General features: G+C 44.6%; 55 protein-coding genes and 1 pseudogene (1 of these 56 running past the window's edge). 29 read left to right on the forward strand and 27 right to left on the reverse strand.

All coding sequences use genetic code 11. The annotated features are described in order from the left end of the window. Window positions 1-165: 165 nt before the first annotated feature. On the forward strand, window positions 166-2,154 hold the full coding sequence (locus Q4519_RS05780; RefSeq protein WP_303510585.1) for an NERD domain-containing protein kinase family protein: 1,989 nt from the start codon (window positions 166-168) through the stop codon (window positions 2,152-2,154). Between the two features lie 42 nt (window positions 2,155-2,196). Here Q4519_RS05780 and Q4519_RS05785 read toward each other — a convergent pair whose 3' ends face one another. From Q4519_RS05785 to Q4519_RS05810, 6 genes are all read right to left on the reverse strand, one after another. Beyond that, window positions 2,197-2,493: a hypothetical protein gene (locus Q4519_RS05785; protein ID WP_303510588.1), complete on the reverse strand. Its 297-nt coding sequence runs from the start codon at window positions 2,491-2,493 to the stop codon at window positions 2,197-2,199. A 222-nt stretch (window positions 2,494-2,715) separates the two neighbouring features. Then, the gene (locus Q4519_RS05790; protein ID WP_303510591.1) at window positions 2,716-3,828 is read right to left on the reverse strand and encodes a DUF1513 domain-containing protein; all 1,113 of its coding nucleotides are present in this window, start codon (window positions 3,826-3,828) and stop codon (window positions 2,716-2,718) included. Between the two features lies 1 nt (window position 3,829). Beyond that, window positions 3,830-4,879, reverse strand: coding sequence for an imelysin family protein (locus Q4519_RS05795; protein WP_303510594.1), 1,050 nt, complete (start codon window positions 4,877-4,879; stop codon window positions 3,830-3,832). A gap of 87 nt (window positions 4,880-4,966) precedes the next feature. Continuing rightward, the gene (locus Q4519_RS05800; RefSeq protein ID WP_303510597.1) at window positions 4,967-6,364 is read right to left on the reverse strand and encodes a di-heme oxidoredictase family protein; all 1,398 of its coding nucleotides are present in this window, start codon (window positions 6,362-6,364) and stop codon (window positions 4,967-4,969) included. A 122-nt stretch (window positions 6,365-6,486) separates the two neighbouring features. Further along, window positions 6,487-7,731: an imelysin family protein gene (locus Q4519_RS05805; protein WP_233054828.1), complete on the reverse strand. Its 1,245-nt coding sequence runs from the start codon at window positions 7,729-7,731 to the stop codon at window positions 6,487-6,489. A 202-nt stretch (window positions 7,732-7,933) separates the two neighbouring features. Continuing rightward, window positions 7,934-9,061, reverse strand: a complete 1,128-nt coding sequence (locus Q4519_RS05810; protein WP_303510603.1) for an ABC transporter substrate-binding protein — start codon at window positions 9,059-9,061, stop codon at window positions 7,934-7,936. Window positions 9,062-9,143: 82 nt separating this feature from the next. On the opposite strand from Q4519_RS05810, the gene recQ reads away from it, so the two are divergent. After that, window positions 9,144-10,988 (forward strand): DNA helicase RecQ, encoded by a 1,845-nt coding sequence (gene recQ / locus Q4519_RS05815; protein ID WP_303510606.1) that lies wholly within the window; start codon window positions 9,144-9,146, stop codon window positions 10,986-10,988. Between the two features lie 48 nt (window positions 10,989-11,036). Next, a complete protein-coding gene (locus Q4519_RS05820) occupies window positions 11,037-11,348 on the forward strand; it encodes a DUF3630 family protein (protein ID WP_303510610.1) in 312 nt (103 codons plus the stop codon). Window positions 11,349-11,358: 10 nt separating this feature from the next. Here the strand turns inward: Q4519_RS05820 and Q4519_RS05825 are convergent, their stop codons facing one another. Together Q4519_RS05825 and Q4519_RS05830 are read right to left on the reverse strand one after the other, a co-directional pair. Next, the gene (locus Q4519_RS05825) at window positions 11,359-12,087 is read right to left on the reverse strand and encodes an integron integrase (protein ID WP_303510613.1); all 729 of its coding nucleotides are present in this window, start codon (window positions 12,085-12,087) and stop codon (window positions 11,359-11,361) included. Between the two features lie 248 nt (window positions 12,088-12,335). Continuing rightward, window positions 12,336-12,584: a phage integrase N-terminal SAM-like domain-containing protein gene (locus Q4519_RS05830; RefSeq protein ID WP_303510615.1), complete on the reverse strand. Its 249-nt coding sequence runs from the start codon at window positions 12,582-12,584 to the stop codon at window positions 12,336-12,338. Window positions 12,585-13,314: 730 nt separating this feature from the next. Here Q4519_RS05830 and Q4519_RS05835 point away from each other — a divergent pair. Then, complete coding sequence (locus tag Q4519_RS05835) at window positions 13,315-14,232, forward strand: hypothetical protein (protein ID WP_303510619.1); 918 nt, start codon at window positions 13,315-13,317, stop codon at window positions 14,230-14,232. A 484-nt stretch (window positions 14,233-14,716) separates the two neighbouring features. Here the strand turns inward: Q4519_RS05835 and Q4519_RS05840 are convergent. From Q4519_RS05840 to Q4519_RS05850, 3 genes and pseudogenes are all read right to left on the reverse strand, one after another. Beyond that, window positions 14,717-15,752, reverse strand: a pseudogene (locus Q4519_RS05840) (IS110 family transposase). A gap of 192 nt (window positions 15,753-15,944) precedes the next feature. Beyond that, window positions 15,945-16,442, reverse strand: a complete 498-nt coding sequence (locus Q4519_RS05845; RefSeq protein WP_232803987.1) for a GNAT family N-acetyltransferase — start codon at window positions 16,440-16,442, stop codon at window positions 15,945-15,947. After that, on the reverse strand, window positions 16,439-16,711 hold the full coding sequence (locus Q4519_RS05850; protein WP_013571703.1) for a DUF1778 domain-containing protein: 273 nt from the start codon (window positions 16,709-16,711) through the stop codon (window positions 16,439-16,441). Before Q4519_RS05850 ends, Q4519_RS05845 begins: the two co-directional genes overlap by 4 nt. Window positions 16,712-17,380: 669 nt before the next feature. Between Q4519_RS05850 and Q4519_RS05855 the strand changes: the two genes are divergently transcribed. The 7 genes from Q4519_RS05855 to Q4519_RS05885 all read left to right on the forward strand — a co-directional run bounded on the left by Q4519_RS05855 (window position 17,381) and on the right by Q4519_RS05885 (window position 21,871). Beyond that, the gene (locus Q4519_RS05855) at window positions 17,381-17,752 is read left to right on the forward strand and encodes a DoxX-like family protein (protein WP_303510626.1); all 372 of its coding nucleotides are present in this window, start codon (window positions 17,381-17,383) and stop codon (window positions 17,750-17,752) included. A gap of 295 nt (window positions 17,753-18,047) precedes the next feature. Beyond that, entirely contained in the window at window positions 18,048-18,368 is a 321-nt protein-coding gene (locus Q4519_RS05860) for a hypothetical protein (protein ID WP_303510630.1), read from the forward strand. A gap of 102 nt (window positions 18,369-18,470) precedes the next feature. After that, window positions 18,471-18,596 carry a hypothetical protein gene (locus Q4519_RS05865; RefSeq protein WP_303510633.1) on the forward strand — a complete coding sequence of 42 codons (126 nt, stop codon included), beginning with the start codon at window positions 18,471-18,473 and terminating at the stop codon, window positions 18,594-18,596. A 134-nt stretch (window positions 18,597-18,730) separates the two neighbouring features. After that, the gene (locus Q4519_RS05870) at window positions 18,731-19,420 is read left to right on the forward strand and encodes a 7-cyano-7-deazaguanine/7-aminomethyl-7-deazaguanine transporter (protein WP_232803978.1); all 690 of its coding nucleotides are present in this window, start codon (window positions 18,731-18,733) and stop codon (window positions 19,418-19,420) included. Between the two features lie 60 nt (window positions 19,421-19,480). Then, the gene (locus Q4519_RS05875; protein WP_303510638.1) at window positions 19,481-20,614 is read left to right on the forward strand and encodes a 1-acyl-sn-glycerol-3-phosphate acyltransferase; all 1,134 of its coding nucleotides are present in this window, start codon (window positions 19,481-19,483) and stop codon (window positions 20,612-20,614) included. Between the two features lie 192 nt (window positions 20,615-20,806). Further along, a complete protein-coding gene (locus tag Q4519_RS05880; protein ID WP_303510641.1) occupies window positions 20,807-21,457 on the forward strand; it encodes a YoaK family protein in 651 nt (216 codons plus the stop codon). A 9-nt stretch (window positions 21,458-21,466) separates the two neighbouring features. Next, entirely contained in the window at window positions 21,467-21,871 is a 405-nt protein-coding gene (locus tag Q4519_RS05885; RefSeq protein ID WP_232803975.1) for a DUF1294 domain-containing protein, read from the forward strand. Between the two features lie 99 nt (window positions 21,872-21,970). Here Q4519_RS05885 and Q4519_RS05890 read toward each other — a convergent pair whose 3' ends face one another. Then, the gene (locus Q4519_RS05890) at window positions 21,971-22,270 is read right to left on the reverse strand and encodes a hypothetical protein (protein WP_303510645.1); all 300 of its coding nucleotides are present in this window, start codon (window positions 22,268-22,270) and stop codon (window positions 21,971-21,973) included. Window positions 22,271-22,625: 355 nt separating this feature from the next. Between Q4519_RS05890 and Q4519_RS05895 the strand changes: the two genes are divergently transcribed. The 4 genes from Q4519_RS05895 (at window position 22,626) to secF (ending at window position 26,455) form a co-directional block, all read left to right on the forward strand. Next, window positions 22,626-22,970: a hypothetical protein gene (locus tag Q4519_RS05895; RefSeq protein WP_303510888.1), complete on the forward strand. Its 345-nt coding sequence runs from the start codon at window positions 22,626-22,628 to the stop codon at window positions 22,968-22,970. Between the two features lie 174 nt (window positions 22,971-23,144). Further along, on the forward strand, window positions 23,145-23,504 hold the full coding sequence (locus Q4519_RS05900) for a hypothetical protein (RefSeq protein WP_303510648.1): 360 nt from the start codon (window positions 23,145-23,147) through the stop codon (window positions 23,502-23,504). Between the two features lie 195 nt (window positions 23,505-23,699). Then, the gene (gene secD / locus Q4519_RS05905; protein ID WP_303510651.1) at window positions 23,700-25,544 is read left to right on the forward strand and encodes a protein translocase subunit SecD; all 1,845 of its coding nucleotides are present in this window, start codon (window positions 23,700-23,702) and stop codon (window positions 25,542-25,544) included. Window positions 25,545-25,564: 20 nt separating this feature from the next. Beyond that, window positions 25,565-26,455, forward strand: coding sequence for a protein translocase subunit SecF (gene secF / locus Q4519_RS05910; RefSeq protein WP_233053540.1), 891 nt, complete (start codon window positions 25,565-25,567; stop codon window positions 26,453-26,455). A 170-nt stretch (window positions 26,456-26,625) separates the two neighbouring features. Here the strand turns inward: secF and Q4519_RS05915 are convergent, their stop codons facing one another. Continuing rightward, complete coding sequence (locus Q4519_RS05915; protein WP_303510653.1) at window positions 26,626-27,753, reverse strand: hypothetical protein; 1,128 nt, start codon at window positions 27,751-27,753, stop codon at window positions 26,626-26,628. A 240-nt stretch (window positions 27,754-27,993) separates the two neighbouring features. On the opposite strand from Q4519_RS05915, the gene Q4519_RS05920 reads away from it, so the two are divergent. Beyond that, window positions 27,994-28,776, forward strand: a complete 783-nt coding sequence (locus Q4519_RS05920; protein ID WP_303510655.1) for an ABC transporter substrate-binding protein — start codon at window positions 27,994-27,996, stop codon at window positions 28,774-28,776. Between the two features lie 40 nt (window positions 28,777-28,816). Here Q4519_RS05920 and Q4519_RS05925 read toward each other — a convergent pair whose 3' ends face one another. Genes Q4519_RS05925 through Q4519_RS05935 form a run of 3 tightly spaced genes read right to left on the reverse strand, consistent with a single transcriptional unit; the run spans window position 28,817 to window position 32,276 of the window. Continuing rightward, window positions 28,817-30,124 (reverse strand): ABC transporter substrate-binding protein, encoded by a 1,308-nt coding sequence (locus Q4519_RS05925; protein ID WP_303510658.1) that lies wholly within the window; start codon window positions 30,122-30,124, stop codon window positions 28,817-28,819. Between the two features lie 3 nt (window positions 30,125-30,127). After that, the gene (locus Q4519_RS05930; protein WP_232803968.1) at window positions 30,128-31,573 is read right to left on the reverse strand and encodes an ATP-binding protein; all 1,446 of its coding nucleotides are present in this window, start codon (window positions 31,571-31,573) and stop codon (window positions 30,128-30,130) included. Further along, complete coding sequence (locus Q4519_RS05935; protein ID WP_232803967.1) at window positions 31,563-32,276, reverse strand: response regulator; 714 nt, start codon at window positions 32,274-32,276, stop codon at window positions 31,563-31,565. Before Q4519_RS05935 ends, Q4519_RS05930 begins: the two co-directional genes overlap by 11 nt. 337 nt (window positions 32,277-32,613) lie before the next feature. Here Q4519_RS05935 and ptsG point away from each other — a divergent pair, with 337 nt between their 5' ends. Beyond that, window positions 32,614-34,050, forward strand: coding sequence for a glucose-specific PTS transporter subunit IIBC (gene ptsG, locus Q4519_RS05940; protein ID WP_232803966.1), 1,437 nt, complete (start codon window positions 32,614-32,616; stop codon window positions 34,048-34,050). Between the two features lie 112 nt (window positions 34,051-34,162). On the opposite strand, the gene Q4519_RS05945 is transcribed toward ptsG, so the two are convergent. Both Q4519_RS05945 and Q4519_RS05950 read right to left on the reverse strand, forming a co-directional pair. Continuing rightward, the gene (locus tag Q4519_RS05945; RefSeq protein WP_303510667.1) at window positions 34,163-35,350 is read right to left on the reverse strand and encodes a serine hydrolase; all 1,188 of its coding nucleotides are present in this window, start codon (window positions 35,348-35,350) and stop codon (window positions 34,163-34,165) included. A 357-nt stretch (window positions 35,351-35,707) separates the two neighbouring features. Then, window positions 35,708-36,484 (reverse strand): ABC transporter substrate-binding protein, encoded by a 777-nt coding sequence (locus Q4519_RS05950; RefSeq protein ID WP_303510670.1) that lies wholly within the window; start codon window positions 36,482-36,484, stop codon window positions 35,708-35,710. 994 nt (window positions 36,485-37,478) lie between these two features. Between Q4519_RS05950 and Q4519_RS05955 the strand changes: the two genes are divergently transcribed. Genes Q4519_RS05955 through Q4519_RS05965 form a run of 3 tightly spaced genes read left to right on the forward strand, consistent with a single transcriptional unit; the run spans window position 37,479 to window position 38,971 of the window. Further along, a complete protein-coding gene (locus Q4519_RS05955; RefSeq protein ID WP_303510673.1) occupies window positions 37,479-37,991 on the forward strand; it encodes a DUF2867 domain-containing protein in 513 nt (170 codons plus the stop codon). After that, a complete protein-coding gene (locus Q4519_RS05960) occupies window positions 37,988-38,542 on the forward strand; it encodes a TetR/AcrR family transcriptional regulator (protein WP_303510674.1) in 555 nt (184 codons plus the stop codon). The genes Q4519_RS05955 and Q4519_RS05960 overlap by 4 nt, the downstream gene beginning before the upstream one ends. 51 nt (window positions 38,543-38,593) lie before the next feature. Then, window positions 38,594-38,971 (forward strand): hypothetical protein, encoded by a 378-nt coding sequence (locus Q4519_RS05965; RefSeq protein WP_303510677.1) that lies wholly within the window; start codon window positions 38,594-38,596, stop codon window positions 38,969-38,971. 1,030 nt (window positions 38,972-40,001) lie between these two features. Here Q4519_RS05965 and Q4519_RS05970 read toward each other — a convergent pair. The 5 genes from Q4519_RS05970 to Q4519_RS05990 all read right to left on the reverse strand — a co-directional run bounded on the left by Q4519_RS05970 (window position 40,002) and on the right by Q4519_RS05990 (window position 44,595). Further along, entirely contained in the window at window positions 40,002-41,120 is a 1,119-nt protein-coding gene (locus Q4519_RS05970) for an ABC transporter ATP-binding protein (RefSeq protein ID WP_303510679.1), read from the reverse strand. A 6-nt stretch (window positions 41,121-41,126) separates the two neighbouring features. Then, window positions 41,127-42,002: a carbohydrate ABC transporter permease gene (locus tag Q4519_RS05975; protein WP_303510681.1), complete on the reverse strand. Its 876-nt coding sequence runs from the start codon at window positions 42,000-42,002 to the stop codon at window positions 41,127-41,129. Beyond that, on the reverse strand, window positions 41,995-42,921 hold the full coding sequence (locus tag Q4519_RS05980; protein WP_303510683.1) for a carbohydrate ABC transporter permease: 927 nt from the start codon (window positions 42,919-42,921) through the stop codon (window positions 41,995-41,997). Before Q4519_RS05980 ends, Q4519_RS05975 begins: the two co-directional genes overlap by 8 nt. 35 nt (window positions 42,922-42,956) lie before the next feature. Beyond that, window positions 42,957-44,198 carry an ABC transporter substrate-binding protein gene (locus tag Q4519_RS05985; protein WP_232803821.1) on the reverse strand — a complete coding sequence of 414 codons (1,242 nt, stop codon included), beginning with the start codon at window positions 44,196-44,198 and terminating at the stop codon, window positions 42,957-42,959. Between the two features lie 211 nt (window positions 44,199-44,409). After that, entirely contained in the window at window positions 44,410-44,595 is a 186-nt protein-coding gene (locus Q4519_RS05990) for a hypothetical protein (RefSeq protein ID WP_303510893.1), read from the reverse strand. Here Q4519_RS05990 and Q4519_RS05995 point away from each other — a divergent pair. The 3 genes from Q4519_RS05995 (at window position 44,550) to Q4519_RS06005 (ending at window position 47,391) form a co-directional block, all read left to right on the forward strand. Beyond that, window positions 44,550-45,854 carry a DEAD/DEAH box helicase gene (locus Q4519_RS05995; protein WP_303510687.1) on the forward strand — a complete coding sequence of 435 codons (1,305 nt, stop codon included), beginning with the start codon at window positions 44,550-44,552 and terminating at the stop codon, window positions 45,852-45,854. The genes Q4519_RS05990 and Q4519_RS05995 overlap by 46 nt on opposite strands. 48 nt (window positions 45,855-45,902) lie before the next feature. Further along, window positions 45,903-46,832 (forward strand): endonuclease/exonuclease/phosphatase family protein, encoded by a 930-nt coding sequence (locus Q4519_RS06000; protein ID WP_303510690.1) that lies wholly within the window; start codon window positions 45,903-45,905, stop codon window positions 46,830-46,832. Window positions 46,833-47,037: 205 nt separating this feature from the next. Then, window positions 47,038-47,391, forward strand: a complete 354-nt coding sequence (locus Q4519_RS06005) for an EF-hand domain-containing protein (protein WP_303510693.1) — start codon at window positions 47,038-47,040, stop codon at window positions 47,389-47,391. 51 nt (window positions 47,392-47,442) lie between these two features. Here the strand turns inward: Q4519_RS06005 and Q4519_RS06010 are convergent, their stop codons facing one another. The 3 genes from Q4519_RS06010 to Q4519_RS06020 are packed head-to-tail and all read right to left on the reverse strand — an operon-like array spanning window position 47,443 to window position 52,690. Continuing rightward, entirely contained in the window at window positions 47,443-50,517 is a 3,075-nt protein-coding gene (locus Q4519_RS06010) for an efflux RND transporter permease subunit (protein ID WP_303510696.1), read from the reverse strand. Window positions 50,518-50,525: 8 nt separating this feature from the next. Beyond that, window positions 50,526-51,605: an efflux RND transporter periplasmic adaptor subunit gene (locus tag Q4519_RS06015; RefSeq protein WP_303510698.1), complete on the reverse strand. Its 1,080-nt coding sequence runs from the start codon at window positions 51,603-51,605 to the stop codon at window positions 50,526-50,528. A gap of 2 nt (window positions 51,606-51,607) precedes the next feature. Next, window positions 51,608-52,690 carry an efflux RND transporter periplasmic adaptor subunit gene (locus Q4519_RS06020; RefSeq protein WP_303510701.1) on the reverse strand — a complete coding sequence of 361 codons (1,083 nt, stop codon included), beginning with the start codon at window positions 52,688-52,690 and terminating at the stop codon, window positions 51,608-51,610. Window positions 52,691-53,082: 392 nt separating this feature from the next. On the opposite strand from Q4519_RS06020, the gene Q4519_RS06025 reads away from it, so the two are divergent. The 5 genes from Q4519_RS06025 (at window position 53,083) to Q4519_RS06045 (ending at window position 55,847) form a co-directional block, all read left to right on the forward strand. Further along, window positions 53,083-53,604: a hypothetical protein gene (locus tag Q4519_RS06025; RefSeq protein ID WP_232803814.1), complete on the forward strand. Its 522-nt coding sequence runs from the start codon at window positions 53,083-53,085 to the stop codon at window positions 53,602-53,604. Between the two features lie 86 nt (window positions 53,605-53,690). Continuing rightward, window positions 53,691-54,188: a hypothetical protein gene (locus tag Q4519_RS06030; protein ID WP_303510708.1), complete on the forward strand. Its 498-nt coding sequence runs from the start codon at window positions 53,691-53,693 to the stop codon at window positions 54,186-54,188. 9 nt (window positions 54,189-54,197) lie between these two features. Next, window positions 54,198-54,731 carry a DUF308 domain-containing protein gene (locus Q4519_RS06035; protein WP_232803812.1) on the forward strand — a complete coding sequence of 178 codons (534 nt, stop codon included), beginning with the start codon at window positions 54,198-54,200 and terminating at the stop codon, window positions 54,729-54,731. 74 nt (window positions 54,732-54,805) lie between these two features. Further along, window positions 54,806-55,096, forward strand: coding sequence for a hypothetical protein (locus tag Q4519_RS06040; protein WP_303510716.1), 291 nt, complete (start codon window positions 54,806-54,808; stop codon window positions 55,094-55,096). Between the two features lie 370 nt (window positions 55,097-55,466). Then, window positions 55,467-55,847, forward strand: a complete 381-nt coding sequence (locus Q4519_RS06045) for a hypothetical protein (RefSeq protein ID WP_232803810.1) — start codon at window positions 55,467-55,469, stop codon at window positions 55,845-55,847. Window positions 55,848-56,003: 156 nt separating this feature from the next. Here the strand turns inward: Q4519_RS06045 and Q4519_RS06050 are convergent, their stop codons facing one another. Beyond that, window positions 56,004-57,218: an alanine--glyoxylate aminotransferase family protein gene (locus tag Q4519_RS06050; RefSeq protein WP_303510719.1), complete on the reverse strand. Its 1,215-nt coding sequence runs from the start codon at window positions 57,216-57,218 to the stop codon at window positions 56,004-56,006. 217 nt (window positions 57,219-57,435) lie between these two features. On the opposite strand from Q4519_RS06050, the gene Q4519_RS06055 reads away from it, so the two are divergent. Next, window positions 57,436-57,671, forward strand: the 5' end (the start) of a protein-coding gene (locus tag Q4519_RS06055; protein WP_232803808.1) for a response regulator. The gene runs 361 nt beyond the window's last position; 236 of the gene's 597 nt are visible here — the first part of the coding sequence; the start codon lies at window positions 57,436-57,438; its stop codon lies off the right edge, out of view.

A 57,671-nucleotide genomic window follows, 5' to 3' on the forward strand; every position in this document is an offset into this window, starting at 1 on the left:
TGTTGGCAGGCTGGAAGGATCCTTCAAGCACGATTTTTAGATCAGTCGATTTGGATCACATATAAATTTCAAGAGGGGCTGGTGAAAGGTTACCAATCACTTGCTATGTTAATATTCTTAACAAATTAATATTTCTACTTTTATCAGCGATAGGGAAGTTGCTTCATGGCAAAACAAATTAGTTTTGGTGAGCCGGTTAATGATGCTGAACGTTGGGCGTTTAAACTGCTGACCGATGAACTACCGCAAGATTATGTTCTGTTAACCAATATAGAAATTCCCACCCCATCAGGGCAAGCGTTAGAAGTTGATGCCTTAGTTGTAGGTGAATGGGGGGTATATGTTGTTGACGTGAAAGGCTACATTGGTTGTTTAGAAGCGGGTCAGCATGCATGGGCGTTGGATGGTCGCGATGTCGACAATAGCTTAGCTAAAGCTAACTATGTAGCGCGGGTGTTATCGGGCAAGTTGAAACATAAGATTCCAGTTGGTGTTTATGCCCCTTGGTGCCAAGGCATGGTGTTTGTCACCGGCCGTAAAGGCAGCGAAATTGCACTAGAGAAAACCGATGGCTCGTTATCAATTTACACACCTAAACAAATTATTGCTGCCTTAACCAAAGAGTGGGGGTTAACCGCACCGCGTAAGTTCCCGGTGTCGCAACAACAGCGCGATTTAGTGCTCGATACATTAGGGCAAGTAGCATTAGTTGAGCAGCGTAATAACAAAATTCAAGACTTTGAAAAAACCAAATGCTTGTTCATTCAGCACGGTTTAGAGGTATGGCAAGCTAAGTATAATCCAGGTGATTGGAGCGCCCCTTGGCTACTGAAAATTATTGTACCTTCGGCTTTTGATGACAGCGCTAGCCAAACGCATCATGAAAATTTACTGCGTAAAGAGTTTTATCGCTTGCAAACCTTAGCTGGTTGTTCAGGAGTACCTTATTGCGCGCCCCTGATCCAAGATGGCGAGCAACTTGTGCTGCCGGTGCGAATGCCTAAAGGTGAGCCGGTTAATGGCCTTGATTTGAGTAAATTTAGCATTAATGACATTCTCGAAATTTTGCGCTGTGGCGTGTCGTCATTACAGCAAATTCATCGTCGCGGCATGACTGTTGGAGGTTGGGATGAACATTGCGTATTTGTTGCCGAAGACGGTGCGGTTGAATTTATCGACATTAAAGATAACGTTGGCTTTAATGATGACATAAAAGCTTTTGCCGGTGTTTTTTCTACTGCTGCCGCAGCCACTTTAGAGCCTCGGATCAGCCAATGGTTTAAGCAAGCAGCGCTAGGGCGTATCAGTGATTTAGACACCATACGTTCTGATATTGCGGCAGTGATTGCTTATCGCCGACTGTATCCCGATCCAGATATGGTGGCAGTAAAAGCAGAAAATGGCGCAGTGATCGATCACCATTATCAATTAGAGCGATTGCTTAACTTCACCGCTGAAACCGAGCTGTGGAAAGCGCGTCATATCCAAGGCCAGTATGACTGTGCCATGTCCCTTTATCGTAATGTCGATGCGCATTGGTTTCAGCTCAGTAACCTGTTCCGCAGTTTATCTACCTTGTATCATCCTCATATTGAACGCGTGATCACCTTTGGTCAGCTCGGCACCAGCCAAGACTTGTATATTACTCGCGCTTGGATCCCTGGCAGTACCTTAGATGAATTACTAGAAATTGTACCCGGTCAACCTGCGCGTTGGTTTGTGCAGCTGCTAACTGGTTTGCAATATTTGCATAGCTTAGACATTTATCATGGTGCGATATGTCCAAAAAATATTGTTTGTAATTCAGAGCGTGCAGTATTGGTTAACTTTGGCATTGGCTGGGAAGTGGCGACCAGCCAGTATGCCCAGCAATATGCCGACCCGACTTTATGGCGTTTGGAAGGCAGCGCAGAGAAAGACTTGTATGGCTTAGTGGCCAGCTTTATTGATGTGTTGTCAGAAGATGAACTGGTTGGCCAACATTCAACCGCGCAGTTAATTGAGATAGTTAATCAATTTGATAGCGCGCGCATGGACGATAAATTAAAGCAGTTGTGTCGTCAGGTATTAAATTTTGAGGTCAGCCTAACGGCAGGGCAAAATTACATTGAGCTGTTTGAGATGGAAGCAGTGTTGGCGAGCTTGTCGAACTAGTACTAACAGACTCAATGGCTTGGCTATTGAGTCTGTTCGCCGCTATAAAATCGACTTGCTACGAAACAGTACACGCTTACAACTCAAGCAAAAGTGCTTATAGCGAGGGTCTTCATGACAGGTAAGAGGCTGAAAAATCACCTTATCGGAATGACAGTGGCAACAGCGAGCATTTTCATCGTCATCGGTGATGCATTCTGGATGCGATGCGAGATATTCAGGTAAGGTTGGTAGCTTACTCCAGTAGTCATCATTAGGCTTGTTGTAAAAAGCAAAGTAGTAAATTGCCATGGCGATAATTGGCGAACCAAAAACGAGAACTTCTGTTATAAAATCCATTTCAAAACCCCTGCTAAGACATATTATGTCGTGATGTACTTAAGGTATATCCCGAGACATAATATGTCAAAAGGTTTATTGATGTTTTTTAAACATTCCCCACAACAGCGACTAGCTTGCCTTATGTACCCGTAGGAACGGAATTTATTCCGCGAAACTAGCACGCTCGGCGTATGAGATTCGCGGTATAAATATCGCTTATATGGACACCCACAACCACTACTAATTTAACGCATCTGTTGCCATTAAATGATTATCCCAAGCCCATTGGGTATTTACCGCGCTGTTTTTACTCGCTAATGTGCCTTGCCCTGTGGTTAACACAAAGCCGTTCGCGGTGAGCGGTGCCGCACCGCACACATCGGTGAGGGGGGTTATGCTAATCAATTCCCTTGTCGCCTTGTGCCAAATGGCGAAACAATTACCGCGCGGTGACGTGGCGATGATCTGGTCTTGATAGATAGCCACCGAGCCTAAATAATCGTTAAACCTTAACCATTCTTCCTCTTCACCAGCCACTGCCATCGCGTCGGTTTGGCCAAGCTGGTGGGTGTATAATAAGGGGTTGATAGCCTCATCACCTTGATATTGGCAAGCTAAAGCCACTAAGCCTTGCTCGTCCACCGCCAAGTGGCGAATGCTAAGTAAATGATCAGGCAGGCTAATACTTTGCACGACCGCGCCGGTTTGTTTATCTAGATAAACCAAACTAGGGGCCATAGTGGCGAGGTTGACCTTATCGCGGCCATGAGTTTGAATGCCGCCGACCGCCACAATTAAGTGTTGTTGATCGGGGTGAAACAGAATTTCATGGGGACCAATGCCAAATCCAGTTAGCGTGCGAACTTCTTTAAAGTTATTTGCTACGTCATATACGCCAATCACCCCGGCAGAATCTTGGGTGAATCCTTGGCTAGCATAAAGTAAGCCACTGTTATCAAAGCAACCGTGGCCAAAGCAATGACGGCCACTGGGCATTTGATACTGATTTATGGATTGTCCTGTTGCTGGATCAAAACTCAGCATAAACTGGCCCGGTCGACGCGCAAACACCACGGCGATTTCATTATTGGGGGCCAGCGTCATACCGTGCCCGCGCGCGGGCAGGGCAATGTTAAACAAGGTTTGGCCTTGTAGATCGCTGCAAACAAGATGATGTTGTTGCGCTAATTGGGCACAAGAAAAAACGCGGCCGATGTTTGGATTTGGCTGCTCATTATTGCTCGCTTGTGCCGCACTTAGGCTAAAACAGCCTAGTGGCACACTTAATCCAAGCCCAGTCACACCTTTGACAAACTTGCGTCGATCCATGGTGGCTATCTGTTTGATATTCAACTTAGTCACCATCGGTTGCGTTAAAGCCAATGACAAATTTAAGTTTCACCGGCAATACTTCTTGAATGAGGTAAGCTAACTTTTCCACATCAATGCGCATGCGATACAGTTTGGCTAAGCCTTGGTCAGATTTTAATAACTTAACCATACTTGGCTCGGTGGGCCAATTGGCGAGCATGTCAGCGAAGGTTTGTTCAATTTCACCGGCGAGCTTGGGATGCCCTTTGCTGATTAACAGTGCGTTGATGCCACTAAGATAAAGCTGCTGCAAACTGGTGAAACTGGTTTTCAACTGTGTCATTGAGGTTTGTGAGCGCCACGATTCGGCCTGAAATGGTTTGATGTGCTCGCCTTTACCCAATGGCATAAAAAATTTCTTATTGGCAAAGCTAAGTTGATGAGATAGCTCACTGATCCACGCAATATCTTCCGCATTTAGCGTTACCTCTGAGCGCACGGTGGCAGCGTTATAACTCAATTTAGGTTGCTGCCATGCTTGCTGTAAACGTTCACTATTAAGCATGATATTGGCTGCGATAGCTTGACTAAGGGAGCAGTTTTCACGATTAAGGCCTTGTTCAAATAGCAGTAACTCTAGAGCGCCTAAGCCACGTACGGCGACACTCGACTGCTGAATAGCTGCAGCGGTTATCGCTGAATCATCCGCTTGAATGGCTTTAATTTTGCGACCGGTAATGTTCTTTTTGTCGGGCCAAAACTGCATTGACCAAGCAAGGTCGAGCTGGTTAATGGGGCCAATGGTCTCACCTTGAAAGGGCACCCAAGCGGTCATGGTGTTTTGCCAAGCTTGCTGTGCACGTTTGCTGTTGTCTTGGTTGGGCTTGGCGAGACAAGCTTGGCTAATTTGTTGATTCAAGCGCTGACTTTGCAGTAAAAGCTGCTGAGCTTGTTGTTGTTTCAGGCTGATGGCTTGTGCCGCTATCGGCTGGGCGGCAATGGTGGATTGAGATTCAGCCATGGCGCTGGCGAAAACGCCAATAGATAGAAATGCAGCGAAGCAGCTAAACCCAGTAAGAGAAGAAAATTTCATAGTGTTGCCTTTAAATAAAGGAATGTTATCAATTTCAAGTGTGCTGATTTGCTAGCACACTGAGCTCTAGTTATGCGTCAACCCGCTTTACAGTGATTCAAGGAATTTCACCAAGGCATCACGCTGCCCTTGATCAAACCCTAGCACCACTTGTTTTGACGCTTCCGCTTCGCCGCCATGCCACAGTACGGCCTCCATAATGTTGCGAGCGCGGCCATCATGCAGTAAAAAAGTATGACCGTTTACTTCTTGTTGATAGCCTAAACCCCACAGTGGCGGCGTGCGCCATTCACTGCCTGTGGCTAAAAACTCAGGGCGATTGTCGGCTAAACCGGGGCCCATATCGTGTAGCAACAAATCAGAATAGGGGAATATCAATTGCTCAGAAAGCGCAGGTAAAGTATCTCGTTTCGCGGTTTTAAAGCTCGCAACATGACAGCTTTGGCAATTAGCTTGTTGGAATAATTTTTCACCCTGCAGCACTTGTTTGTCGCTGATATTGCGACGTGCGGGTACGGCTAAGTGCTGGCTGTAAAATTCGACAAAATTTAAAATTTTATCACTTACTTCTAGCTTGCCACCGTGAGGGGCCTGTTTACACGCGGTTTGTTTATCGCTGCAATCGTCCTGTAAATTCACTTTAGAAGTTAAGCCCATGTCACCGGCAAAGGCACCGGCATTTTGTTGCATTAGCGTGGGCTGTCCTGCCTTCCAGCCAAAGCGACCAATAGTGCTTTTTTGTTCGGCTGCGTGCCAAACTCGATTTGGTCGGCCTGAAATACCATCGCCATTGCTATCGTCAGGATCAGCGTTAGCCAGTAAGCTAGCCTCACTAATGCTCTCTAATAAACCGAGTCCAATCATCACTGGCGCTACGCGTGCTGACATCATTACATCAGGATGCATGTCGCCGTATTTTAGATCGGTAATGGCTAATGTTGGCTTGCGCAGGGTAACCACAGCGCCATCGGCAAAAGTGACATTAATATCTTCATAGCTAATGTTGATCTGACCTTCTGGTTCAACACCTGGGATCGACATATCTTGCAATTGGCCACCATATACCGGCTCGGCTATCACCCCTTGTTGGATCAAAGCTTGTTGTTGCTCGGCGGTGGTCGCGGGAATGCTTAAGCGGACTAACATTGACACCGCATTTGGGTCGCCAAGCTCTTTTGGTTTGCCGCGGCCATCTTTTATGTGGCAGCCTTGGCAGGCATTGGTATTAAAAAGTGGTCCTAAACCATCGCGGGCATCTGTTGTTGCTGGAGCAATGACCCAAGGGTTACGAAAAAAGCTGTTACCAACACTAAAGTCCATTCGTTTCATCATGTCTAAATTGCTGGCTGGCATGGAAAAGGCATTGGCGCCGGTTTTACTGGTGGTGGTGTCGCCACCGGGCTTGGCTGGGTTGGCCCAGCTAGCTTGGCTAATCATCAGTAAAAGTGTGGTTTTTAAGGCAGCACTGAGTCGAGTTGATTTCATTGTTTTTACTCACCATCTATGTGGTTTTGTTTGCGCCTAAATTATAAGGTTAGGCTCATTGCTCATTTGTCAAAAAAGGGCGGAGAACCGCCCTGAAAGTTATTGCTTGCTAGGCTAAAAGCTTAAAACTCGTGATCAGCCGTATCTGGATTTAGGTTGTAAATACCTAATACGTTTGATGCTTTTTCAATTTCACCGGTTTGTAAAACCAAAGAGCGAATGGAGTTATTCACTAATTCGTGGCCTGCTGCGTTATTGGCGGCAATCAGTTGGTCAAACTTTTGGCCTTGCTCAGCAGATGAAACCAAGGTGTAAACTTGGGTGGTTGCGCTTTTAACCGCTTCAGATGTTTTCAGTGCCACGGCTTTGTCTTTGCTGGCAACTAGGTCGTTTAAGCTAGGGCCAGTTAACTTGCTACCATCTACGCGGGTGTAGCTACCAAACCATACATTGTTAATGCCTTGCTGGTTGTAGTAGTGCGAGTTATGGGTGTTATCTGAGAAGCAATCGTGCTCGTCTTCTGGTGAGTTAGCTTCTAACGCAACCTTCATGCGTTCACCCGCCAATTCACCTAAAGAAAGAGATCCCATGCCAAATAGCATAATGCGCAGACCTTCAGTTGCCGGCTTAGCCGTCAGCGCTTGGCGGTAGTTGTCGGTGTTTTCAGCCCATTGCGCGGTCATCCAAGTTAAATCGTTGTTTAACAAGGTTGATGCTGCTTGTAAGTAAGCCACGCGGCGATCACAGTGACCATTGGTACAGCCTTCACCTTGTACAAAATCAGTGTAAGGGCGTGCGCCAGCACCTGCACCGGTGGCATTTAAGTCTTGGCCCCAAAGTAAAAATTCAATGGCGTGGTAGCCCGTGGCCACGTTGGCTTCTGAGCCGCCTAATTCGTTTAAGCTAGCTAATAACTCGGGGGTAATGTTGGTGGTATCTAGCTTGTCGTTACCTACTTGTAGGCTAGTGCTAGAAATAATATTTGCAGTGGCGCCTGGGTTGCCTAGCTCATGTTGATAGCTTTTAGTGTCAACGTAATCGATCAAGCCCTCATCAAGAGGCCAAGCATTTAGCTGACCTTCCCAGTCGTCAACAATTGTATTACCAAAGCGAAACACTTCACTTTGTTGGTAAGGAACGCGAGCCGCTAACCATGCTTCTTTAGCGGCATTTAATGTTGCTTCAGAAGGGGTGGCGATGAGCGCTTTCAGTGCTTTATCAAGTGCTTGGGCAGTGGTCGCTGAGTCGCTATAAACCGCGTGTACTAAGCTGGCATAATGCTCAACCACTGCTTTGGGCTCGGCAGCCCAAACGCTAGTACTGCTTAACGCAGAACCAATTAATAGTGCTGTTAGTGTTTTTTTCATCTCATTCCCTTTACATCTTAGTTGGGCTATTCGTCATTTTAAATGAAAATGGCAATAGCTCTCATTTGTTGTTTGTGTAGATTGTAAACGCTAGTGAGAATGATTGTCGATAGTGTTGTTAGTTTATTTTTTGTGCTTTGCTGCTTAAGCTGTAAGGGGAGGCTCGCCAAGCCGATGTGCCGAAAGGCTTGGTGGTGGCGAATTATTGGATCATAAAAGAGTACTCGCCATCTTTATTTTGTGAGAACCCTTTAAAGTTGATGTTTTGCCAGTTTTTAGCTTCTAGCGCTTTAAATAATGGTGTGTCTGGCTCGATCAATTGAAACATGGGTTGCTCAATTTTATTGGGTATGGTTTTGCCTTGAGCATGATCATAAATCAACACTATTGCCCAGCCACCCGCCATAAAGTGGCCGCCACCTAGGCTAGAAATGGTACCGGTTGAGCGGGCATTTAAAACCGCTGCCGAAGTATTGACGGCACTGAAAAAGATATCTTTACCTGGCTGCTTTCCTAACTCAGTAGCAGCGCGCATCGCACCGAAGGCCATCGAGTCATTTGCAGTCCATATGTAACAAAGTCGGCTATGGCGTTGCAATAGTAGCTTGGTCTTGTCATAGGCCGTTTGTTCATTCCAATTAGCGTACACCACTTGCAGTAATTCTGTTTTACCATTTAATACAATAGATTGCCTTGCTCCTAGCTCTCGCTGGTTAGACGCTGGCGTGTTTTTATTACCCGAGATAATTAATATTTGTGCCGGATGTTCGGTGTTTGCAATACCTTTCTCAATCAGCTTTTCGGCTGTTTCATATCCCACCATGTGGTTATCTGGTGTCAGGCTAGCAACCAAAAAAGGACCACCTGGATGATTGAAAAAGCGGGCTTTATCTTGTTTCTTTAAATCGTTTAATAGCATAACCACTTTGACAGGCTTACCTTGGAGTAAATACAGCATTCTCATGGCAGCATTATCTTCATTCACCAGCACTAAATACTCGGGCAATTGCTCATCATCAATCAATTGCTTAACTTTTTTAATCATCAGATACGGATTACGCTCTGCGTGATAGGTGATTAAGTTCAGATCGAGTTGCTTGGCAGCCTCTTGCATAAAGAGATCAACATCATGCCAAAAGCTTTCGCTGGTTTGTCCGGGGTTAATAAACAACACGTCAGGCTGCGGTTTAGCTAAGCTAGATGCGCTCAATAGAGTTGTGGTTAAGAATAGTAAGGTACTTAAACGAGTTAGTATGCGTATTTTTTTACGCTTAATAACCGATTGAATCCAAAGACTAATAGATAATAAATTGAACTGTAAGTTGATCAAAATAAGCAATTATCCGTTTTACTGTGTGCAATTTTTGTTAGGGGCCGTAAAATAAGCGCCCCCGAGATTATTACTGGTAAGTATGAACGCTTTTTCGCTCGCCGAGAATAAAATTTGGCCAACCGATAGTTTAGCAGTGTTAACTGAAGTGTTCGGTTATAGCAGTTTTCGCGAAGGCCAGCAGCAAGTTATTGAGCACGTCGCCCAAGGTGGCGATAGCTTAGTGATTATGCCGACCGGTGGCGGTAAGAGTTTATGTTATCAAATTCCGGCGTTACTGCGCGAAGGCGTTACCTTTGTGGTTTCGCCCTTGATTTCCTTGATGAAAGATCAAGTAGATGCACTTAATGCTTGTGGGGTACCAGCGGCTTACCTTAATTCCAGTTTAACGCGACCACAGCAGTTACAAATATTATCAGCCATTCGTCATGGTGAAATTAAACTGGTTTATGTGGCGCCTGAGCGCTTAATGCAGCCCGATTTTCAAGCCAAGCTTCATGAAATTCCACTGGCACTTTTTGCCATTGATGAAGCCCATTGTATTTCACAGTGGGGCCATGATTTTCGCCCTGAGTACGCCATGTTGGGGCAATTAAAAGCCTTGTTCCCGCAAGTGCCCATGATGGCCCTAACTGCGACCGCTGATCATGCCACTCAACAAGACATTCTACATCGCCTTAATTTAGACCAGCCAAAGATCAACATCAGCAGCTTTGATCGACCTAATATTCGTTATAACTTGGTTGAAAAATTCAAACCCCTTAGTCAGTTACTCACCTACATAAAGGCGCAGAACGGCCAAGGTGGCATTATTTATTGCGGCAGTCGTAAACGTACCGAAGAGGTTGCCGAAAAGCTAAAGCAACAGGGCTATAAAGCGGATTTCTATCACGCTGGTCGTGAGTTAGCAGAGCGCCAAGAGGTGCAAGATGCCTTCATCAAAGATGAGCTTGATATTGTGGCTGCTACCGTGGCTTTTGGTATGGGCATTAATAAACCAAACGTGCGTTTTGTGGTGCATTACGATATTCCAAAAAACATCGAGTCTTATTACCAAGAAACCGGTCGAGCAGGGCGTGATGGCTTAGAAGCGGAAGCCATGATGCTGTACGATCCTGCTGATATTGCACGGGTACGTGGCTTATTAGAAAAGAATAACAACCCCGATCAGTTGCGGGTAGAAATGCACAAGCTGAATGCCATGGCGGCATTTGCCGAGGCGCAAACTTGTCGTCGTCAGGTATTGCTTAATTATTTTGGTGAGCACCAAAGCAAACCTTGTGGTAACTGTGATATTTGCCTTGATCCACCAAAGTCGTTTGATGCCACCGAAGATGCGCAGAAGTCGCTTTCCTGTGTTTATCGTGTGGGTCAAAGCTTTGGTATGGGTTATGTGGTGGAAGTACTGCGAGGCTCGCAAAATCAGCGAGTAAAAGAGCATGGCCATGACAAACTATCCACCTTTGGGTTAGGCAAGCAGCAATCCACCGAATATTGGCTAAGTATTTTACGGCAACTGGTGCATTGTGGCTTCTTGCAGCAAAACATCACCCGAGGCTCGGTATTGCAGCTAACCGAAGCCGCGCGGCCATTGCTTAAAGGTGACATAAAGCTAACCTTAGCGGTGCCACGTATCCAGCCGTTAAGTAGCAAAACCACCAAATCAAGTGGCAGCTCAAAGCTGGCGTTTTTGGATTATGACAAGGCGTTGTTTGCCCGTTTACGCAAACTGCGTAAAGAGCTAGCTGACGCCGCCGATGTGCCACCTTATGTGGTGTTTAACGACGTAACATTAGCGGAAATGGCTGATTTGAAACCACGCAGCGAACGCGAATTCCTCGAAATAAGCGGCGTAGGTTATACCAAGCTTGAAAAGTACGGCAGTCCTTTTTTAGCAGCAATAGCAGAATACGAAGATGATTATTAACCCGTCATTTATTTAATTAGCGTATTTTATTTGCGCTTAAGGTAAGCAATGAACTCCCTTTTTCCCGGTAACTGGTCGCTGCATATGCGTAGCGATGAACTGCAACTGTGCTTTAATCCTGAATTCGACCTGCACTTTGATAACTTCCCTGAGTTTGCCGCGCATCTTACCACGTCACTCAACCTGAAATTGGTACAACAAGATATGGCAGCCGACTCCTATTGCTGGGTGATCAACGATGCTGACAAGCACTTGCTACTCAACTATCAAGAAATGAGCCAAAGCTGTTGGTTTTGTGTCACCCGCGAGGATGATGAAGCGGTATTACTCAGCTTAGCCAATCGTTTAATCGCTAAGTGAACCGTAAGCGTTAGCTTGCCCTATCAATGGGGCTTAGTGTATTGGCAAAGCGCGAGCCCATCACATGGGTGTAAATTTCAGTGGTTTTAACATCTTCATGACCCAGTAAATCTTGCACTGTTCTAATATCAGTACCGTTTAGCAGTAATTGAGTAGCAAAAGAATGACGAAAGGTATGTGCCGTGACCCGCTTGCTTAATTGACTGGCGATCACCGCCTTACGCAGTGCTTTTCTAAACGCGGTTTCGTGGAGGTGATGGCGGCAAATATAGCCATCGTGTGGGTGCTCACTACAATGACTTGAAGGAAAAAGATATTGCCAAGCAAAATCGGTTGCAGCACTAGCGTATTTTTTTATTAGGGAGGCGGGCAGCGACGTTAAACCAAAGCCTCTTGTCTTATCCGCAGCATGAATGATGTTAACTTGTTCAATTTGATCACGTAATAAGGGCTCCAATTTGTGCGGCAATAATGTGTAGCGATCCTTGCTGCCCTTGCCACGGAATACGAACAAGGTGTGGTCTGCAAAATTGATGTCTTTCACCCTTAATTTTAAAGCTTCGTTGATTCGCAAACCGCAGCCATACAACAAATTAGCGAGTAGCCAATATTTTCCTCGCAAGTGACTCAGCACGAGCTGCGCTTCTTGGTGACTTAACACCGTTGGCATGCGCTTTTCTTTTTTGGTGTAGCTATAACTCAGCCCTGTTATCTCCATGTGGAGAATGTTTTTGTACATATATACCCAATCAACCTGGAGATGCTTGATTTCAGCAAGATTTTACACGCGTTTAGGCAGGGCATTGATTGTAGGTAATGGCTTCCCCTTATCAAAATCAATAACGCAGCATAAACGCCTGTAAAACTTGCCCTTTGGGAGCGCCGCCGTGTTTCCACTACGTTGTTACGCTAATTTGAAAGGTGCCTACATTCCTACATTAGCGTGCCTAGTATTGAAAACACGGTGGCGCTCTGAAACATGCATCTTCAAGTTGATTGGGTATATATTAAGGCGCACAAGGCTAAATTTTGTGTGCTACTACTCACCTTGCGTACATTCGCAAGGTAAGAAAGAAATTGCTCAATTTCGGTGTTTGCCATCTCATTTGGGTGGCGCATGCGATGGAAATAAATGAACTGGCGAATCCAAAATAGATACGTTTTTTCGGTTTGCAAGCTATAACGACGAGCGCGTAAATCTGCTCTGATACTCTCTATAAATGGAGATTTCGCCATGACCTAGCGCCTCAATTGTTGCTGTTTATTTATACAGTTATAATGGCGTTTGGCTAGTTTTGCCAAGTTTTGGCGCGGTAAATAAATTGTAAAAGTCTCGCTTTGTTCACACCTCATTTCTAACGCTTTGATATATAATCACAAAATAAGTCAGCCAAATCCTTTATGGGGGCCAAATTTGGTCTCGGTAAATGCTAGGCTCGCTTGGTTTTCCTCTGGGCTCAGCGTTAATGGCGAAAAGTGGTGGTAAGCGGATGATAAATAATTATTTTAATGGGTTAGGCCTAGATGGTAGTGTTTGGGTTTATCAAGAAAAACGTGTAATACGCTGTTAAATTTCGAAGCACATGAATCAAGATATATCAAATTGTTCAGAATGTGGAAGTGACTATTTCACCGAAATCTCTGAAATGCAGTCTATGTGCCCAGAGTGTTCGCATTACTTATACGGTTATGAAAATTGTAAGCATGTATTTAAAACAGTAAGGTGCCATAAGTGTTACTGGGATGGGTCTAGCACTCCATATATTGATAGTATAAAAACTACTAAATGACGAAACCGTTCAAAAATTTAACAAAGCTATTCACCGGAACAGCAGTCCTTCGTTGCAATTTATGCACTACGCTGCCGCTCCGTTAACATAAATTACAACTACAGCCCGCTGTCCAGTGATAGCGGCGTTATGTGCCAAGTCGAGTCCTGTGGTCTATTCATTAAAAGGAGTTAAAAATGAGTGCTAGTGAATCTAATAGAAGAATAAAGTTTTCATATCAGTTAGATAACTGGGATTACGAAACGGGCGATCGGGCATATTTAAAAGCAAATGCTAGAAAATTAATTCCTTCTGAGTATACCCCAGAAATGGATGGTTCGCTGTATTGCCCCGCTTGCTTCACTAATTTGAACCGAATACCGAAAGAAAAAGAACATTTTACTAATGGGCGTGATGCTTACTTCGCCCATATGACAAAGTTCAAAGATACAAAATGTGATTTGAAGTCAATAAAACCAGAAGGTAAAAAATTTAATAATTGGGAGGAAGCTAAGCAAGCTATTGATGATGAGAATTTAGTGATTATCAGTAGTTTCTTAAAATCAAAGCCAGAACCCAAAGAAGATAGCCCTGCTGTTTATGACGAAACTCCAGTAGAAGATCAGGACGGCCCTGAAACAGAAGTTGCCATAGGTCGTCATAATGGTGAGAGCTTTACATTACCGAGTAAGATCAAGACCGTCGCTGGCTTATGTCGAAATTTTGATGAAAACCTTTATAAATATTTTCACCTGCCAGGTAAAAATAATGCTATTCGGTTAATTGATTTACTTAAAGATGTTAAATCAATTTCTGAAGAAGATGACAAACCAAAGTTTTATTATGGTCGTATAATCCGAACAGCTCACTTAGGTGAGCATAAAAGACCAACTAATTTTCGTATGACGTATTTAGATACTGAAGCTGTTGGAGACTTTTGCCTTAAATCACAAGACAAAGACCAAAAAGCTCATGGCATTACAGATGATTCAGTTGGTCGCATCGTTATAGTTTATGGTACCGTTCAGGAAAACGGGACGGGGTTGTGCTTCCAAGGACTTGGTTGGGGAGAGTTCAGTTTACTTCCTGAAAAGTATAATCATCTATTAGATTAGGCACTTAACACATATGAGCCTCCCGTTTGTCAAGAGGCACGCTGATCCCTTTGACAGTTTTTTAATCGAATTTAAAGCCAATCAGCAAAGGCGTTTACTTCGCTTTGTCATGCTGTTGTTAGGATATCGCCTACAACAAACACATATTGAGGCTCTCTTAGTGCGGTCTCATCGCTGCCTGTTATTATTTTTCATCCATGAAAATAACAGGGCACTAGACAGTTATCGGTTAACCTCGTGCTGGCACTATTCAAGTCAAAGGTGCTCAAGGCACAGTTAGTTTCAGGCTCAGCCAAGCTGTAAGCGATTTTGCTGATTGTTTTATGCGCGCCAATAAGGTGCCTAATCAAGGCGAAATCGCTTTAAGCATTGGCATAGTGTTCATCGTTACATTAGAAGTCAGGCTTCAATTATCATGATGTCCACGAGATGCTCGCTGTTATCGAGTTAGGTCTTCAGCTCAACTTATTGCGCGACTTAAACGTCAGTTATTTAAGAATCGTTGTTCATCAAATACCGTTTTATTTTTTAACATGAAATAGACGCAACGGCCGAGTTTATGGGCAAGTGCTGAAAGCGCTTTACCTTTACTCATCCGTTTTTGTAATCGATTTAGGTAGGCACGTGCTTTGTCATTGCCACGCAGGTAGAGCACTGCCGCTTCTGAAAATGCCCACTTCAGATGGCTGTTACCAATTTTGTTGCCCTGAGTGCCATAGGTTTTACCGGCAGATTCCGCTTTGCACTTGATGAGTCGTGAGTAGGAGGCAAACTTTTGCACTGATTCAAATCGTTCAATATCGCCGATTTCAAAAAGGATAGTGAGCGCCAATATTTTACCAATGCCAGGGACAGTTCGAAGGATACTCAGGTGAGCGGGCTTTGGCTTGCTGCTCGATGAACCATTCGACCTGAGCCAGCTCTTTGGCGTAGAAATCGAGTAAAGCCATGTCCATATCGATGTTGCGCTGAACGATTGGATCATCAAATTGTTGCCGTAGTTGTTGCCTTGCACTGATGTTTTTGAGATTTAATTCGGTGGCAGGGAGATTGTACTGGCTGTTGGTATTTGCGACATGGGCTTTGAGCATGGCGCCGTGACGAACAATTTTAGTGCGACGTCGTAATAAGTCCCGATCAGCCCGCATGGCTTTCGGATAGGTATAAGCCAGCGGGAAATTGCCACCTCTTAATAAGCAGGCAATTTTAAAGGAGTCGATTTTATCATTTTTGGCTTTGCCCCCGTGAATGGCTTTCATGTAGAGGGCATGGCCTAGGACGAAATCAATGCCTTTCTCGTGGCACCAATCAGAGACCCAATACCAACAATGCATGCATTCAACGCCAACAACGATGTTGCCAATGTAAGACTCAAGTAAGGTCAGTAAAGCCTCCTTATCGGCAGCTATTTTTTGATGGAGGACAATTTCGCCTTGTAAATCAATGATGCAAACATAAAGAATACGGGCATGTAAATTGATACCACAGTAATATGGATGTGCGTTATTATAAAAGTTCATTGAGCTTTCTCCTGTTCGGTTTAGACACCTTAAGCATCCCTCGGTTAGAGATGTGCGGGAGGAGGTTCAATGACTATCAAGTTGCTTAAACGGACAAAAAACAGTTGGCTTTTTGCTCGTCCCTCGCTAATTTTAGCCAACAATTTTATTGCCGCTTAGCAAAGCGTTAGTTTGCTAAAGGCTAGCGGCTAACTAGCCTAAGCTTGCTCTCACATCAGCAATGGTGATGAAGAGTTTATTTTCAGCGTCTTCAAATGCTTGAAAACCATAGCGCTCATAGAAGTGTTTCGCACCGTCTTTGGCGTCAACGATAACAACTGGAAATGCAACGCTATCACTAGCAGCTAGTAGTTTTCTGAGTGCGTCGATAAGCAGCCACTCACCAAAGCCTTTCCCTTTGTATCGGTCATCGACAGCAAGACGGGCAATCAGACCACCAGAGGTGGATGATTGGTGCTTTTTTTGTAACCTATCAGGCAATGCCTTTAAGTCAATTGGTGTCATTGTTAGCGTGTAAAAGCCGATGACATGTGAGTTGTCGCTATCATCTTCCAAAACAAACGTTCTGGTGTTGTCCTTCTTTGCTTGCTGACTCGCCATTACTTTTAAGTAATTATTGAGAGCTTCGATGCCACAGTTGAATCGGTTTCTATCGTGTTTAGCTTTATCTAGAAGTACCGTATTCATCATTGAATTTTGCTCTCGTATCGATCAGCAGCAGCTTTTAGTTTTGAGTTCTGTGTTGCAGGACGGTCTAAAGCTTCCATGAGCAACATCGCATCTGCTTGGCTCAGTTTTAAAGCCTGCTCACGTTCGATGACTTGTTTAGCTTTTTCGATTGCAGCGCTTAGAACAAACGAGTTGATGCTAGACATGCCGGCGATCGCGGCAGCCTTAGTAAGTAAGTCTTGTGTATCGACATCAACTCTAGCGGTGATGCGAGGCAAAGTAGTAGCCATAATGTTATCTCCTGTTGTGTCAAAATGTCACATGTGTATTATGGTCTTAAAGTGTGCAATAAGCAATCTCCGTGTCACTTTGGCACGCAAACTAATAAACAATTTAAGAGTGATTCGGCACGCTTGGCATTTTTCATTTCATCGTTGGGTTTCGTGTTTACGGTGGTATGGTTTAGGTGTGGTGGCAGCGTTGCTCACACCTTAATGCGGCGCTGACGGATCCCCTCATAATTTAAGCATCGCTGTTTGATGGATCACCCGTATATATTCGTAGATTGCCCACTCTATATCCGCGCTACTTTTTCGGTGGTCCTGGGACATAAACACATGAGCTCTCTAATCCCTATTTAAGCCACCGTGAAGTCGTTGCAGGCCCTTGTGTACCCAAACAAGTAGGTAACAAAGTTTACATTTTGTATGTGATGCGTGAAGCGCGAGACTGACGTAAGTGTTTACTAAGTAAATAGTAGGTTCAAGTATTTCAGAGCAGTGATAGGTGCAGTTACAATTGGAGTCGTTTCAATAAGATGCTAATGTATTGTGTAATTGAGCGACCAAGAGTGAGTAAGGGATTTATTCACATAGATTGGTACTAGACGCGTGGTAATTTACGCATGTCCGGATCAGTAATGGATTGCTCTACCGCGATTACATACAAGGAAGCATTAGGTGTCATCAGAGCAAATTGCACGATACATTGTTGGGTTTAGTTGGCTTTACCACGGTATTTTTCCAAAATTATTGCATGTTGCTCCATTAGAAAAAGCAATGACAGCTAGCCTAGGTTTCTCTGACGAAATTTCTTATTTAATTACTAAATTAGCCGGTCTTGGCGAGCTGATTTTTGGTTTAATATTCATCATATTTTATAAAAACCGCACTGTTGTAATGCTAAATATTGCAGGTCTATTTGGTCTGCTGTTTTTTGTTGCTATTTTACAGCCTCAGCTTTTGGTTGGGGCGTTTAACCCGGTTACGACTAACATACCACTGATTGGTTTAAGCTTTATTTTATTAGGTAGGTTGCAAGCTCGAGAGTAGTATAAATTTCATTTGTAACAATATGTTAATGTTTAGCTGAAGGTAGTTGGTTCTGTTCGTTCCTCAACCCCTTAGCATTGCTACACTGGCATAAGAGAAGCAATCTAACACACCGAGTCAGTTCGAGCAGTTTTGCTTAACAGAATATGTTCCTTGGTACCCTGCTATTGAACAGCGGAACATGATGGATAAATGGTTAGAAAAAATAAGCAGGGAGCTTGAAGTCACGCCGGTCTTGTTGGCGCCAAAAGCTTTGTTTTCGGTGAGGTGAGCGTTATTCATTTAAGGAGTGCGTGTGAATCGATTTAAAGAACAGATGCTAGCTACAGAGGTGCTGATGTGGCGTAAAAAAGGATTATTCTTATTAACTGTTTTAATTTGCTTTTTTCCTTTTTATATAACCTACATAACTAGCCAAGAAAGCTTAGAATATAATTTATGGCAATTAAGGTACTTTATAGCAATTGCGATAATACAAGCTGTAGCCCAAATCACCATTGCTTGGTACAACTTAAAAAACAAAGTGCCTAATTATCTGGTTCTTAGCTTTGTTGTGATGATGATGTTTTTTCAATTAACATTTGGTTTAACCGTCATTTTACTTACCAATGCATAACAAATATGAATCGGTGTCGTGAAGTCGACGCTCTATATTCGGTCGTAGAGGGATGACCTTTTTACAGTAAAAGTCGAAGGCCCATTCTATTAGGGCGAATGCATGAACGAACAATATTTGAGTGTGATCTTCAAACAAGTAACATTTTATGATACGAAACGCCGTGAAATCATCCTTGATGGCATTAGCATGCTGCACTTAATTAACTCTTGCCTGTTAATAGATTGATTAGCCATACTGATTGATAAAATAGTCAAATCGGCCTCAATTAGGCTGTTTGGGCTTGTTCGTTGAGGTGGCTTTTGTATAATCCCGCCTCGAATTTTTGGGTTCCCTCACCCCAACCATCAAAAAGGTACAATATGAAACACACACCCTTAATGCAGGCAAAATTTGCCTTGCTAGTTCTATCGCTATTCCATATTGGCATCATTGCATCCAGTAATTATTTGGTGCAACTGCCTGTGACTATTTTAGGTATGCACACCACTTGGGGCGCATTTACCTTTCCGTTTATCTTTTTAGCAACCGATTTAACCGTGCGCATTTTTGGTGCCACGCTGGCGCGTAAAATCATCTTTGTGGTGATGTTACCGGCTTTGGTTATCTCGTATTTGCTGTCGGTTATCTTCTTTAATGGGGAGTATCAAGGCGTTGCTGGGTTAGCGGAGTTTAATACCTTTGTTGCGCGTATCGCTTTAGCGAGCTTTTTGGCTTATTGCTTGGGTCAGCTGCTGGATATTTCAGTGTTTAATCGTTTGCGTCAGTTACGCCAATGGTGGGTCGCACCCGTAGCATCGACCATTTTAGGCAATTTACTCGACACGTTAATCTTTTTCTTTGTTGCGTTTTATCAATCCAGTGATGCCTTTATGGCTGCACATTGGTTTGCCATTGCTTTGGCTGACTATGGTTTTAAGTTATTGATTAGTATATTGGTATTTTTACCTTTCTATGGCGTGATACTCAGCAAAATACAAAAATACCTCATTAATTCTGGTCGTTTATGTGATCAAACTAAGGATGGCATGACGGAAGTATTAGCTCGCTAATGCTTCCTGAGTTAGAATACGGCGTTTTTTTGCACTTGTGTCAGGCATTCAGAGGTAACAATGGCCACAGAAACTACCGGAGCGGAAGATATTTTTGCCGATATTCGTCCCTATAACGACGATGAAATTGCCGGTGTAATTCAACGCATCACTCATGATGACGAATTTATTGCCGCGATGACTAAGGTTCGTTTTCCGCGTTTGTCTGGTTGGGCTCCTTGGTTAATGCGGCCTATTGTCAAGCAAGCTTTAAGCAAAAAGTGGGCAGGGTTAGACTCGGTTGACAAAGTGCAAGCGGAAGTGGCCGCCCACATGCAAAGTATGGTCACTCGTACTACCTCTAAGGTGACTTTTACTGGCCTTGAGCAATTACAACGCGACCAAGCGTATTTGTTTGTGTCTAATCATCGTGATATTGCAATGGATCCTGCTTTTGTTAACTGGGGTTTATTTCATAATAACTTCGGTACGGTGCGCATTGCGATTGGTGACAATCTACTGAAAAAACCTTACGTAACTGATTTAATGAAGCTTAACAAAAGCTTTATTGTGAAGCGTTCTGCGACGGCACCACGTGCCATGATGGCGGCGTTTTCGCATCTTTCGGCTTACATTAAAGATTCATTGAACACAGGCAATAATATTTGGATCGCGCAAAAAGAAGGGCGTGCCAAAGACGGTTTTGATAAAACCGATCCCGCTATTATCAAAATGTTTTACATGCACGGTAAAAAGCAAAAAATACCTTTTGCTGATTATGTGAAACAGCTGAAGATAGTACCTGTGGCAATATCTTATGAATTTGATCCTGGCGATGTTAGTAAAGCGAAGGAGCTGTACGCGACGGAGCAACATGGCAAATACGAGAAAAGTGAGTTTGAAGATATTGTCAGTATCACGGAAGGCATTACCGGTAAAAAAGGCCATGTACACATCGCCTTTGGCCAGCCGTTACAAGATGATTATGATGATGCCGACAGTGTTGCGGCAGCAATAGACGATAGCATTTATCGCCATTATTATTTGCATCCTTCAAACCTGCTTGCGGCAAAAGTGTCTGAGGCTGATAAAGTGTCTCTGGCGGATCGCCAAGCGTTTGAAGAGCATATGAATAAGGTGCCAGAAGAGCTACGTGAGCGTGTTTTAACTATGTATGCTCAGCCCGTTTTTAACCGCGCAAATCTTTCTGTTTAATCTCGCTTTTTTGCTTGGCTTTTATCTGCGAATAAAAGCCAAGTGAACCCGCTATACCCATTATCTTTGTTTTAACTCAGCTCTTTACAGTTACTTATTATGCTATGTTGTGTGCTGTTTTAGTTGTTGGCTTTATGTTTGTAAGCCGGCTTTATTAACAACATCGTTGTAAGCAAGCATAAGGGGATAGATGTGATCACTCGCTTACCTAAATGGATTGAGTTAGGCGCTTTTTTTTTGGCTGTTTTGGCTGGCTGCGTCAATTCGATTGGTTTGTTGGGGTTTGAACACCAAGCGGTTTCACATCTTTCTGGTTCGGTGACGCAATTTGGCGTCGGACTATTAAGCTTTAGTAATGGTACCTTTCATTTACTGCTCATCATTTTAAGTTTTCTTGGCGGTGCCATGATCAGTGGTGTATTGATTGAAAATACCGCCCTGAAATTGGGCCGTCATTATGGCTCGGCGCTATTGATTGAGTCGGTACTTTTATTCCTTGCTATGTTGGCCTTGTTGGATGGTTCAAACAGCGGCCATTATTTTGCTTCAGCGGCTTGTGGCTTACAAAATGCATTAATTACCACTTATAGCGGCGCTATTGTTCGCACCACTCATGTTACTGGAGTATTTACCGATTTAGGCTTAATGCTGGGAGCCAAGTTGCGAGGCCAGCCTTTTGATCGGCGTAAAGGGATTTTATTCCTGATCATTATTATTGGCTTTACCCTTGGTGGTTTAATGGGCGCGATTTTATACCCAGCTTTACATTATCTCTCGTTATTAGTTCCCGCTGCGATGGCGTTTGTACTGGCGGTTGTTTATCACATTTGGGTTAGGAGTTAACTCATTTCAATGAAGTTAAGACTATGGCTAGTTGCCATCTTTTTCTCAGGCTTGTTGTTGGCCACTGGGGTGCTTACCTTGCCGATATGGTTTACAACAGTGTATAGCCTGATGAGCGTGCTGACTTTTGCGTTATATGGCAAAGATAAGTCGGCAGCACGGAAAAAACGTTGGCGGGTTAAAGAGCGTACCTTGCATCTATTTGCGTTATTTGGCGGCTGGCCGGGGGCAATGCTGGCGCAGCAAAAATTTCGCCATAAAACGCAGAAACAACCGTTTCGGTTTATTTATTGGCTAACGATTGTTACCAACTGTGCGGTTCTAGTTTGGTTGTGTACGAGTGATGGCCGTAGTTTTTTGCAAGTGTTGCCGACTGCTTCTGAGCTAGGTTTGGGTTGGCCTAATGTTTTTTAGCTTGGATATCTTGAGTTGATTAGCAACCAGCAAAAGAGGCTAACATGTTGACGGCAATAAAAAGTCTACTGCCGACAGAGGTCACTTTTATTATTAAAATTAACCTTTTTTAGTTAGCTTGATACCGCCAGGGCCAATCAATTCACCACTCGCTTGCACTGTGTAAATTTGCGAGGCATTTTCGTTCATTATTACTTTGATTTCATCGCCTTCTTTTTCAAACTTAAACTCGGCAATTTTGTTACCAGCCATTGATTGAACCATATGGCCGTCTTCTTTAAAGTTAAACTCTTGCATACCGCCAGCAGCGGTATAGTTGCCCTGAAAGCTTTCACCGCCACATGCTGCTAATAACATAAGAGATAAAGAGCCTGCCGCGATCATTTTTACGTTTATCATCATTTTTTCCCAAGTTGATTAAATTACAGAGCAAAATAAATTAATCGTGAGTTTAATAAAATTTATTAGTAAAAACTATATCAATTAAATGTATTTTTTGTGTTTTTAAATATAGGTAGACTGCGCTAGGAGACATCGGTACTAAGCGGTTATTGCAGTGATCTTGATGTAGAAATGAGCCATATTCATCATTTTTGCTAACAAGGCACCATTTCGCTAGGCCGAGAATGCTGTAATTGTTGTGCTGCGGCAAGAAGAGCTTAGCGATTAAATGGCTCTTTATCCAAGGCTAGGGCATAGTGAGCTTCTGTCTACTCTTTATTAAGGATTTCCCTTGGCGATTACTGCTGATGCTATGGCAACACAACTGACGGATTTATCTTGTCGTACTACCTTTTCGATTAAAAAAATCACCGAATATATGCTGCCAGATTCAAAAGAGTCGTTTTACTTATTACTTGATGGCTCGGTGCCGCTGTTAGTGATCCGTCCTGCGTATGAAGTGTTTCTGGCTGACTTAACCACATTGTCTGGCGTTCATAACAAGAAGGGTTATTGCCACTATTCTGAGATGACGCGCTTCCCTAAGCGTATTCATAAAAGCGCCAATGAAATTCACTATGGTTTAGGCTTTCGCTTTGATGACTTAGCTGCGGTGGAGTTGTTTATTCAAAAATTGATAAGCATCATTAGAGGGTAAAATTAATGACGTTGCTTGGCCTTTGGTGATTGTTATTTAGCGGTAGCGCCCCCATTATGGTTTTAGTTTAAGGCTAAATAAGAGTGTAATGTGGGTTTCATTCGGATACTAATGCTGTTTTGTTGTTTGCTCGGGGCTTCTCATGCCACCGCTGGCACGGACACGTCTGTCAAAATGACTCAGTTATCCTCGGCTTTATACACTGATGCAACGCAATGTGTGATGACTGATCAGCAACCACAAAGTTCGCAAGTCTCGCCAGCGTTCGACTTAAGTCATGGCATTCATATTAATGGCGCCAAGTTACGCGTGGCTCATGACGGGCCAAGTGATGGAGACGGAGCACCGACTTATGGTTTAGTGTTTGAGTTTGCCATTGAACCTAGCTTGCAGCTCGCATTAGGGTACGTTGAGCCGTTTAGTCCGCAGCTCTCTTGGATGTTGCATGCGTCATCGCCAGCCTCTCGGTTAGGAGCTTGGAAAGACAGTAATTTACAATACCTTCCCCAGCAGTATTCCCCTTCTTTTACCTAGTTTTTGCAGTGTTGTTGCCTTAGCGCGACAAGCTGCCATTGAAACAGGTTGTTCTTTTGCGTTTACTCGCTTGCGAGAGCTTTTGCTATAGATGCAATAAACAACCTAAATGCACTGATTTTTCAGCTGCTAACACGCTTTATTTGATGCCATTAAATGGCGTTGTATAAGCGAGTCTTCATTAGGTAAAAGAAAATGAAAAAACGTTCCTCTCAACGCGCCTTAAACCAATATTCTCATTGGCAATATGTGGTGCTGATTGCCACCTTACTATTGATGCTACTTAGTGCCTTGCCGTCTTGGTATGGCGAGTCGCCAGCATTACAACTTAATTATCCTCAATCGTCAGCAACGTCAGAGCACTTGGTTATGTTAGATCCACTGGCGCTGCGGCACGCGCTCGTTCAACAAGGCATCGAGCTTAAACAAATCAAGCAAGATCAAGCCACTACTTGGGTTGTGCTCAATGATGCTAAGCAGCTGCCGTTGGCAAAACAAGTGCTGCAGAAAATGTCTGCCGAGCAAGGTATTCCAGATACCCAAGTGACGTTGGCTTCGGTAGCGAACGCGCCTTATTGGTTAACTCAGCTGGGTTTTAACCCAATTGCGCTGGGGCTTGATTTACGCGGTGGCGTGCAATTTTTACTCGATGTTGATATGGCGCCAGTTTACCAAAGCCAAACAGAGCAGCTAAAGAAAGAACTAGGCGCTTGGCTGCGTGAGCACAATATGCGCGGTGGCCAGTTTAAAGAGCTGTCTGCCGATGGGTTTACGCTCTTGCTCGCGAATGAAAGCTATCGAACGGAGCTGCGTGATCACCTTAACAGCCAATATCGCCAGTGGCAGATTATCGGCAGCGGTGATGAGCTTCGCCTAGTGCGATCTGAAACGGAACAGGTGGCGCTGCGCAATCTAACCGTGCAACAAAACCTGCAAATTATGCGTAGCCGTATTGAAGAATTGGGTATCACCGAAGCTGCTGTACAGCGTCAAGGAGATCATCGCATTCGTATTGAGTTGCCGGGTGTGCAAGATCCTGCCCAAGCAAAAAACGTGATTGGTGCCACGGCCAGTTTGGCGTTTTATCAGGTATTGGCTGATGATGCTTTATCAGGCCAAGCCATTCTCGATGAACAAGGCCGACCCGTGCGTGTGGCACAAGTCCCTGTGCTAACGGGCGAGCACATTGTTGATGCCCGTGCCAGTTTGGGTGACATGGGCATGGCTGAAGTTAACATCAGCTTAGACAGCCAAGGCGGCCGCATGATGGCGGACTTTTCGCGGCAAAACATTGGGAAACCAATGGCCACTGCCTACAGCGAGTACTCACGCAATCAGCAAGGGGAGGTTGTGCAAAGTAATAAAATCATCAGTGTAGCGACCATTCAGTCGGGCTTGGGAGCGAAGTTTCGCATTACTGGCGCAGGCTCAATGCAAGATGCTCAAAGCCTTGCCTTGTTGCTGCGAGCCGGCTCGTTAACGGCCCCCGTCACCATAGTGGAAGAGCGTACCATTGGCCCAACTTTAGGCGCCGAAAACATTAGTAATGGTTTTTCCGCATTAGCGCTCGGCTTAGGCATGACCTTAGTGTTTATGGCGCTGTGGTATCGTCGTTTAGGCTGGATTGCCAATATCGCGTTATTAGCCAACATGGTGATGCTGTTTGGCTTGTTGGCGTTGATCCCCGGTGCGGTTTTAACCTTGCCCGGTATCGCTGGGCTGGTGCTCACTGTAGGCATGGCGGTGGATACCAATGTGCTGATTTTTGAACGTATTCGTGACAAGTTAAAAGAAGGCAACAGTGTGGCGCGGGCCATCGATAGCGGTTTTAGCAGCGCCACTAGCACCATTTTTGATGCTAACTTCACCACCATGATCACTGCCATTGTGTTGTACAGCCTAGGTAATGGGCCGATCCAAGGTTTTGCTTTAACTCTTGGTTTAGGGCTACTTACCAGCATGTTTACCGGTATTTTTGCTTCACGCGCCATGATCAATTGGTTTTGGGGCAACGACACTCGTCGCAGCGTAAGGATTTAATCATGACTCAATTACTGAATATGAAAAATGCCAGCCAATGGCGCTATGGCACCAGTGTTATCTCTATTTTATTACTGTGCACCTCATTGTTTTTTATTGTGACTAAGGGCTTTAACTGGGGCTTGGATTTTACCGGCGGCGTGGTCAGTGAAATTCAAGTAAGCCAGCAAATCACCAACAGTGAGCTAAGCCCATTGTTGGAAGCGGGGCTAGGGCAAAAAGTGAGTGTGGTTGCCAGTGATGAACCGGGTCGTTGGGTTATTCGCTATAGTGTGCCGGAAAATATGAACACCACCGCGGTATCGATTGAGGCTTTGCTTGCGCCGCTATCGGGTGAGGTGCAAGTGCTGAACACCAGTATAGTGGGGCCGCAGGTCGGCCAAGAGCTAGCTGAGCAAGGCGGATTAGCGCTACTTGTTTGTATGCTTTGTATTATGGTGTATTTGAGCATTCGCTTTGAGTGGCGCTTAGCACTGGGCTCGCTGGTGGCTTTGGTACACGATGTGGTATTTGTGCTGGGCTTTTTTGCTCTTAGCCAGATGGAGTTTAACTTAACTGTATTGGCGGCGGTGTTGGCGATTTTAGGTTATTCCCTCAATGATTCGATTATCATTGCCGACCGTATTCGTGAATTACTGCGTTTAAAACCCGATGCGGCCACCGCCGATATTAATAATCAAGCTATTGCGGCTACCTTTACCCGAACCATGATCACCTCAGGGACCACTTTAATCACAGTATCTGCATTATGGTTATTGGGCGGTGCGTCGTTAGCGGGTTTTGCCATTGCTATGTTTATCGGTATCCTCGCCGGCACTTGGTCATCGATTGCGGTCGGCACCTCACTACCCGAAGTGTTAGGCCTAAAACCTGAGCATTATCAAGAGGTGGCATTGCCAGATACACCTTAGTCTTAGATAGGAGCCCCTATTATGGGGCGATAAGGCTTGGAGCGGTATTTAACAGCGAAATTAGCGCGCTCAGCGCATAAGATTCGCGATATTCGCTGAGCAAGCTCAGCTCCTACAAAAGCCAACCAGCTTGCCGTTACGCACTCGTAGGCTTGTATTCAATCACGCGTTTAGCTTGGTTTGCTGCTAACTAAGCGCACTTCATTGGGTAATACCTCACATGACAGCTCGGCATAATTCCATTGGTAAAACTTCCTGTCGATTAATGCAAGTTCGGCGTCGCTGAGAGAAATAACTTTATAGTCTTGGCCGCCGCAGTAATGACAGTTGTCATCATTTGGGGGGCGCGCAAACTTGCACCTTTCACATAGCCAAGCTTCTTGGTGACCAAGGGCTTTTACGGCGTTAACACTGGCAACTATGGAAGCTCGCCGTTGTTTGGTTTTGTTGGCAGCGGTTGCTATCGCTGCCTGCTGTGCCTGACGCTCAGCTTGTTCATATTGTGCTTGCTGCTGGCGTTTCACTGCTAGATCGGCGGCCATTTCGAGCTGGCGTTGTTGCGCTCGTTCTAGCGCAGCGGCTTGTGCTTGTTGGCGTTGCGTTTCTTGTTGTTGCTGGCGCGTTTTTTCTATTTTCAGCGCTTGTTCTTGCTGTGCTTGATGTAATGCTTGGCACTTATCCTCAAACACTTTTTGCCGAGGGTGATATAACCACTTTTTATTATTGGTTGTCACAAGCAAGTGGTTGATGATGGCGCTCTTAGGGTTTTGTTGATGCTCATTAATTATGCTAATAAGTGGCTGCATATTGATTTGTACTGTGGGCAGGCCTTGATAGCCGTGAGTGTAACTGTGGCCTAAAAAGTTCAGTATCACAGCTAACTGATAGTCACCGACTTCAAGCACGATAACATCAGCACCTTTAGTTATTTTTGTGCGAGGAATAGTTACTTGTTGGTAGTTAACTTTAGCGCTTTTGGTGATGGGGTAGGTGGCTGTTTGGCAGCCTAGATCGCAGCTAAATTGGTAATCATAATCAGGGGTGACAAAGGTTTGATGGGAGGTAAATAAGTTGCGCGACATCCAAAATAACGAACGTTGTAGGTTGATTTCACATAATGCCGCGGCTTTGCCTTTCTCATGGGCAAAATGATGTTGCTTAATGTTACCTTTTTTAGCGATAACAGGGGTTTTGCAGGCATAACACACACAGCCACAAGCGGCGCCTCTGGGCACATCTTCAACAAAAACCATCTCGTTGCTGGCGTGGTCAAGCGCAAACGGTATCAGTACACTCATTCTTCCTCCCTCTGTTAGTATTAGAGAGAACCAAGTATCGGTCAATGTTATTTAATTTCAAACGGATAAGGTTGAGAGCTGTTTTTGAGAATGATGCGCTAAGCTGACTGATGGCTAAAAAATTGACAATTGAGCAACTTGATTTGTGCTATACCTTGGAAGACTAGGCATGCTAACGCATTTGTTTGCCCCTTCGCTGAAGCCATCGAGAACCTACTCCAAGTAGCATAGGAGGATGTAGTGAAGTATTTAATTTTACTTATCAGTTTGTGGCTTGCTCCGGCTTATGGTTGTGACCATACCTTTAAAGTGAGCATTGATTCTTGGCCGCCATTTTTTGTTAAAGAGCAGGAAGGCTGGACTGGCTTAGACGTAGAGATTTTAAAGCAGGCGATTGCAGGTGCAGGTTGCCAAATTGAGTTTGTTTATATCCCCCCTCGGCGCGGCCTTAAATACATCGCCATCGGCAAAATAGATATTATGATGGCAGCTTCATATACCAAATCTAGAGCTGAATTTGGTTATTTCAGCACCCCTTACCGTGATGAGCTTATTGGTATTATGATGCCTAAAGGTTTATCTAACCTTTATCCTGCTAATCGCCTGACTGATATTTTTAACCAAGATATTTATCTATCCACCCAGCGTGGCGCTTGGTATGGAGATGAATTTGAAGAAATTAAGAAATCACTCCGATTTCAAAGCAAAATTCACTATGCCAACAGTGAGGCGCAAGCGATTGACTTGCTTATGCACCAACGTGTAGATGGCGTGGCTACGGATGTAATGGCTGGTTTGTTTAAAGCGCGAGAGCTTGGTTTTTCCGGCAATATTGAGTTTCACCCTTATTTGTTAAATAGCAGTAAAGTCAGCTTTTATGTCAGTAAAAAATCGGTGCCCGAAGCGCTGTTTAACAAACTAAATGACAGCTTAAATAATTACTTAGAAAGCGATGAGTACAAAGCGCTGCTATCGAGCTATTTGTCAAAGACTTTGTTTCAAAACGCTGCTAGCCCTGAGTAATGTTTGCTAAAGCGTTGGGTTTTGAAGAGATAATACTAACCTAAAACCCCTCTTGACCTTGGCGTTTGCCAATATTTAACAGCTGTACCACCACTTGCTCGGCACTGATGTTGTTTTGGTAAAAATAGCGATACAGGAGCTGAATAATTTCGTTTTGTTGTTGCTCTGGTAGGGCCATTGAATCAGTCAAGCTGGGGACTAAGTTGTGCTCGGCTTGAGCGCGATCGAAATCTTGTTTGGCGGCTAAACTGCAGCTGTCAAAGCCAGTTAGGTCGATATCTTGACGCGCGGGCAGTGAGCCTTTCAGTTGATTAAATTGGCTTTGAAAATCTTTGTTCATTAACAAGCTAGCCATCGCTTGGCTGACTCGTTTACTGTTATTTGCGCCCTGATGGAATAAGACAAAACTGTCCATGTTATAGATAAAACTGTTTTGTGTGCCCGGTGCGGCGGCGCAAATGTAATCTACATTGGCTTGATAGCCGAGGGCGGTTAGTTCGCCTTTGACCCAGTCGCCTAACAGCTGGATGGCAGCTTGGCCTGTGGCTAAGTCGGCGGTCGCTTGTGGCCATTCTTGCGCCCTTTGTTTTGAGCCGACTATGTGTGACAGCTCGCGAAATAAGCGCAAGGTCGCCAAGGTGTTCGCGTTGTTAATGGTGTCGGGGTCTAGCTCAACAAACAGTTGTCTATATTCCTGCGCGCCGTGTAAGCCGAGCGTCATCATTTCAAAAATCATTGCCACTTGCCAAGGCTCATGGCCAATCGCTAGTGGTGTGATTCCTGCTTGTTTAATGGTCTTGGCCGTATCTATAAACTCTGGCCAAGTTTGTGGTACGGGTAAGTTAAGCTGGGTAAAGATGGCTTTATTTAGCCACATCCAGTTGATGCGATGTAGGGTCAGTGGGATGGCGACAAAGTGGCCTTGATAGCGATTAACACTTAAGGCAATATCGGGCAGACTTTGTTGCCATTGCTGTTGTTGGGCAATGCTTTCTAAATCGACTAAAAATCCCAACCGTGCCCATGAACTTATCGCCGGGCCTTCTATTTGCGCCATTGATGGTGGGTTGCCAGCAATGGCGCGAGCTTGCAGTACTGTCATGGCGCTATCACCGCCACCACCACGCACTGCAAAGTCGCGCCAAACCATGCCATTAGCATTAACAGCTTGCTTTAAGGCGGCTGTAGCTCGTTGTTCTCCTTGGCTTGTCCACCAATGCAGTACTTCCACTTGCGGCTGGGTTTGTTGTTGGCTTAGAGGCATCACTTGAGCAATGTTTTCAGTGGCGTAACTAGCTTGGGTCAAGCAAAATGATAGGATAAATATAGAAAGAAAACCGAGTTTCATGACTTAATGCTCCGGTAAGGTGAGGCTGACGATCAGGCCTTGTTGGTGGTGATTTCTTAGGCTGATGTCGCCGCCATGACTGCGGGCGATGCTGCGTGCTATGGTTAAGCCTAATCCTGTGCCTTCTTGCTTTTGCTTGCTTAATCGAAAGTATGGTTCGAAAACTTGTTGTTGCTGAGGCACTGGGATGCCATCGCCATAATCACGGAAATCAATATGCAGTTGTTGCTGCAGTTCGGTGATATTAATTTCAACTCGTTTACCGTATTTTATGCCATTTTCTACTAAGTTGTTGAGTAAGCGTTTTAGTGCCAGTGGTTTACCCAAATACTGTTGCTGTACTTGGCCATGAATGGTGACTTGTTTGTCGTAACGACCATAAAGTTCTGCGCTTTGCTGCAGAATATGGTTGATGTCGACAGGCTCTATGTCTTCGTGCAAGTCGGTATCGCGAATACATTGCAAAGCCCCTTTTACCATAAAATCTAGCTCATTGAGGGCGTTTTCAAATTTTTTCCGAGTAGCTTCATCGGGCAACATTTCGGTACGTAGCCGCAAACAGGCAATCGGAGTTTTTAGGTCATGAGAAATGGCGCTAAATAACATGTCGCGATCGCGCAGATAGTTTTTGATCCGTAAGCTCATTTTATTAAAGGCGCGGGTAGCCGTGATAAGCTCTTCACTGCCTTGTTCGGCCAGCTGCGGCGTGTCGAGCTGCTCGGTCATGGCGCTGGCGGCATTGGCCAGTTTGGCGATAGGTCGGATTTCTCGACGCACCACCAGCCATGTAAAAAATACTAATAATAGCGAAGACAAGCCCATAAAAAACCATTGTTTAGTGTCCATAAACGGGGTATCGAGCAAAACAAAAGGTGCTGGTAAAATAGCGGCCAAATAGAGCCATTCAGTGGGCGATATTTCAATCTGCATGACTAATATTGGTGGATTTAATTCACCCAGTGACAAGCTATAGTTAGCCCATATTTGAGGGACTTCGTCTAACCTGACCTCAGTATTAAACACACGAAGATTTTCACGATCGGTAAATTCTAAGGTAATGGCCTGATCAGTGCTTAGTTCTTGATTAAGCACCTTACGAACTTCGCTGAGTACCATTTTTTTACGTTGGCTATCGGGTAAGGCTTGAATGGCAATTTCATGATTATTCAGCGATACAAAGAAACGTGAACCGCCCATTTTTCGCAGTTGATTTAAAGTTAGGTGGCGATACTCTAATGGCAGTGAGCTAAAAAAGGCGACGGTACTCGCGGCGCTAAGAGCAAGGCTATTAACTGTGCTAATTAAGCCTTCGTTTTCTTTAGCTGCACCTTGTCGATACCAAATGAGTGCGGTGAGGAACTGAGCGCTGATGATCACAAGCAATAATGTGGCCAACAAGCGTACCACTAAGGTGTTGGCTAAGCGTGGCTTCGTGGCATCAGACTTCATGTACGGCCTCAGCGTTGAGCATATAGCCTTGGCCGCGCACGGTTTTAATCAAGGCGCGGTCTTGGTCGTTCAGATGATGGCGCAAGCGACTAATTTGCACATCAATACCTCGCTCTAGTGGCATTGCCTCGCGACCTTTGATAGTGGCAGAAATTTGATCGCGATCTAGCAGTTGATTGGCGTGGCGTAAGAATAGGTGCAACAAGCTGTAATCTGCGCCCGAGAGCTGGTTGATATTGCCTTTCTCATCAATGAGTTGACGGGTAAGAGTGTCGAGCTTCCAGTTGGCAAAACAAATGTAACGCGCTTGATTGAGGCCGGCATTAAACTGCGCCCGGCGTAGCTGCGCTTTAATACGTGCTAATAGTTCACGCGGACTAAAAGATTTAGTCATGTAATCATCGGCACCAATTTCTAACCCCACCACGCGGTCTGCTTCTTCTGCAACTGCGGTCAGCATAATGATCGGCACACTAGAGCTGCGTCGGATCCAGCCGCATAAGCTAAAGCCATCTTCTCCGGGCAACATCACATCGAGAATGATTAAATCGGGATTGTGTTGTTGCAAACATTGGCGCATTTCAATGCCGTCGGCTGCGGTGAGTACGGTAAAGCCGGCATTGCCTAAATAGTCTGATAGGGCGTCTCTGAGTTCGGCATTATCGTCTACTACTAACAGGGTTTTTGCGACTGCTGTTGGCATACTTCCCTCGCTTTATTATTGTTATTTTTTAAACCTATTAAGTGTACTGAAACTGCTTGAACAAGGCACGCGTCGTTTTGTAAGCATTCGCTTACAAACTGCTTTCTCTATGTCACCTTCGCAAGACAAAAAGCCCATAGACTGCTAATGCGGGGATAATTGAAAAAGAATTTTCCTTGGTGAGAGTGGGTTTTTGATAAACAAAATATCCTTTTCAAGGATGAAAAAGTTAAGCATGCAAGGATGTACTAGCTGCGATTTTGGTTATCCATAACTCACTCTGAAGTAAGAGCGTTATTAATCATTAGCAGTGCCTAAGTGGGCAGGGAGAAGGGATATGATCAGTAATATATTTGGTCAGCTACAAAAGGTGGGACGGTCACTGATGTTACCGGTATCGGTATTACCTGTGGCTGGTTTGTTATTAGGTATAGGTTCAGCCAATTTTAGCTGGATGCCAGCAGCGGTAAGCCAAGTGATGGCGCAGTCAGGTGAGGCCGTATTTGGCTTTATGCCACTGCTATTTGCCATTGGTGTGGCGCTGGGATTTACTAAAAACGACGGGGTGGCGGCGTTAGCAGGCACGGTTGGCCTTGGCATTATGCTTGCCACACTGGGCGTAGCGGCAAAAATGAAAGGCTTAGAAACCACCACAGTGCTGGGTATAACGACCTTACAAACGGGGATTTTTGGCGGCATTATTATGGGCGGCGTCGCGGGCTTAATGTTCAATCGCTTTTACCGCATTAAATTACCAGAGTACTTAGGCTTTTTTGCCGGTAAGCGCTTTGTGCCGATTGTGACGGGGTTGGCTGCGATTGTGGTCGGCATAGTCATGGCATTTGTTTGGCCACCGGTGGGCGCGATGATCGATACCTTCTCTCATTGGACTGCGTACCAAAACCCAGTGTTAGCTTGGGGGATTTACGGCTTTGGTGAGCGTGCGTTATTACCGTTGGGTCTACACCATATCTGGAATGCGCCGTTCTTCTTCGAGGTAGGTAGCTATACCGATCCAGAAACAGGTAAGGTTATCACTGGTGAAGTGGCACGCTTTTTTGCTGGCGACCCAACGGCAGGGCACTTAGGCGGCGGCTTTATGTACACCATGTGGGCGCTGCCCGGCGCGGCATTGGCGATTTACCATACCGCTAAACCTGAGAAAAAAGCTGTTGTTGGCGGTTTGATGTTCTCAGCCGCGTTAACCTCGTGGTTAACTGGGATCACTGAGCCGGTTGAATTTGCCTTCTTGTTTGTGGCGCCGGTGTTGTATGTGATCCACGCGTTTTTAACGGGGATTGGTTTTGCCATTACTAACTACTTGGAAATTCAGCATGGTCAGTCGTTTGCCCATGGTGCCATCGATTTCTTCTTGTTCTTACCCCTTTCGACTAAGGCTTGGTTGTTCTTAATCATTGGTCCATTGTGGGCAGCGTTTTACTATGTGTTGTTCCGCGTGGTGATCACTAAATTCAATTTAAAAACCCCAGGTCGTGAAGAGGCTGAAACCGAGCAAGCAGCGGTAGTGGTTGGCTCTGAGCTGGCGACCAATTTAGTGCACGCGATGGGCGGTAAGGCGAACATTAAAAATATAGATGCTTGTATTACTCGTTTACGCGTGACAGTGGCAGATATTGCTCTGGCGGATATTCCGCGCATTAAAGCCCTAGGAGCGCGTGAAGTGGTGGTGATAGGCGATAACTTGCAAGCCATCTTCGGCACCCAGTCGGACAATATCAAAACTGAGATAGGAGATGTGTTGGCGTTAAACTAGATTTTCCGGATACCTTTACGGCGCCATATTTTGGGCCAACAACAGCGTAAACCTTTCCATTTGCAGGCCTAGCGGCCTGCTTTTTTTGGCTTGTAGCAAGCTGTCTTCGTTTTTATTCCTGTATTGGAAAGTAGCGAGACACTACAAATTTCGCTAGGCGCTCGTTTATGCTGCCGATGCCGTGTGCTGCCATTGAATTCATCCTATAATCTCCTCCCATAGTGGCAATAACGAGATCTCGCTCAGGGTAAATAATGATACTGTTTCCGCCCCAACCTTCGGCTGAAATAGTATTAATCGAACTTTTTCCTATTTTGAGGTTGTCTAGCCACCAATAATAACCGTATGAGCTTGCCGCCCAAGCTGAACCAGGTTCAGCAAGTTGATTTTTTGTTGAAGCCTTGATCCAATTTTTACTCACTAGCTGTTTGTCTTGCCACTTGCCTTGGCTTATCACCAATTGACCAAGTTTGGCACGATCCCAAACGTTAAGGTAAACACCGCCATTGGTATTGGGTGAATCGTCCCTTAGGGTATGCCAGTGCCAATAGGTGATGTCCATCGGAGTAAAAAGGTTTTTATTGGCAAATGTAAAAAAGTCTTGTCCGGTGGCATTTTGAATGATTTGACCAATCAAAAAGGGTTGCCACTCACCATAGGTAAATTGGCCCTTGGCATTTTTATTTTCAGGTCGAGAGACTATGTAATGGGTAGGGTTACTGGATCGAAACATCTCATTGGGCGAGTTATCCGTCGCTAGACTGCCATCCTTATTGTAGGGATTTTGATTCCATTCTATGGCATCTGTCATGGTCAATAGGTCACGGATCGTCAGCTTGGCCTTGTTGCCAGATAGGTCATCGCGATAATCATTTAAATAGCGAGAGATAGGATCGTCAACACTGGCGATATAACCTTGGTCAATGGCGATGCCCAATAATAGGCTCGTGACACTTTTGGTTAATGAGTTACTTTGGTAAGGTTGATCACTTTTCGCACCATTAGCGCTATCAAACCAGCTATAAACGGGTACGCCTTTGTGATAGACCACCATGCCACCTAACGCATGGCTATTATCACGACTCGCGTAATCAGTATAATGATTTAGCGCTCGCTTCTGCGCTGGGCTTAGGATGTCGTGTACTTGCGGGATAATCTGCTCAAAGATATCACCTTGGGTGACACCACCAAGTTTAGTGCCATCGAAATCAATGAAGATCGGAGAGCTGTTATAAACTTGCTGTGGGGTATTGGCACATGAGGTGACTAGAAGCAATAAAGCTAAATAGGCGTATTTCACAAAGATTCCTGTTGTATTAAATGATATGTAGTGGACGACTGGCTATTGGATCAAAAATTAACCGAGCTATTTAGTTGGCTTTTTTGCCGTAAAGCATGCTTTATCTGGCGGCGTTAGGCTTAAACATAACTGCGGTTAATTAGTACAATTTTATCTGATTAAAATACCAAACAAAAACTGTGTGATCACATTACCTACCCGACCATTAGCTGAATTATTCGTTTAGCGTTACTTAGCTTTTTGCTCCCATCACAAGTAATAAAACTCAGCATGCAGATTAAGGTGCTCAATACTGCCAACAACAACGATGCTCTTTACAAACATAAGGCTGTATTTACTGGTGATAAACGGGAGAACTTAGTCGGTGATCGCGCGTTGCGTTGATGTGGTAGGGGCCGCAATATTTTGTTGGTCAATGTTGCTTGCAGACTGCGGCACCACTTTGTTTAGTGCTACGCGTAGTCTTTCAACAACTGCGTCTGGTGTGTTTTTTTGAAAGGCAATATAGAGAGGTTTGGATATTTCTTTTAGGTCTAGGACAGCTTCAAAGTCATTTGGATCTAACTGCAGTTTTGTAAGGCGATACTGGAATGAATTGATATCTGCTGCCAAGTAATCAATGCGACCCGCGAGCAGTTGCCGAATCCCACTTTCTTCAGAGTTGATCACTTGTACTGTCAACCCTTGCTGCTGTAAATAGGCTGTTTTCACATCTTGGCGTAAGCCACCGATTTTACCGCTTGATAAATCAGATAAGATATTGGGCTTAGGGTTGTTAGCACCCTTAAGGGCAAAAATTTTAACATCGAACTTTACAATTTCTCCTACCCATTTAAATAAAGCTTCGCGCTCTGGCGTTCGGGCAACATTGATCAACAAAGCGTTAGGTGTTATTTGCGATCTTTCATAAGCTCGAGCCCAAGGAAATATCACCACGTCATAGTCCATTTCCGCCGCGGTTAAAACCTGTCTAACGAGGTCAACAGATACACCACGCACTTCTCCCTGATCTAAATAACTAAAGGGTGGGAAGATGGAGGCAAAAACTTGTATCTTAGGATCATTTTCAGATGACAGAGCTGCATTGGTATAACAATAAATCAGCAGAAAAATTAACCATTTGGCTAGTCTCATCACTCTACCTTAGTTAAGGACAATATTATTAGTTTAGAATGTGTGATGAAACCCACCAAAACGCAAGTAAGTAACCTCAGTTTTGCTTAAGCTTATTACGAGCGGATGAAGTATGTTTTTACTGCAAAATTTCGTTTTCAGGGATGAAAACGTAAAGCGTATATACCCAAACAATATCAAGAAGCAAAGTTCAACGTTATTCTTTAGGTCTATTTACCGCGTTTTTGCAGGCAAAATATACTATTTTGCCTATCTAGAACTCGGGTTAGGTAGTTTAAGCGGCATTTTTAATGCAAAAAAAGCGATGCCTTGCGGCATCGCTTCAGATTGTCACATCATCTAATCCTTGATGAGTGTGCTCCCTGCTTTTTCTGACTATCTTGGCTCTCTATCCTTAGAGTTGCGCTTGTTGGTTATCCTTAACCTAACAGACCTTCCTGATCTGTTTTCTATCTCCGTCCTGGAGGTGTCCCTTTGCTACATCGTGTAGCTGTCCTTATATCTTCCTTAATTGCCAAACTTCCTGTCTGACATAAATACTCGACATCCTGTTAAGTATTCTTGCTTCCTTGCGCGATTAAATATACAGGTTTTCCTTTAGGTAAATAGCTAGTCTCTTAGAGTGAAACATGACGGAGCGCACGAAATGCAAAGGCTAAAATTTTAGTTAAATAAAAACAATGATTTAGTTTTTCAATAATTCGACGAATTGCAGAAAGAGACTAGAATGTGCCACAACCGCGATGGCAGATCTCGCACAAGGAAAATCTTTGCGGCCAGCAGGCCCAGATTGTATGTGTGGCATTTTTATCTTCTTGTATTAATTTAAGTTATTGCTGGAACCGTGAATAGCTCATTTGGCGGGTGTATTGCTAGCGAAACTGTGGGATTATCACTGGCTAATTGATGCTTATTATTATTTGATTTATAAACTATATCGGCATATTATCTTTATGGATACCATTTGGTATGGTATGTAAAGAGGAAAGCAAAGATGCCCTTACTATTTTCAACGATAAAAGCACTGCCGACGCCACTTGATGACCACCTTGCCAAGAATGCGCTACAACCTTATTTTCGTGATGCACTTGCGGCTCCCGTTTCTCAATTGCAGCTCACGCCTAGTCAACTGCAATATGCTATTTTTAATTACTTGCCTAATTGGGTGAATAAGCTGATGTGGTTGCGCAACAAGTTAGTCAAAATTGCAGGTTTTAATGTAACAGAGAGCAATATGGTACCGCCGAGTGATGATTTGCAGGTGGGTGATCAAGCGGGTTTTCTGACTGTAATAAAAAAATTAGACGATGAAATTATTAGCTATGCAGACGATAAACATATGACGTTTTATTTGAGTGTTAAAAAATGTGAAAACACAGTCGTTGTTTCGAGCCTAGTGAATCAAAAAACGCGAATTGGCCAGATCTATGTGAATTGCATTTTACCCTTCCATTATTTTATCGCTCGTATCGTGATCAATAACGCCATTAAGGCAAATCGAATATGAACTCAGTTGGTAAAAATAGCCAATTAGACTGGCTGAATTTCGCGCTTGATGTGCTTGTTAGTAAAGGGCCTGAGCAGCTAAAAATTATACCGTTGTGTGAACTAAAGGGTGTGACAAAAGGATCTTTTTATCACCATTTTAAAAATCGCGCGGCATTTATCGATAGTTTAATGGAGCACTGGTACAACACCATGACTATCGCCTTTATTGAACAGGCCAATAGCCAAGTTGATGCATTACAACGTTTGCTCGCACTAGATAAAGTGATCGCTAGCAGCAATATTGAAGCCGAAAACCACATTCGAGCATGGGCGTTAAAAGAGCCTTCAATAGCGCGTCATCTAGAGAAAATTGATAGCCAAAGGCAAACATATTTAGCGCAGTGTTACATTGAGCTTGGTCTGGAACCACGGCACGCGAAAGACGTTGCCTTGATGGCTTACTCAAGTTTTTTAGGAATGCAGCGTATTCATCCTGCGCCCAGCAAAGAAGAAATATTACGGGTGTCTGCGATGGCGTTAAAAACGTTTATTCCAAATTTAGATATTTGATTTTTATTTTGTGTTATTTGAAAAACTAAGGTTATACCCACGGAGGGTATTATGAATATATGGATTTTGAGCTCAGGCTTACTTGGCGTATTTACAACATTAGTACATGTGTTTGCTGGTCAAGTGGATCCAGTTAGACCTTTCCTTAAGTCGGAGCTTGAGGATATACCTAAAGCAACGCTGTTAGTGTGTTGGCACCTTGTTTCAGTCACTTTGATTGTTAGCTCTTTAATGCTGGTATATGTCGGTTGGTATGGGTTTGATTCATTGTATTTACCAGCTCAGTTGGTTGGAGGTTTATACATTTCATTTGTATTGGTTTTTGTTGTTGTGGGATGGTATTTCTTTGGCAGCAAGGGGTTTGTCAAACTTCCTCAATGGATGCTGCTTCTTCCGATTGGGTTGTTAGCCATTTATGGTGCAATATAGATATGCAACCATGTATAGCAGGATTCGCTGATAGAAGCCAAGTTAGCGGTTATCAAGCAGTCCCCTTAAATCTCATCATCAACCCAATCGCAGCGCTTTACTCAAAACGGCTTGTAAGGTGTGACTTATTAAAAAACTTCGTGGTTGAAATCGACTTTATTGTGCCCCCAAGCGAGGGTGTTTTTTAAAACAAAAAAAGCGATGCCTTGCGGCATCGCTTCAGATTGTCACATCATCTAATCCTTGATGAGTGTGCTCCCTGCTTTTTCTGACTATTTTGGCTCTCTATCCTTAGAGTTGCACTTGTTGGTTATCCTTAACCTAACAGACCTTCCTGATCTGTTTTCTATCTCCGTCCTGGAGGTGTCCCTTTGCTACTTCTTGTAGCTGTCCTTACATCTTCCTTAATTGCCAAACTTCCTGTCTGACATAAATACTCGACATCCTGTTAAGTATTCTTGCTTCCTTTCGCGATTAAATATACAGGTTTTCCGTAAGGTAAATACCCAGCCTCCTAGGAGGAAACATGACGGAGCGCACGAAATGCAAATGAGAAAAATTAAGTTGAATAAAAACAATGATTTATTTTTTCAATAATTCGACGAATTGTAATAAGACACTAGAATATGCCACAACCGCTATGGCGGATCTCGCACAAGGAAAATTTTTGCGCTTTGCGTTTTTAATTTGAAAATGCAATTTTATTGGCCATTATTGAAAAAGCTGGGCTTTACGTATTGGCGAGAGGTTAATCATTACATCCGTAGATCTGCATTTATACCGCGAATCTTATGCGCCGAGCGCGCTGGTTCGCTGTATAAATACAGCTCCTTGTATGTTGAATTTGTTGATTCGGGTTGTTTGTGGGACCTGAGCTTGCTCAGGGAATTTGTGATATTCGCAGAGCAAGCTCTGTTCCTACAGGTACATCACAGATAATTGGCTGGCTGTTGTAGGAGATATTTATATCGTGAATCGTCTGCGCGGGGCATGCTAATTCACGCTATAAATACCGCTCCCATACACTCAGCTAAAGCAAAATATTCCTTTCGCTGTCGGGGTCAAAAAAACTGGCCTTACTGACATCTATCATCAAATCAAGATCTTGACCTGCAGTAATGCTGAGGTCGGGGGCAAGGCGACAATGCACGGCATGATCGTTAATGGTAATTTGCGCGATGGTCTCGGGGCCAGTGGGCTCTAAAATTTCCAAATTAAAGCGCGCCGCTGAGATCAAATCCGTTTCGCTATGGTGGGATAGCTGCTGACTTATGTGTTCGGGGCGCAAGCCAAGTATCAACTTTTTACCTAAGTGCGTTTTTAGGCGATCAGGCAGGGCTAGCAACTGGGCTTTGCCATCACTACCTGTTAGCTCGGTGCAAGTATGGCCGTCACTGTTTTCTAGTACGGTGATCGGCACAAAGTTCATTGATGGTGAGCCCATAAAGCCTGCGACAAACATGTTGGTGGGGTGGTTATATATTTCATGGGGGCTGCCGAGTTGCTGCACTTCGCCTGCTTTCATCACCGCGATGCGATCGGCTAAGGTCATGGCTTCAATTTGGTCGTGGGTAACATACACTATGGTGGTGCCGAGGCGCTGGTGGAGTTTTTTCACTTCGGTACGCATTTCTACCCGTAGTTTGGCATCCAGATTACTTAACGGCTCGTCAAACAAATACAGTTTTGGTCTCCGCGCGAGGGCGCGGCCCATGGCGACACGTTGCTGCTGACCACCCGAAAGCTGGCTAGGTTTGCGGTCGAGCAGGTGATCGATTTGCAATAATTCTGATACCCGTTTGATTTCAGCATCAATTTCAGTGGTGGGGGTTTTGCGAATTTTTAAGCCAAAGGCCATGTTTTCCCGCACCGTCATGTTGGGGTACAAGGCGTAGGATTGAAACACCATGGCTATGTCGCGATCTTTTGGCGCAAGGCCAGATACATCGACGTCGTTAATACGAATTTCGCCCGAGCTGATGTCTTCCAAGCCCGCAATGGTGTTCATTAAGGTAGATTTACCGCAGCCGGAAGGGCCGACCAAAATCAGAAATTCACCCGGCTCAATGCTGATATTAATGCCTTTCAGGGTTTCTAAATCCGATTTCGGATAGGTTTTACGAATATCAATAAGGTCTAGTTTGGCCATTTTAAATTATCCTTTAACTGAGCCGGCGGTTAGCCCACGTACAAAATATTTACCTGCGACGAAATACACGAATAGGGTAGGTAGCGCGGCGATGATGGCGGCGGCCATATCGACGTTGTAGGCTTTGACGCCGGTGCTGGTATTCACCAAGTTGTTCAGTGCTACCGTGATCGGCTGACTGTCGGCGCCGGAATACACCACACCAAATAAGAAGTCGTTCCAAATGGAAGTGAATTGCCAAATGATGGTAACCATGATGATCGGCTTGGAAATAGGCAGCAAAATCGCCCAAAAAATGGTGAAAAACCCCGCGCCGTCGAGTTTGGCAGCTTTGACTAATTCATCGGGCACGTTGATGTAGTAGTTACGGAAAAACAGCGTGGTAAAGGCCACGCCATAAATAACGTGCACCAGTACTAATCCTGTCGTTGTATTGGCAAGGCCTAATTTTCCTAACATGGCGGCCATGGGGAGTAATACGAGTTGAAATGGTAAAAAGCAGCCAAATAACATCAGGCTAAAGAATAAATCTGAGCCTTTAAAGCGCCATTTGCTGATCACATAGCCGTTAAACGCACCAATAAAAGTGGATATCAGCACCGCTGGCACCACCATTTTAATGCTGTTCCAAAAGTAGCCTTTAATGCCATCGCAAGTGACGCCAGTACAAGCGGTGCCCCAAGCGGCTTGCCAGCTGTCGGTTACCCATTCTTGCGGCAAGCTGATTAAGCTGCCGGTGCGAATGTCGGTGCCGGTTTTAAACGAGGTGACCAGCATGACAAACAGTGGCAATAGATAGACTAAGGCCATCAGTGCGAGTACGCCGTAAATTAACCAGCGGCCAAGGCTGTTGTCGCCTTGTGAAGTTGATGAACTATGCATTGCGTTTACCTCGCAGCTCTGAATAAAGGTAAGGAACTAAGATGGCTAAGATCCCAGCCAACATCATGATGGCACTGGCTGCGCCCAAGCCCATTTGGCCACGGGTGAAGCTGTGGGCATACATAAACAATGCCGGTAGATCCGACGAGTAGCCCGGCCCGCCGGAGGTGAGGGCGGTGACTAAGTCGAAGCTTTTAATGGCAAGGTGCGACAAGATAATGATCGCGCTGAAAAACACCGGACGCAGGCAAGGCAAGATAATGCTCCAGTAAATACGCGGTTTACTGGCACCGTCGATTTGCGCCGCGTTAATAATACTGCTGTCGATGCCGCGTAATCCGGCTAAAAATAATGCCATGACAAAACCTGAGCTTTGCCACACGGCGGCAATAACTAAGGTGTAAACGGCCATGTCGGAATTAACCAGCCAGTCGAATTTAAAATCGGTAAAGCCCATTTGATGCACTAAATTTTCAAGGCCCAAACCGGGGTTGAGGATCCACTTCCATGCGGTACCCGTGACGATAAAAGATAACGCCATGGGATAGAGGTAAATGGTGCGGATCATGCCTTCTTGTTGGATCTTTTGATCTAAGAAGATCGCCAGTAACACGCCAATAAGCAGGCAGATCGCAATAAACAAGCCGCCAAAGATCAATAGGTTTTCACAAGCGGTGATCCAGCGATCGTTATTTAACAAGCGCTCATACTGACGCCAGCCAACAAAATCGAACTGAGGTAAAAAGCGCGATTTTGTGAACGACAGTAAACCGGTCCAAATAACAAAGCCATACACACAAATTAAGGTGACGACTATGGTCGGTGACAAAATGAGCTTAGGTAACCAGACCTGCATTTTATCTTGCCAAGGGGTGGTACTGGCGAGCGGCGCTGGCGTATTAGTATGAGTTACAGGCATAAATAAAACAGCCCTTTTGCAAGGGCTGGCTCCGATTACATAGCGTCTTCAACAACGTCAGCGAGTAAGTTGGCGGTGTCTTGTGCGCTAATGTTGTCGCTGTTGTAGTAGTTAGTTAGCACGTCGTACATGGCACCTTGAATGGCGCTGGTGGTGGCCATGCCGTGAGCAAAGCTTGGCACTAAGTCACCTGATGTGGCGCTGGCTTTAAAGGTGTCCATCGAGTCGAGCGCACACTGGTCAAACTTGCTTAAATCCATGTCGGTACGAACTGGAATGGAGCCTTTGTTGAGGTTAAATACCTCTTGAAACTCAGGGGTTAAGATAGTTTTGGCCAAGTCGTTTTGCGCCGCCATCGCGCCTTTGTCTTTTTGTTTGAACATGGCAAAGCTGTCAACGTTAAAGGTAAATTGGCCTTGGGTGCCGGGAGCCGGTACACAAACAAAGTCAACGCCTGGTTTTTTACCTGCGGCAATGAATTCGCCTTTGGCCCAGTCACCCATAATTTGCATACCGGCTTGGCCAGTGATCACCATGTTGGTAGCGATGTTCCAATCACGCCCTGATGCAGCTTGATCGGTGTAACCTTTCATTTTTTTGAAAATGGTTAGCGCTTCGACCATTTTTTTGCCTTTTAGCACCGCCATATCATGATCGACAAAGGCTTTACGATAGTCGGCTGAACCGAGAATTTCTAATGCCACCGCTTCAAATAAGGTAGCTTCTTGCCAAGGTTGGCCACCTTGAGCGAGGGGAATGATGCCCGCCGCCTTGAGTTTGTCGGCGGCAACAAAAAACTCATCTAAATTAGTTGGTATTGTTGCACCTGCTTTCTTAAATGCCGCTGGATTTGCCCATAGCCAGTTTACGCGATGCACATTAACGGGCACGGCTACATAGTGACTGTCGTACTTCATGATATCGGTTACAACACTGGGGACAGATTGCTCCCAGCCTTCTTTTTTGGCGACTGTATCTAAATTGGCTAGATAATCTAACTCGGCCCATTCTTGAATGTCGTGACCTTTAATTTGTGCTGCAGTTGGCGCATTGCCCGATACCACGCGGGTTTTAAGGACCGTCATGGCGCTTTCACCACCACCACCGGCCACGGCAAAATCTTTCCAGCTATGACCTTGTTGCTCCATCATTTGTTTTAATACGGCGACAGATTTGGCTTCGCCACCAGACGTCCACCAATGTAGCACTTCCACTTCTCCTGCGGTGGCGGAGCCGGCTGCGAATGTCATGGCTAAAAATAGGGTTTTCAATTTCATGATCTTTCTCCGTTGCAACAATTTATTTGCTTTAAAGCGATTGCGTGAAACGACTTTCGTGAAACGACGATGCGCTTAATGATCTGACTGTTCTCAGGAGAAAGTGTAGAAGGCGTTTAGAAACAAGTTGGTAACAAAGTGCCTTGTTGTGTAACTTTGTTGTTACATAAGTTGGTTTTTGTTATCTATTACTTTGTTTTTAAATGGGTATTTATTGCTCTTTAATTGTTATTAAAATGTTACCTGTGTCGCGCTGTGCTGATTTTATGAGGTGGATTTTTAATAAGTCTTTAGCAGACTTTTTAAGTACACTATAGGGATACATTTTTTGAATTAAGTAACCACCTAACCATGCAGCCATCTCGCGACCTTTTTTCCCCATTGGGCTTAATGCCATCTTTGTTAACTCGTCTTGCCGCCCTTAACTATGTGCAGCCTACGCCGGTGCAAACGCAGATAATTCCTGCGGCTTTAGCGGGCAAGGATGTGTTGGCGGGTGCGAATACTGGGTCGGGTAAAACGGCGGCATTCGCTTTGCCACTGTTGCAACGCTTAGCGTTAGATAAAGCGCAACAAGCAGACGTGAAGGGCAAGGGAAACCTCGTTCATAGTCTGATTTTGGTGCCCACTCGTGAACTAGCCCAGCAGGTTGCTGATGCGTGTCAGTCTTATGGTCAAACCTTACAACCACGTATTAAAGTGACTGCGGTGTTTGGTGGGGTGTCGGCTAATACACAAATGCTGGCATTACGCGGAGGCAGTGACATTGTAGTGGCGACGCCGGGGCGGTTATTAGACTTAATTTCCAGCAATGCAATCAAATTAGATCAGGTTAAATCTTTAGTGTTAGATGAAGCTGACCGCTTATTAAGCCTAGGTTTTGCTGAAGAACTTATCGCGCTGTTAGATTTGCTGCCAAAACAAAAGCAAACCTTGTTGTTCTCGGCCACTTTTCCAGAAGAATTAAACGAATTAACGGCTAAGTTACTCACTAACCCGGTGTCAGTGCAACTACAAAGCGAGCAAGAAAGCACCTTAGTTCAGCGCGTGATCACGGTAAATAAAAACCGTAAAACTCAGCTATTAGCTACCCTTATTAAAGAGAATGCTTGGTCGCAGGTGCTGATTTTTGCCAGTGCGAAAAAGACCTGTGATCGGTTGGCGCAAAAGCTGGAAAATGCGGGTATTAAGGCGCAGGTGTTTCATAGTGATAAAGGCCAAGGCGCCCGTAACCGTATTTTAACCGGCTTTAAAATCGGTGAAATAGAGGTGTTGATTGCTACTGATATTGCCGCTCGCGGTATTGATATTGATAAGTTACCGGTGGTAATTAACTACGAACTGCCACGTAGCCCAGCGGATTATATGCACCGTATTGGCCGCAGTGGTCGTGCTGGCGCGGCGGGTTTAGCGTTGTCGTTAATTGCTCATGATGAATATCAGCATTTTAAGTTAATCGAAAAGAAAAACAAATTGCGCTTGCCGCGTGAGCAGTACCAAGGGTTCGAAGCCGATGCTGAGGCGCCGGAAGACTGCCCGTCACGATTAGAAAAGCCTGTTGTACCGCCAGCGGGTAGCGGTAAAAAGAAACGCAAAAAAGCCCAAGCAGCGCTAGACCCAACGGAAAATGCGTGGGCAAACTGGAATAAGAAATAGCTTATTTGAGTTAAGAGTTGAGCTAAGAATTAAGCTAAGGAGTCAGCGATGCAGTTAACTTTAATGACGTTAAATTTGTATAACTATGTTGCGCCTCCTGCCGCCGCCTACGAAATTGACAATATTTTGGAGCCAGATCAGTGGCTTAAAAAACAGGCTTGGATCGCGCAAACGATCGAGCAAGCCGATCCTGATGTGGTGGCCTTTCAAGAAGTATTTTCTGCGGCGGAATTAGCCCAGCTTTGCGCTGATCTCGGTTATGCTTATTTTGAATTTACGCCAGCATCCATTGCTGACGATAGTCATGTTTATTACAAGCCCGGCTTAGCGTTAGCGAGTAAGTATCCGCTAGATAAAAAGCTGACACATAAAGACATTCCTGCTGATGTGTTCAGCCGTCCACCGTTAATAACTGAGCTAAATTTAACCGGCTTTGGTGCGCTGCGTTTGTATGTGGTGCATTTAAAATCTAAGCGTTCATTGCTTGATAAAGCCAAGGAAGCCAGTGCCACCGAGTTAGAGCATTATATGGGGCGTTGGGCCAGCGACCAGTTGCGTACCCAAGAAATGACACTTTTAATGCAAGATATCTTGTTACAGCGGCAACAAGCCAAGCAAGGTGTGATTGTATTTGGTGATTTTAATGATGATTTGTCACAGGGATCATTGCCACTGACCTTTGCAACGCCGAGCCCAAAGGCGTTAGATACCGAGAAAAATTGGTCAATGCACGACAGTTATTCACTTTATGCCACCACCGATGAACGCAGGCCTACCCATTATTACGGGGTGCATGGCCGCATTTTGGATTACATTCTCCTCTCGGGTGAATTTGCTTCTAACTATGGTCAGCAAATTGGTTTGGTTACGGGTTATGAGTGTATCGATCGTCATTTAACCCATTCCAACTTTGATGAGCACAGCCAAGCCAGTGATCATGCTGCTGTGGTGGTAAAGCTTACAAGTTTACATCATTAGGCTTGAATCGATTTGAGTCTGTGATGGTAGCAGGTAGTTTAATCAGCCTATGCCAAAGCAAGCCTGCACATACACTGTCCAAATTAATCCATTTTACTATGTAAATTAAGCTGATTAAAATTTACACAATTTTACTGGCTGATCCCATACGGAATATCCCTTAAGAGGTATAATTAAAGTGTCACTTATAAGGGGGGAACACATAATGAAAGCTTCATGGATTTATACAACAGGCTTAGCTGCCTTGTTGTTGGCTGGTAGCAGTTTTGCGGCGACGCAAATGGGCTATGGTCAAGGTGGTTGCATGGGAATGGGGAATGGCGGGGGACAGTATCAACCGGAGTTCGCTGAATTAGATCTTAACAACAGCGGCGACGTGACTTTAGAAGAGTTCACCGCATTTAGGCAAGCGCGTCAAGCTAATCGTCCAGGTAAAGGTAGAAATGCGCGCATGATAGATGATCAAGATATGTTTAACGTATTGGACCAAGATGCCAATGGCATGATGTCTGAAGCTGAGTTTTTAGAACATCGTGAAGGTTGTCGCGGTAATTGGTAGGGGTTAAAAAATGCCAGTCAAGTGACTGGCATTTTCTAGGCATTGCATGGGTTAAGTAAATTCAGAGTAGCTTCTGTATTTAATTTTAAATGTAATCACGTACAGCACGGGAACAATCAATAAGGTTAAGATGGTAGCAACACCTAAACCAAACATCACCACCGCAGCCATTGACTCAAAGAAGGCGTCGGTGATCAAAGGAAGAATACCTAAGATAGTGGTGACCGCAGCCATACACACAGGTCGTACACGGCTAACCGTTGAATCAAATACTGCTTGAAACGCTTCTTTACCTTCCTCAATTTCAATGTTGATTTGATCCAGTAAAACAATACCGTTTTTAAGTAGCATGCCTGACAGACTTAACATCCCTAGTAGCGCCATAAAACTAAAGGGTTTGTCGAGAATAATCAGACCCGAAGTAATACCGATTAAAGCCAACGGCACGCAGGCCCAAATAACCAGTGGCTTACGCACTGAGTTAAATAGGAACACGGTAATTAAAAACATAAACAAGAAGCCAAGTGGCAAGGTTGCAAAAAGTGCAGCTTGGGCATCTTGTGAAGATTCATATTCACCCCCCCATTGCAGCTCATAGCCTGGTGGGAGCTCAATGGCTTCTACTTCGGGTTTCATTTTTGCAAATAATGCTGCGGGTAGAATGTCGTATTCAAAATCTGCATCCGCAAAGATAGTCAGTGTTCGCTTACGATCTTGGCGTTGGATAATAGGGTCTTCGAATTTAACTTCAAAGCCATCCACCACTTGTTGTAGCGGTACGTAGGCGTTGAGAGCGGGGCTCCAAGTGCGAAGGCTTTCGAGTGATTCGATATCAATCCGCTCTTCTTCTGGCAAACGATTGATGATTGGCAGCAATGAAGTGCCTTCGCGGTAAAGTCCTGCTTGCAGGCCAGAGAAGGCAAAGGCTAAGGTTTTATCGACATCTTGCTTACTAATGCCTAAGCGGCGACCTTGAGTTTCATTGAATTGTGGTTCAATAAATTTCACCCGCTCGCGCCAATTGTGGCGTACGTTGACAGTACCCGGTGTGGCGTTAAACACGGCCATCACTTCGGTGCCTATTTCACGTAATACATCAGGGTCGGCACCTACGATCCGCGCTTCAATTTTCGCGTCTGTAGAAGGACCTATCTCAAGGCGCTTAAATTTATATTGCGCTTGTGGGTAATGACTTTCCAACTGACTGCGCAGCGCCACCATGGTTTCTTGTAGGTTTTCAAATGCGCTGGTGCGAATGGCAATTTGAGCATAAGCGCCATAGTTTTTCTCTGGCGAATAAGTTAACAAGAAACGTTGAAAGCCTTTACCTACCGTTGTGGTTACAAACTCGACATTATCAAGTTTCATGGCGTCTGCTTCCATTTTCGCCACCGTTGTTTGGGTTTGGCGAATATCCGTGCCTTCTGGTAACCACACATCGACCAAGAAGATAGGGGTAGTAGAAGGTGGGAAAAAGGATTGTTTAACGTAGCCAAAGCCAGCGAGAGAGCCAACGAAGGCGATCACTACTAACAGCACGCTGGTCCATTTAAAGCGCAGACAAACATCTAATAGCTTTTTGTAAATGGTGAAAAAAGCTCCCCCGTAAGGGTCTTTTTGCTCTGCTCCCGCCTCTTGCACCTCGGTAGTTTTAAAAAATAGGTCGGCCAAAAAAGGTGTAATAGTAATGGCGGTGATCCAAGATAAAAACAATGAAAACAGCAGTACCCAGAATAGTGAACCAGCAAACTCCCCAGTTGAGTCAGGTGATAAGCCGATAGGTGCAAAAGCAGCAATGGCGATCACTGTTGCCGCGAGCAGCGGCCAAATGGTTTGTTTCACAATTGCTTGTGCAGCTTCGAGGGTAGACTGGCCGCGTTGACGGCCGATCAGTATGCCTTCTACAACCACAATAGCGTTATCTACTAGCATACCAAGGGCAATGATCAGAGCACCAAGGGAAATACGTTGCAGCTCTATCTCGGCCTGCAACATCAGCATGAAAGTACCTAAACAGGTAAGGAATAAAATAATGCCGATTAAAACCCCACTCTTGAAGCCCATGAAGAACAACAATACACCAACAACGATGACCACGGCAGCGATCAAGTTCCAGACAAAACTCGACACAGATTTATCAACTTCTGCTGGCTGGCTATACATGGTTTCAATGATCATGCCAGCTGGGCGAGCATAATCAATTTCTTCTATTTTAGCGGTAACGGCTTTACCAACATCCACAACATTCACCCCTGAGGCAAAGGAGATGCCAAGGTTAATAGCTTGGTGTTGATTAAAGCTTATCAAGTTAGTTGGAATATCTTGATAGCCACGGCTAACAGTGGCGACATCTTTAAGGTAAATCAGTTTGTTGCCCGAAGTGCCTGGAATGACAAGCTCTTCCAACTCTTTGACTGATTTAAATGCGCCGCTCGGTCGCAGACGAATATTGTCGCTGCTGATGCGGATGTTACCCGCGTCGGTGACCATATTTTGTGAGTTTAATAAGCCCATGATGAGGTTGGGATCAATATTTGAACTGGCCAGCTTGTTAAGAGAAATTTCAATAAAGACTTGCTCATTTTGTTTACCCGCTGATGAGACTTTGCTGACACCCGGAACCAGTTCAAGTTCGCGACTGACATAATCCACGTAGTCAGATAAATCTTTATAGCTGTAGTCCTCGCCACTGATCATTAACATGATGCCAAATACATCACCAAAATCATCATTCACCATCGGCTTGCCAACACCTGGAGGGAGATTGCCAGACATATCGTTAACTTTACGCCTTAACTCATCCCAAATTTGAGGAAGTTCATCTGGACCGAAGGTATTTTTCATGGTGACGGTAATTTGCGACATACCCGAAGTGCTAAGGGACTTAATTTCGTCAACGTAGGGCAATGCTAAGATTGCTTTTTCAATCGGGTAGGTTACCTCTTCTTCTACTTCAGTAGAGGTGGCGCCCGGGTACATAGTAACGACAACCGCATCTTTAATGGTAAATGGTGGATCTTCTAGCTGACCTAAACCGGTGAATGCGATAGTGCCGCCAATCAGCAAAACGAGGATAAACATCCAGCTGATGACGGTGTTTTTAATAAAGTAACCTGCAATATTCATGTTTATGATTATCCCTTTTTCAGCTCAACTTTTTGCCCTTCAATGAGGCGGTTGACCCCATTGGCGATGATAATCTCACCATCATTGAGCCCAGCTTTTATTTCGATCATATGGCCGGTGATCACGCCTAGTGTCACCTCTCGTTTGGTGACCGTTTGACTCTCAGCTTGGTAAACCCAAACACTGGCGATTTGCTCTGAGAGTTTATCGCCATCTAACATGGCTACCGCGGTGAGCGGGACTGTGTGCTCACGAGAGTAGGTGTAGGTAACATCGTTGAGGTCAACCTTCACTCGCGCGGGCATGCCTTCTAATACTTTGTATTGGCTATTAAAAGGAACCGCTAGGGTGACAATGTAGCTGCGTGTTGAGGGATCTTTCTCGGTGTTAACCTCTAAGGTCTCACCGGTAAATACTTGCTCTGGATAGGCATCAAATACCACCTCGTACTTGCGCTTTTCGGTGCGATATTCCTTGCGCTTTGATACCGCCAATAATGAATCGGGTACTTGTACGTCAACTTCGACATACTCGATTTTATGCATATTTAAAATCACACTGCCGGGCTGTACGTTGACAAAGGAATCTTGAATCACTTCACCAATCACACCACTAAAGGGGGCTCTTAGTTCGGTGTATTCCAGCTCTAGCTCAGCGCTGCGGTGTTGCGCTTTAGCGACCAAATATTGTGCGCGCATTTGGTCATATTCAGCCTGTGCCATAAGCTTTTTGTCGAGCATCTTTTGGGCGCGTTGGTATTGATTGTAAGTTGATTGTACGCGGGCTTTGCGATCCTTGAGCGCCACTTGGTAATCTTGCTTATCGATGACGGCCAGTAAATCTCCCTTTTGCACTTGTTGACCATTCGTAACAAGAATATTGGATATTTTACCGCCAACGCGAAAAGACAAATGAGTTAAATCTTGCGCGCGGGCAACAGCATTGAACACCCGCTCGACTTGGTTATTGGACTTAGGTAGTTCATACACTGCTACTACAGGTAATGGCTTTTCTTTAAAGGTGACTTCTTGGCAGCCTGAAATAGATAAGGTCAGCAGGAACAATGCAGTTAGATGATTGATGTTCATGGTTATAGACCTCGCTCTTTTACCCAACGAACGGCAGCTTGGCCGTCAGTTAATTCATTCGCGCCAACAGTGACTAATAAATCGCCATCAGACAAGCCAGACACTAAGCGCCCCTCTGCTAGCGTTACTGCGACCTTTTCTACTATTTGCTGCTGTTCAAGTAAGCGGAACACATGAGCTTGACCATTTTCAGTGATGACGGCGCTTGCCGGAATTTTCGGTTGTTGGTTTTCATTTTTGGCGGGCACTTGTATTTTGACGAAGGCCGTCATGCCGGCAAAAACGTTTAGTTGCTCTGGCGTCGGTAAGCGTAGTACTACGGTGTAACTGCCAGTGGTGTTGTCAGCTAAAGTGTTAAGCTCGGTAATATGGGCAGGGTACCACTGATCCCTGCCAGAAAATTTGACGGATACTTGATTGTAGTTGGGGGCTTCTACATCGCCTTTAACCGGGCTACTTTGATATATGCTAATGTATTGCTCAGGTAATTGAAAATTCACATCTACCATCGCCTCGGTTTGAATGGTCATGACTGCTTCTTTGGCTTGGGCAAACTCAAATGCTTCCTTGTATCGAGCGGCGACGATGCCGTCATAAGGTGCAGTAAGCTGAGTATAATTAAGGTTGTTCTGGGTTTGGTCAAAGGCGGCTTGGGCGACGCTATAATCACGTTTATTTTTATCAAAATCATTACGCGAGATGACGCCGCGCTTAACCAGCTCTTCCGAACGCTTGTATAACACCTTGGCGAGGTTATATTGGGCCTTTGCTACTTCATTTTGTTGCTCATATAAGCTTGCATCTAATTTAGCTAATAGGTCGCCAGCTTTAACGACTTGTCCTGGGCGGACAAGAATTTCTTCTATGGCGCCAGCTACTTGAAACGACATTTCTGCGCGGTTAGAAGCTTGCACTTCACCAGGCAAGGTGCGCGTTCGTGCGTTATCGGCTAGGGAGATGGTGGTTACTTTTACTGGGCGTTTTATATCAGGTCTTGTTTGCTCTTGTTGCGCTTGGCCACATGCAAATAAAAACAACATGCTGGCGCAAACAATCAAGGAGCGAATGTTGGCCGATTTTATCATTAGGGTTATCCATTTTGATTGAGCTAAATGAGCACTTATGGCTGGATTTTACTAAGGGATACCAAAGTAGAGTTCAGCGGTATTAGTTTAACCATTTGCTATGTGATCCATAATTAAATTATGAATAATTGAAGTTTATTTACTGTTTAATCACGGTTTATTTATTGTATGTCAATAATTACAAAAGAGTGAGGGCATTTGATGACAGTACGAATACAGCGAAACGTTAGATCCCCTCACTTCTTTTAGTGTGTAAGCATAGTGGCCGGACAAATTGTGGCGATAGCTGAATTCGGGTGTTGCCTCACACTTTCAGACCCTGACGGTTTCAAATCATGCTTTCAATTGCAAAACCTGCTTCAATGGAGTTATTCGTCTCACTGAGAGTAGTTATGGCTATTGTTCGATCTTTATTGGTGATTTTCATGGCGGCCGTTACAGGATTCGCCTTGCCGTATTGTTATGCTTTTTTGAATATTAGTTATGTACAAGATGTGCAAGTATGGTTAGTTACGAATAAAGCATTGCTTAATTTGTTGGGGCAATGGTTTTCAGGGGTGCTAGCTGAACAAGCCATGTATTGGCTGGTAGTCACAGTGACAGCGAGTGTTTACGGCATTTTATTTGGCGCTATTTTGGGTTTGCTGATTGGCTTTTTACATGCTGGACGATTGTTTTTTTATGTGAGCCTTTGGTATCCAGTTACCTTTTTCTGCGCCGCCTTTTATCCGCCTTTACTTAAGTTGTCGATTGATGGATACCCTTTGATTAAGCCTATTGAGGCTATTGGCCATAATTGGCAACCCACTTTGGTAATATTATTTGCTTTGTTTTGCTTGTTTTTCGCTTTGTTTCGCGGTTTTAGTGCTCCTGAAGAAGAAAAAACAGCGAAAACCGATTACTTGTTTCGTTAAATAAAATAGAGCGAATAAAAATGGGCTGTTTGAGCCCATTTTTTCTGCAATAATGGCGACATTCAATCCGTTTAAATGAGCGTCACATGAACCAGATTTCTTTTGATTTAAGCCTATTGCAAACCATGTTAGCCGAAGCGAAAAAAGCACCTTTGCTGACGCCTACTTATGATGATTTATGGAATCCTGATTGCTACCCCGGTGGCGAATTACTCGATGAATCAGGGCAGACAGAAGGTGAGGTTGTGCTTAGTGGCGATGAATTTTGGCCTGGTTGGCAGCACATTGTACAAGACAAAATTAAGCCTCAACTCATTCTAATGGCCGAAGGTATTCATGGTATCTATATCATTAACAATGTCGGCGGTGATATTGCTCCAGTTGAGCGCGGTATGATTTGCTTTGCCAAAGGATTTAATCCGAAAACGCATCCACAACAACTAAAGCAACAACAGCGTATGTTTGGTAAAGATGGCCACGCTTTTGTGGTGCCTCTTAAGTGGCTGGAAATTTCGGCTAACGCAGGTAAAAAGTCACTGGTTATTGATGTTAGCGATACTGAATGTGAATTGTCACTAGACTAAGGAAATAGTATGCAGCTCTACACGAACATCCCTAAAGAATTAACTGGTCAGGCCAAAACTGCGGCGATGATCATGATGGTGATTGGCGCTTTATCTATGATTTTACCGGTTTACTTTGCAACCTTGTCGGTATTGATCTTAGGTGGGGCGGTATTGGCTTGTGGTGTACTGGGCTTCGCATATAACCGTTACTTAAACCAAAGAGGGGTAACGAATACGAGCAATTTAGTTCCTATTCTTTTTGTGTTGCTGGGGGTGTTATTGCTCTTTATGCCGGCACTGACTCTTTCGGTCGCAGGTTTTATTATTGGCGCTAGCTTGATATTTTCTGGGTTGATGGGCTGGTTCGCCGAGCGCCGAATTGTAAACCCATCTTTTTGGTGGCAGTTACGCCATGGTATTACCGCAGTGTTAGGCTTGATTTTAATCTTGTCTGGCGCCAATGGGGCTGCATGGTTGATTGGCGTTATATTTGGTTTAAATATGCTTATTGCTGGTGCTAACGTTTGGATTGCGATCGCGGGGCAGCAACGTAGTATATAAATAATTGCAAATGATAACCATTACTATTAGCCTTGTTGCATCAATCACTGTTTTGCTGCAACAAGGACTCGCTCATGGCCCAGATCCCACCCTCCTCTCGTTCAAATCAATCAAATAAACACACCAAAGTGCAAATTGAGCTTGATGAAATGATATTGGCGCGCCTATTTGCTCACGGGCATTTATGCGCTGCCGAGATCAGTTGCCTGAATCTCAGCTCTAAGCAAGCGATTTGGCAACTGTGTTTACAAGCTTGTGGCGAATGTCTCGATACAAAAACAAGAGATGGCGAAAATCGTCCAGCGTGGGAAAAGCTACCTAGGTTAAACAAGCCTGTAAGAACCCTCTCTCGAACTGATGCTTAGCCGCGCGCTATGTTGTAAAGTCTTGATAAACAAGACGAAATCTTGGTAATCGAATGAGAGTGTCATAACACACACTTGATTTGGCCGTGTAGGGCTTATACCCAATAATATTTGGTTGTACAAAAAATAACCTAAAAAGGTGGGTGTTTCCATCTATGCTTGAATGAGTTCAATAGACTGGACAAGTAAGCTAGCTCTAGGCGGTGGCGATTAGGTGTTATTCGCAGTAAAGGTGAGTAAATGGCTAACTTATTGATGTTGTTTACGTGTAAGTAAATGACCGCAGCAAAGGATGGTGCAATAAAAGTGTCGTGATCATCATGCAGCATATGATGGTTGAAAATTGGCTTAACCAACCGGAGTGATCCCTGTGCCTCATTTAGTGCTCGAATACTCACACAATTTAACCCACACTTTTGATTCAGCTAAATTATTAATGGAACTGCATCAAGAAGTGGTCAGCAGTGAGTTATTTGCTAGTCAAGATATTCATATTCGTAGTCAAGATTACAGCCAATACTTGGTAGGGGGGCGCTTGGCTAGCTTTGTTCACTTGGCTGTTGTGGTTGAGCCGCGCCATGATTTTGGTGAAAAAAAGCGTTTGTCTAACGCTTTGCTGGCGGTGTTAGCGGCCACATTTCCTAAAGTAGAGCATGTTGATGTTGAAACGCGAGAAGCTGAACATAGTTGTGTCAGTCAATCGCGAGTGGCTTTACAAGCGGTCGATAAAGAGCGTATGTATTGTAATTAGCCGAGTCTTGGATAAGCGAAATAGCATGCTTTGCGTTTGCATCCCTGAAAACGAAATTTTGCCGTAAACATACTTTATCTGGCAGCGTTGGGCTGAAACAAAGTAGGGGTAATCGAAGGACAAACTTAGGCCTAGTCGCCTAAGTTTGCTTGGAGGCTATATATTAACGCTGAAGGATTGGCTAAGTGGCTGTAAGCTAGATTCAAGTGCAGCCACGCCATTAGGCAAATCTACTTCTTTTCCGAGCGCTTTCATGCTCGACCCAAAAGCATGTACAGTTCGGAACAAGTTATGAGCACGACTTTGTTCACCCATTTGACCAATACGTACAATATTGGGGCCAAATGAACCAGAGATTTCGACTTTGTAGTGGCTCGACATAAAATTCAGAAGTTCCATTGAGTTTATGTTGTCGGGCATATTGATGCCGACCACTGAATTAAGCCGCGCAGGCTGCGGTACAAACAGCGAAAGTCCCATGGCTTCAATGCTCGCCTGCAGTGCCACTGAACAAATTAAATGGCGTTCGAAGCGCTTAGGTAAGGTTTCGTTACAAACTAACCGCAGCGCTTCATGTAGCGCTAAAATGCCGGATACGGGCGCAGTGTAATGGTATGATTTTTTATACCAAAATTGGTCGGCTAATTTGGCGTCTAAACACCAGTGTCTTAGCGTCTCTTCCCGCTCATTGATTACTTGCCAAGCCTGATCAGAAAATGCCACTAACGACACGCCGGGAATAGAGGATAAGCCTTTTTGGCCACCAGTGATCACGGCATCAATATGCCATTTGTCCATTTCCAATGGCATGGTGCTTAGGGTACAGACCGCATCAACTATCACTAAGCAATGATGTTTTTTAGCCAGCGCACAAATTTCAGGAAGTGAGCGATTAAAAACGGTGTTTGAGGTTTCACCTTGGACGATGGTAAGTACTTTAGGTTGAAACTCACTAAGTAGGCGGGCCACTTCTTCAACATTCGCAAACTCACCGTTGGGTACAGTATAACGTTGTACATTTGCTTGTGAACGAGTGGCCATTTCAGCTAAACGCGAACTGAAGAAACCGTTACAAATACTTAACACTTTGTCATCTGGTTGGATCAGGTTGACTATCGCCATTTCCATCGCCGCAGAGCCCGGACCCGCAACACCGAGTATGTGTTGTGACTCAGTTTGGAACACATAGCGCGCCATCGCTTTGACTTGCTCTATGATTTGCGCCATGGTGTTGCCTAAGTGGTTAATCACGATGGAGTTCGCTGAGGCAACTTTAGCCGGAATGGGAACAGGCCCAGCCCCCATCATCAATAATGGTTCGTCGGGTAAAATGTTGTCCAAAGGAACGATATTAGGCACTTGGATATACATGGCGCGGGTCCTTAAATGGCAAGCGTCAGCTCAAAAGCTAAAAATTTTTTCATTTTAGCGGGTATTAGTAACTAGGTTAAGCTAATAAATAGCTAATATGTTATATAAAAGGAAAAAGACTGTGGTTTGTGTCGGAAAATATACCAAAGAGTATTCGCGGCTAATTACCATTTTCATTATACTCACTCGCAGTAAAGAGGTTGAATCAGGGACGGATATGGCAAACTCGCAAAAACCAGAATCATTACCATATTTAACGCCAACTCAAGTGGCGGAAAAATTTAAGGTGTCGCCGATCACGGTGCGCCAATGGTCAAGTAGTGGTAAACTTAAGTGTCAAACCACCCCCGGTGGACATCGGCGTTATTTACCTGAAGATGTCGCCGAGTTTGCAAAAAACGCGGGTATATCATTAGATGAGTTAAGCTCTGGCCCGTGTCGCATTATGATTGT

This window comes from Motilimonas sp. 1_MG-2023, from assembly GCF_030547455.1.
GTDB lineage: Bacteria > Pseudomonadota > Gammaproteobacteria > Enterobacterales > CBDFNC01 > Motilimonas.

Coding starts and splice junctions, on each gene's coding strand:
- Q4519_RS06005 (WP_303510693.1), top strand. CDS start 47,038: ATGAAAGCTTCATGGATTTATACAACAGGCTTAGCTGCCTTGTTGTTG.
- Q4519_RS05875 (WP_303510638.1), top strand. CDS start 19,481: ATGGCCACAGAAACTACCGGAGCGGAAGATATTTTTGCCGATATTCGT.
- Q4519_RS05985 (WP_232803821.1), bottom strand. CDS start 44,198: ATGAAATTGAAAACCCTATTTTTAGCCATGACATTCGCAGCCGGCTCC.
- Q4519_RS05955 (WP_303510673.1), top strand. CDS start 37,479: ATGCCCTTACTATTTTCAACGATAAAAGCACTGCCGACGCCACTTGAT.
- Q4519_RS05805 (WP_233054828.1), bottom strand. CDS start 7,731: ATGAAAAAAACACTAACAGCACTATTAATTGGTTCTGCGTTAAGCAGT.
- Q4519_RS05915 (WP_303510653.1), bottom strand. CDS start 27,753: ATGAGTGTACTGATACCGTTTGCGCTTGACCACGCCAGCAACGAGATG.
- Q4519_RS05935 (WP_232803967.1), bottom strand. CDS start 32,276: ATGCCAACAGCAGTCGCAAAAACCCTGTTAGTAGTAGACGATAATGCC.
- recQ (WP_303510606.1), top strand. CDS start 9,144: ATGAACGCTTTTTCGCTCGCCGAGAATAAAATTTGGCCAACCGATAGT.
- Q4519_RS06030 (WP_303510708.1), top strand. CDS start 53,691: ATGAACCAGATTTCTTTTGATTTAAGCCTATTGCAAACCATGTTAGCC.
- Q4519_RS05970 (WP_303510679.1), bottom strand. CDS start 41,120: ATGGCCAAACTAGACCTTATTGATATTCGTAAAACCTATCCGAAATCG.
- Q4519_RS05870 (WP_232803978.1), top strand. CDS start 18,731: ATGAAACACACACCCTTAATGCAGGCAAAATTTGCCTTGCTAGTTCTA.
- Q4519_RS05820 (WP_303510610.1), top strand. CDS start 11,037: ATGAACTCCCTTTTTCCCGGTAACTGGTCGCTGCATATGCGTAGCGAT.
- Q4519_RS05995 (WP_303510687.1), top strand. CDS start 44,550: ATGCAGCCATCTCGCGACCTTTTTTCCCCATTGGGCTTAATGCCATCT.
- Q4519_RS05965 (WP_303510677.1), top strand. CDS start 38,594: ATGAATATATGGATTTTGAGCTCAGGCTTACTTGGCGTATTTACAACA.
- Q4519_RS05830 (WP_303510615.1), bottom strand. CDS start 12,584: ATGGCGAAATCTCCATTTATAGAGAGTATCAGAGCAGATTTACGCGCT.
- Q4519_RS05895 (WP_303510888.1), top strand. CDS start 22,626: ATGGCAACACAACTGACGGATTTATCTTGTCGTACTACCTTTTCGATT.
- Q4519_RS05950 (WP_303510670.1), bottom strand. CDS start 36,484: ATGAGACTAGCCAAATGGTTAATTTTTCTGCTGATTTATTGTTATACC.
- ptsG (WP_232803966.1), top strand. CDS start 32,614: ATGATCAGTAATATATTTGGTCAGCTACAAAAGGTGGGACGGTCACTG.
- Q4519_RS05845 (WP_232803987.1), bottom strand. CDS start 16,442: ATGATGAATACGGTACTTCTAGATAAAGCTAAACACGATAGAAACCGA.
- Q4519_RS05835 (WP_303510619.1), top strand. CDS start 13,315: ATGAGTGCTAGTGAATCTAATAGAAGAATAAAGTTTTCATATCAGTTA.
- Q4519_RS06015 (WP_303510698.1), bottom strand. CDS start 51,605: ATGAACATCAATCATCTAACTGCATTGTTCCTGCTGACCTTATCTATT.
- Q4519_RS05865 (WP_303510633.1), top strand. CDS start 18,471: ATGAACGAACAATATTTGAGTGTGATCTTCAAACAAGTAACATTTTAT.
- Q4519_RS05785 (WP_303510588.1), bottom strand. CDS start 2,493: ATGGATTTTATAACAGAAGTTCTCGTTTTTGGTTCGCCAATTATCGCC.
- Q4519_RS06050 (WP_303510719.1), bottom strand. CDS start 57,218: ATGTATATCCAAGTGCCTAATATCGTTCCTTTGGACAACATTTTACCC.
- secF (WP_233053540.1), top strand. CDS start 25,565: ATGAAAAATGCCAGCCAATGGCGCTATGGCACCAGTGTTATCTCTATT.
- Q4519_RS06010 (WP_303510696.1), bottom strand. CDS start 50,517: ATGAATATTGCAGGTTACTTTATTAAAAACACCGTCATCAGCTGGATG.
- Q4519_RS05930 (WP_232803968.1), bottom strand. CDS start 31,573: ATGAAGTCTGATGCCACGAAGCCACGCTTAGCCAACACCTTAGTGGTA.
- Q4519_RS06025 (WP_232803814.1), top strand. CDS start 53,083: ATGGCTATTGTTCGATCTTTATTGGTGATTTTCATGGCGGCCGTTACA.
- Q4519_RS05780 (WP_303510585.1), top strand. CDS start 166: ATGGCAAAACAAATTAGTTTTGGTGAGCCGGTTAATGATGCTGAACGT.
- Q4519_RS05960 (WP_303510674.1), top strand. CDS start 37,988: ATGAACTCAGTTGGTAAAAATAGCCAATTAGACTGGCTGAATTTCGCG.
- Q4519_RS05900 (WP_303510648.1), top strand. CDS start 23,145: ATGACTCAGTTATCCTCGGCTTTATACACTGATGCAACGCAATGTGTG.
- Q4519_RS05975 (WP_303510681.1), bottom strand. CDS start 42,002: ATGCATAGTTCATCAACTTCACAAGGCGACAACAGCCTTGGCCGCTGG.
- Q4519_RS06040 (WP_303510716.1), top strand. CDS start 54,806: ATGGCCCAGATCCCACCCTCCTCTCGTTCAAATCAATCAAATAAACAC.
- Q4519_RS05850 (WP_013571703.1), bottom strand. CDS start 16,711: ATGGCTACTACTTTGCCTCGCATCACCGCTAGAGTTGATGTCGATACA.
- Q4519_RS06035 (WP_232803812.1), top strand. CDS start 54,198: ATGCAGCTCTACACGAACATCCCTAAAGAATTAACTGGTCAGGCCAAA.
- Q4519_RS05795 (WP_303510594.1), bottom strand. CDS start 4,879: ATGAAATTTTCTTCTCTTACTGGGTTTAGCTGCTTCGCTGCATTTCTA.
- Q4519_RS05990 (WP_303510893.1), bottom strand. CDS start 44,595: ATGGCATTAAGCCCAATGGGGAAAAAAGGTCGCGAGATGGCTGCATGG.
- Q4519_RS05980 (WP_303510683.1), bottom strand. CDS start 42,921: ATGCCTGTAACTCATACTAATACGCCAGCGCCGCTCGCCAGTACCACC.
- secD (WP_303510651.1), top strand. CDS start 23,700: ATGAAAAAACGTTCCTCTCAACGCGCCTTAAACCAATATTCTCATTGG.
- Q4519_RS05925 (WP_303510658.1), bottom strand. CDS start 30,124: ATGAAACTCGGTTTTCTTTCTATATTTATCCTATCATTTTGCTTGACC.
- Q4519_RS05890 (WP_303510645.1), bottom strand. CDS start 22,270: ATGATAAACGTAAAAATGATCGCGGCAGGCTCTTTATCTCTTATGTTA.
- Q4519_RS05825 (WP_303510613.1), bottom strand. CDS start 12,087: ATGTACAAAAACATTCTCCACATGGAGATAACAGGGCTGAGTTATAGC.
- Q4519_RS06020 (WP_303510701.1), bottom strand. CDS start 52,690: ATGATAAAATCGGCCAACATTCGCTCCTTGATTGTTTGCGCCAGCATG.
- Q4519_RS05800 (WP_303510597.1), bottom strand. CDS start 6,364: ATGAAATCAACTCGACTCAGTGCTGCCTTAAAAACCACACTTTTACTG.
- Q4519_RS06000 (WP_303510690.1), top strand. CDS start 45,903: ATGCAGTTAACTTTAATGACGTTAAATTTGTATAACTATGTTGCGCCT.
- Q4519_RS05885 (WP_232803975.1), top strand. CDS start 21,467: ATGAAGTTAAGACTATGGCTAGTTGCCATCTTTTTCTCAGGCTTGTTG.